This is a genomic window from Pararhizobium sp. LjRoot238 (genome assembly GCF_964252955.1).
Classification (GTDB): Bacteria; Pseudomonadota; Alphaproteobacteria; order Rhizobiales; family Rhizobiaceae; genus Pararhizobium.
In genome coordinates, this window is the sequence record NZ_CAXUPP020000006.1 from 1 (window position 1) to 57,388 (window position 57,388).

General features: G+C 60.7%; 52 protein-coding genes and 2 pseudogenes. 28 read left to right on the forward strand and 26 right to left on the reverse strand.

From position 1 onward, the window contains the following. The coding region (locus tag ACSQ3F_RS28575; RefSeq protein ID WP_436103533.1) for an EAL domain-containing protein at positions 1–585 on the reverse strand (585 nt) is incomplete at its 3' end. Between the two features lie 578 nt (positions 586–1,163). Between ACSQ3F_RS28575 and ACSQ3F_RS28580 the strand changes: the two genes are divergently transcribed. The 3 genes from ACSQ3F_RS28580 to ACSQ3F_RS28590 all read left to right on the forward strand — a co-directional run bounded on the left by ACSQ3F_RS28580 (position 1,164) and on the right by ACSQ3F_RS28590 (position 5,380). Continuing rightward, entirely contained in the window at positions 1,164–2,246 is a 1,083-nt protein-coding gene (locus ACSQ3F_RS28580; RefSeq protein WP_436103534.1) for a substrate-binding domain-containing protein, read from the forward strand. 85 nt (positions 2,247–2,331) lie between these two features. Beyond that, the gene (locus tag ACSQ3F_RS28585) at positions 2,332–4,587 is read left to right on the forward strand and encodes an ABC transporter permease (protein WP_436103535.1); all 2,256 of its coding nucleotides are present in this window, start codon (positions 2,332–2,334) and stop codon (positions 4,585–4,587) included. After that, positions 4,580–5,380: an ATP-binding cassette domain-containing protein gene (locus ACSQ3F_RS28590; RefSeq protein ID WP_436103536.1), complete on the forward strand. Its 801-nt coding sequence runs from the start codon at positions 4,580–4,582 to the stop codon at positions 5,378–5,380. Before ACSQ3F_RS28585 ends, ACSQ3F_RS28590 begins: the two co-directional genes overlap by 8 nt. A gap of 298 nt (positions 5,381–5,678) precedes the next feature. Here ACSQ3F_RS28590 and ACSQ3F_RS28595 read toward each other — a convergent pair whose 3' ends face one another. Continuing rightward, positions 5,679–6,191, reverse strand: a complete 513-nt coding sequence (locus ACSQ3F_RS28595; protein WP_436103537.1) for a hypothetical protein — start codon at positions 6,189–6,191, stop codon at positions 5,679–5,681. Positions 6,192–6,285: 94 nt separating this feature from the next. Between ACSQ3F_RS28595 and ACSQ3F_RS28600 the strand changes: the two genes are divergently transcribed. The 4 genes from ACSQ3F_RS28600 to ACSQ3F_RS28615 all read left to right on the forward strand — a co-directional run bounded on the left by ACSQ3F_RS28600 (position 6,286) and on the right by ACSQ3F_RS28615 (position 9,211). After that, positions 6,286–6,714 (forward strand): integrase core domain-containing protein, encoded by a 429-nt coding sequence (locus tag ACSQ3F_RS28600; RefSeq protein ID WP_436103538.1) that lies wholly within the window; start codon positions 6,286–6,288, stop codon positions 6,712–6,714. Between the two features lie 186 nt (positions 6,715–6,900). Continuing rightward, entirely contained in the window at positions 6,901–8,301 is a 1,401-nt protein-coding gene (locus ACSQ3F_RS28605; protein WP_436103657.1) for an NfeD family protein, read from the forward strand. Continuing rightward, a complete protein-coding gene (locus ACSQ3F_RS28610; RefSeq protein ID WP_436103539.1) occupies positions 8,298–9,068 on the forward strand; it encodes a slipin family protein in 771 nt (256 codons plus the stop codon). The genes ACSQ3F_RS28605 and ACSQ3F_RS28610 overlap by 4 nt, the downstream gene beginning before the upstream one ends. Then, a complete protein-coding gene (locus ACSQ3F_RS28615; protein ID WP_436103540.1) occupies positions 9,065–9,211 on the forward strand; it encodes a hypothetical protein in 147 nt (48 codons plus the stop codon). Before ACSQ3F_RS28610 ends, ACSQ3F_RS28615 begins: the two co-directional genes overlap by 4 nt. A 104-nt stretch (positions 9,212–9,315) precedes the next feature. Here ACSQ3F_RS28615 and ACSQ3F_RS28620 read toward each other — a convergent pair whose 3' ends face one another. From ACSQ3F_RS28620 to ACSQ3F_RS28645, 6 genes are read right to left on the reverse strand one after another with little or no spacing between them, the layout of a single operon-like run. Then, entirely contained in the window at positions 9,316–10,419 is a 1,104-nt protein-coding gene (locus tag ACSQ3F_RS28620) for an ABC transporter ATP-binding protein (protein ID WP_436103658.1), read from the reverse strand. Position 10,420: 1 nt separating this feature from the next. Next, the gene (locus tag ACSQ3F_RS28625; protein WP_436103541.1) at positions 10,421–12,349 is read right to left on the reverse strand and encodes a glycoside hydrolase family 127 protein; all 1,929 of its coding nucleotides are present in this window, start codon (positions 12,347–12,349) and stop codon (positions 10,421–10,423) included. Between the two features lie 21 nt (positions 12,350–12,370). Continuing rightward, positions 12,371–13,234 (reverse strand): carbohydrate ABC transporter permease, encoded by an 864-nt coding sequence (locus ACSQ3F_RS28630; protein WP_436103542.1) that lies wholly within the window; start codon positions 13,232–13,234, stop codon positions 12,371–12,373. After that, positions 13,231–14,148 (reverse strand): carbohydrate ABC transporter permease, encoded by a 918-nt coding sequence (locus tag ACSQ3F_RS28635; RefSeq protein ID WP_436103543.1) that lies wholly within the window; start codon positions 14,146–14,148, stop codon positions 13,231–13,233. The genes ACSQ3F_RS28630 and ACSQ3F_RS28635 overlap by 4 nt, the downstream gene beginning before the upstream one ends. Before the next feature lie 58 nt (positions 14,149–14,206). Beyond that, positions 14,207–15,445: an ABC transporter substrate-binding protein gene (locus tag ACSQ3F_RS28640; protein WP_436103544.1), complete on the reverse strand. Its 1,239-nt coding sequence runs from the start codon at positions 15,443–15,445 to the stop codon at positions 14,207–14,209. A gap of 40 nt (positions 15,446–15,485) precedes the next feature. Next, positions 15,486–16,472, reverse strand: a complete 987-nt coding sequence (locus ACSQ3F_RS28645) for a LacI family DNA-binding transcriptional regulator (RefSeq protein ID WP_436103659.1) — start codon at positions 16,470–16,472, stop codon at positions 15,486–15,488. A gap of 463 nt (positions 16,473–16,935) precedes the next feature. On the opposite strand from ACSQ3F_RS28645, the gene ACSQ3F_RS28650 reads away from it, so the two are divergent. Then, a complete protein-coding gene (locus ACSQ3F_RS28650) occupies positions 16,936–17,169 on the forward strand; it encodes an AbrB/MazE/SpoVT family DNA-binding domain-containing protein (protein WP_436103545.1) in 234 nt (77 codons plus the stop codon). Next, positions 17,166–17,570, forward strand: a complete 405-nt coding sequence (locus ACSQ3F_RS28655) for a type II toxin-antitoxin system VapC family toxin (RefSeq protein WP_436103546.1) — start codon at positions 17,166–17,168, stop codon at positions 17,568–17,570. The genes ACSQ3F_RS28650 and ACSQ3F_RS28655 overlap by 4 nt, the downstream gene beginning before the upstream one ends. Positions 17,571–17,640: 70 nt before the next feature. On the opposite strand, the gene ACSQ3F_RS28660 is transcribed toward ACSQ3F_RS28655, so the two are convergent. The 3 genes from ACSQ3F_RS28660 to ACSQ3F_RS28670 form a co-directional block, all read right to left on the reverse strand. Beyond that, a complete protein-coding gene (locus ACSQ3F_RS28660; protein WP_436103547.1) occupies positions 17,641–20,814 on the reverse strand; it encodes an efflux RND transporter permease subunit in 3,174 nt (1,057 codons plus the stop codon). Next, positions 20,811–21,962 (reverse strand): efflux RND transporter periplasmic adaptor subunit, encoded by a 1,152-nt coding sequence (locus ACSQ3F_RS28665; protein WP_436103548.1) that lies wholly within the window; start codon positions 21,960–21,962, stop codon positions 20,811–20,813. Before ACSQ3F_RS28665 ends, ACSQ3F_RS28660 begins: the two co-directional genes overlap by 4 nt. A gap of 375 nt (positions 21,963–22,337) precedes the next feature. Beyond that, positions 22,338–23,078 carry an SDR family oxidoreductase gene (locus tag ACSQ3F_RS28670; protein WP_436103549.1) on the reverse strand — a complete coding sequence of 247 codons (741 nt, stop codon included), beginning with the start codon at positions 23,076–23,078 and terminating at the stop codon, positions 22,338–22,340. Between the two features lie 124 nt (positions 23,079–23,202). Between ACSQ3F_RS28670 and ACSQ3F_RS28675 the strand changes: the two genes are divergently transcribed. Next, a complete protein-coding gene (locus ACSQ3F_RS28675) occupies positions 23,203–24,102 on the forward strand; it encodes a LysR family transcriptional regulator (protein ID WP_436103550.1) in 900 nt (299 codons plus the stop codon). A gap of 187 nt (positions 24,103–24,289) precedes the next feature. After that, positions 24,290–25,510, forward strand: a complete 1,221-nt coding sequence (locus ACSQ3F_RS28680; protein ID WP_436103551.1) for an adenylate/guanylate cyclase domain-containing protein — start codon at positions 24,290–24,292, stop codon at positions 25,508–25,510. A gap of 12 nt (positions 25,511–25,522) precedes the next feature. Here the strand turns inward: ACSQ3F_RS28680 and ACSQ3F_RS28685 are convergent, their stop codons facing one another. The 6 genes from ACSQ3F_RS28685 to ACSQ3F_RS28710 form a co-directional block, all read right to left on the reverse strand. Then, positions 25,523–26,593: an ABC transporter ATP-binding protein gene (locus ACSQ3F_RS28685; RefSeq protein WP_436103552.1), complete on the reverse strand. Its 1,071-nt coding sequence runs from the start codon at positions 26,591–26,593 to the stop codon at positions 25,523–25,525. 4 nt (positions 26,594–26,597) lie between these two features. Then, the gene (locus ACSQ3F_RS28690; protein WP_436103553.1) at positions 26,598–27,431 is read right to left on the reverse strand and encodes a carbohydrate ABC transporter permease; all 834 of its coding nucleotides are present in this window, start codon (positions 27,429–27,431) and stop codon (positions 26,598–26,600) included. A 4-nt stretch (positions 27,432–27,435) separates the two neighbouring features. After that, a complete protein-coding gene (locus ACSQ3F_RS28695; RefSeq protein WP_436103554.1) occupies positions 27,436–28,374 on the reverse strand; it encodes a carbohydrate ABC transporter permease in 939 nt (312 codons plus the stop codon). A gap of 113 nt (positions 28,375–28,487) precedes the next feature. Beyond that, positions 28,488–29,747, reverse strand: a complete 1,260-nt coding sequence (locus ACSQ3F_RS28700) for an ABC transporter substrate-binding protein (RefSeq protein WP_436103555.1) — start codon at positions 29,745–29,747, stop codon at positions 28,488–28,490. Positions 29,748–29,789: 42 nt separating this feature from the next. Continuing rightward, positions 29,790–30,962 (reverse strand): PLP-dependent transferase, encoded by a 1,173-nt coding sequence (locus tag ACSQ3F_RS28705; protein WP_436103556.1) that lies wholly within the window; start codon positions 30,960–30,962, stop codon positions 29,790–29,792. After that, positions 30,959–31,678, reverse strand: coding sequence for a FadR/GntR family transcriptional regulator (locus tag ACSQ3F_RS28710; RefSeq protein WP_436103557.1), 720 nt, complete (start codon positions 31,676–31,678; stop codon positions 30,959–30,961). The genes ACSQ3F_RS28705 and ACSQ3F_RS28710 overlap by 4 nt, the downstream gene beginning before the upstream one ends. Before the next feature lie 225 nt (positions 31,679–31,903). On the opposite strand from ACSQ3F_RS28710, the gene ACSQ3F_RS28715 reads away from it, so the two are divergent. The 10 genes and pseudogenes from ACSQ3F_RS28715 to ACSQ3F_RS28760 all read left to right on the forward strand — a co-directional run bounded on the left by ACSQ3F_RS28715 (position 31,904) and on the right by ACSQ3F_RS28760 (position 41,477). Then, the gene (locus tag ACSQ3F_RS28715; protein ID WP_436103558.1) at positions 31,904–32,341 is read left to right on the forward strand and encodes a universal stress protein; all 438 of its coding nucleotides are present in this window, start codon (positions 31,904–31,906) and stop codon (positions 32,339–32,341) included. Between the two features lie 94 nt (positions 32,342–32,435). Beyond that, positions 32,436–33,098 (forward strand): phosphoribosyltransferase, encoded by a 663-nt coding sequence (locus ACSQ3F_RS28720; RefSeq protein WP_436103559.1) that lies wholly within the window; start codon positions 32,436–32,438, stop codon positions 33,096–33,098. 743 nt (positions 33,099–33,841) lie between these two features. After that, the gene (locus ACSQ3F_RS28725; protein WP_436103660.1) at positions 33,842–34,282 is read left to right on the forward strand and encodes an N-acetyltransferase family protein; all 441 of its coding nucleotides are present in this window, start codon (positions 33,842–33,844) and stop codon (positions 34,280–34,282) included. An 83-nt stretch (positions 34,283–34,365) separates the two neighbouring features. Beyond that, entirely contained in the window at positions 34,366–35,385 is a 1,020-nt protein-coding gene (locus tag ACSQ3F_RS28730; protein WP_436103560.1) for a histone deacetylase family protein, read from the forward strand. A 142-nt stretch (positions 35,386–35,527) separates the two neighbouring features. Continuing rightward, positions 35,528–35,872: pseudogene (locus ACSQ3F_RS28735) on the forward strand (helix-turn-helix domain-containing protein); the annotation flags it as partial. Between the two features lie 12 nt (positions 35,873–35,884). After that, the gene (locus ACSQ3F_RS28740) at positions 35,885–36,598 is read left to right on the forward strand and encodes a universal stress protein (RefSeq protein WP_436103661.1); all 714 of its coding nucleotides are present in this window, start codon (positions 35,885–35,887) and stop codon (positions 36,596–36,598) included. Between the two features lie 61 nt (positions 36,599–36,659). After that, complete coding sequence (locus ACSQ3F_RS28745; RefSeq protein WP_436103561.1) at positions 36,660–37,106, forward strand: baeRF12 domain-containing protein; 447 nt, start codon at positions 36,660–36,662, stop codon at positions 37,104–37,106. Positions 37,107–37,185: 79 nt separating this feature from the next. Continuing rightward, positions 37,186–37,905, forward strand: a complete 720-nt coding sequence (locus ACSQ3F_RS28750) for an ABC transporter ATP-binding protein (RefSeq protein WP_436103562.1) — start codon at positions 37,186–37,188, stop codon at positions 37,903–37,905. Between the two features lie 5 nt (positions 37,906–37,910). Further along, a complete protein-coding gene (locus ACSQ3F_RS28755) occupies positions 37,911–40,274 on the forward strand; it encodes an ABC transporter permease (RefSeq protein ID WP_436103563.1) in 2,364 nt (787 codons plus the stop codon). A gap of 3 nt (positions 40,275–40,277) precedes the next feature. Continuing rightward, a complete protein-coding gene (locus ACSQ3F_RS28760) occupies positions 40,278–41,477 on the forward strand; it encodes an efflux RND transporter periplasmic adaptor subunit (RefSeq protein WP_436103564.1) in 1,200 nt (399 codons plus the stop codon). 72 nt (positions 41,478–41,549) lie between these two features. On the opposite strand, the gene ACSQ3F_RS28765 is transcribed toward ACSQ3F_RS28760, so the two are convergent. From ACSQ3F_RS28765 to ACSQ3F_RS28775, 3 genes are all read right to left on the reverse strand, one after another. Beyond that, positions 41,550–42,674, reverse strand: coding sequence for a site-2 protease family protein (locus tag ACSQ3F_RS28765; RefSeq protein WP_436103565.1), 1,125 nt, complete (start codon positions 42,672–42,674; stop codon positions 41,550–41,552). Between the two features lie 489 nt (positions 42,675–43,163). After that, entirely contained in the window at positions 43,164–43,661 is a 498-nt protein-coding gene (locus tag ACSQ3F_RS28770) for a GNAT family N-acetyltransferase (protein ID WP_436103566.1), read from the reverse strand. After that, the gene (locus ACSQ3F_RS28775) at positions 43,658–43,954 is read right to left on the reverse strand and encodes a DUF1778 domain-containing protein (RefSeq protein WP_436103567.1); all 297 of its coding nucleotides are present in this window, start codon (positions 43,952–43,954) and stop codon (positions 43,658–43,660) included. Before ACSQ3F_RS28775 ends, ACSQ3F_RS28770 begins: the two co-directional genes overlap by 4 nt. 770 nt (positions 43,955–44,724) lie before the next feature. Here ACSQ3F_RS28775 and ACSQ3F_RS28780 point away from each other — a divergent pair. Continuing rightward, positions 44,725–45,949, forward strand: a protein-coding gene (locus ACSQ3F_RS28780; protein ID WP_436103568.1) for an ISAzo13 family transposase whose coding sequence is annotated in 2 segments (ribosomal slippage) — positions 44,725–45,207 and positions 45,209–45,949 — 1,224 coding nt in all. Because the reading frame shifts where the segments join, the coding sequence is not laid out codon by codon here. A 45-nt stretch (positions 45,950–45,994) separates the two neighbouring features. On the opposite strand, the gene ACSQ3F_RS28785 is transcribed toward ACSQ3F_RS28780, so the two are convergent. Next, entirely contained in the window at positions 45,995–46,588 is a 594-nt protein-coding gene (locus ACSQ3F_RS28785; RefSeq protein WP_436103569.1) for a TetR/AcrR family transcriptional regulator, read from the reverse strand. Positions 46,589–46,703: 115 nt separating this feature from the next. Between ACSQ3F_RS28785 and ACSQ3F_RS28790 the strand changes: the two genes are divergently transcribed. Further along, positions 46,704–47,114, forward strand: a complete 411-nt coding sequence (locus ACSQ3F_RS28790; RefSeq protein WP_436103570.1) for a nuclear transport factor 2 family protein — start codon at positions 46,704–46,706, stop codon at positions 47,112–47,114. Positions 47,115–47,509: 395 nt separating this feature from the next. Here the strand turns inward: ACSQ3F_RS28790 and ACSQ3F_RS28795 are convergent, their stop codons facing one another. The 4 genes from ACSQ3F_RS28795 to ACSQ3F_RS28810 form a co-directional block, all read right to left on the reverse strand. After that, positions 47,510–48,148, reverse strand: a complete 639-nt coding sequence (locus ACSQ3F_RS28795; protein WP_436103571.1) for a TetR family transcriptional regulator C-terminal domain-containing protein — start codon at positions 48,146–48,148, stop codon at positions 47,510–47,512. A 35-nt stretch (positions 48,149–48,183) separates the two neighbouring features. Next, positions 48,184–48,942, reverse strand: coding sequence for an SDR family oxidoreductase (locus ACSQ3F_RS28800; RefSeq protein WP_436103572.1), 759 nt, complete (start codon positions 48,940–48,942; stop codon positions 48,184–48,186). A gap of 20 nt (positions 48,943–48,962) precedes the next feature. Beyond that, on the reverse strand, positions 48,963–50,174 hold the full coding sequence (locus ACSQ3F_RS28805) for an MFS transporter (protein WP_436103573.1): 1,212 nt from the start codon (positions 50,172–50,174) through the stop codon (positions 48,963–48,965). A gap of 120 nt (positions 50,175–50,294) precedes the next feature. Next, a complete protein-coding gene (locus ACSQ3F_RS28810; protein ID WP_436103574.1) occupies positions 50,295–51,248 on the reverse strand; it encodes an alkene reductase in 954 nt (317 codons plus the stop codon). 15 nt (positions 51,249–51,263) lie between these two features. On the opposite strand from ACSQ3F_RS28810, the gene ACSQ3F_RS28815 reads away from it, so the two are divergent. The 4 genes from ACSQ3F_RS28815 to ACSQ3F_RS28830 all read left to right on the forward strand — a co-directional run bounded on the left by ACSQ3F_RS28815 (position 51,264) and on the right by ACSQ3F_RS28830 (position 54,902). Then, positions 51,264–51,461: a hypothetical protein gene (locus tag ACSQ3F_RS28815; protein WP_028004722.1), complete on the forward strand. Its 198-nt coding sequence runs from the start codon at positions 51,264–51,266 to the stop codon at positions 51,459–51,461. Between the two features lie 69 nt (positions 51,462–51,530). Continuing rightward, positions 51,531–52,907: a recombinase family protein gene (locus ACSQ3F_RS28820; protein WP_436103662.1), complete on the forward strand. Its 1,377-nt coding sequence runs from the start codon at positions 51,531–51,533 to the stop codon at positions 52,905–52,907. Between the two features lie 39 nt (positions 52,908–52,946). Then, positions 52,947–53,507, forward strand: coding sequence for a recombinase (locus ACSQ3F_RS28825; RefSeq protein ID WP_436103575.1), 561 nt, complete (start codon positions 52,947–52,949; stop codon positions 53,505–53,507). A gap of 279 nt (positions 53,508–53,786) precedes the next feature. Next, positions 53,787–54,902: a site-specific integrase gene (locus ACSQ3F_RS28830; RefSeq protein ID WP_436103576.1), complete on the forward strand. Its 1,116-nt coding sequence runs from the start codon at positions 53,787–53,789 to the stop codon at positions 54,900–54,902. 105 nt (positions 54,903–55,007) lie between these two features. On the opposite strand, the gene ACSQ3F_RS28835 is transcribed toward ACSQ3F_RS28830, so the two are convergent. Further along, positions 55,008–56,453, reverse strand: a complete 1,446-nt coding sequence (locus ACSQ3F_RS28835) for a CHAD domain-containing protein (protein WP_436103577.1) — start codon at positions 56,451–56,453, stop codon at positions 55,008–55,010. Between the two features lie 676 nt (positions 56,454–57,129). On the opposite strand from ACSQ3F_RS28835, the pseudogene ACSQ3F_RS28840 reads away from it, so the two are divergent. Further along, positions 57,130–57,320: pseudogene (locus ACSQ3F_RS28840) on the forward strand (integrase); the annotation flags it as partial. Between the last annotated feature and the right edge of the window lie 68 nt (positions 57,321–57,388).

The window sequence follows — 57,388 nt, forward strand, 5'->3', positions numbered from 1 at the left end:
GAAACGCTCTGAATCATCGCGCCGGTGCCGGACGAAAAATGCGTCAATCTTCACAATGTCGACGGGAATGGACAACAGTGATTCGGCGGTTGAGTAACCTGTTCCAAAATCATCCACCGCGATCTTGTATCCCAGTACCCGAATGGTCTGAAGCAGCTCTGCAGCGACGAAGAGTTCCGTAATCGGCAAACTTTCGGTTATCTCTAAAACGAGACGTGACGCGAGTAAGCGGTGCTGGAAAAGCAACTCATAAAGAGCGGCCCAGTTTTGTGGATCGGAGATATTTTCGGCTGAGATATTACAACCCAAAACATCTGATGGGTGGCAAGACAACCAGTCAAAAGCGAGGCTTAGGATATGCCGCTCAAAGGTGGGAGAATTTCTGGCGGCGTCGAGAAATTCTAAAAATTCTCCTGCCGTTCTTATTGTTCCGTCAGGCTCGATGAGTCTTCCTAGGCATTCAGAATAAAGTACAATTCTGGAATCATCTACTGCGTTTACCTGTTGCAGGGCAAATCCGATCCGACCATTCTGCATTGCTTGCTCGACGGCGCCGGTGACGTTGTTGAATTTCTCAACCTTCATGTTTTGAACCGTCCCAATATGAATATCATTCCGATTGCACAGTGAATAATATACTCACAATGGGGCAAAGGCAGGCCTGTCGCAATAGAGACTGGTTTGCAATCAGCGCAATTTAGCTCGCAGTAAGTGCACAATCATTGGTAGCCGCCCTTTGGGGTTAGACTTGCTCCGCCGGAAGGGGCATCACATGGACATGCTGTCGCGCTCTCCGATCCCGTCGGTGAAGGATAGCGCGAGAGAGTCGACAGCATCAAAAAAAGCCAGGTAACGACCCGACCGCTCCGACCCGTCTCAACAGCAAGTGCCAGTACATCCGTGGTCAAATGCTGGAAACCAATGCTATGAGCCGCATATCCAGCACACCTATGACGACTCAAAGGCATGGCACCTGTCACCGGCCATTCAAAAACTGTTATCGGACGCTTCCAAAGCGAACAAATTCACAAGTGCGATTGGTTTCCCTTTACTTGAACCAGAATTGCGCGGAAAATTAAAAAATGGGAGGAAGCCCTCGGCCCCACTCTCGATAAATTGCGCTCGAACGGCTTTCGTCCCTTGATTTCAAGGGAGGACCAATCATGAAGCGGATATTGTTGTACGCGGCATCGGCCACGGCGTTATCGCTCGGCATCCCGCATGCATTCGCGCAATCGGGTAGCGTCGAGAAAGCGGTTGGCGGTTACAATTTCGAGGAAGCCGCCAAGGAGGCCCCCGGCACGAAGGATTTCCATTCGGCTGACGGTCATTTGACCTTTGCGATCGTGACGCACACAGCAGGCAATGGTTTCTTTGACCCTGTCTATGTCGGCGCAACCGTCGCCGGCAACATGATCGGTGCCAGGATCCTGCTGCTCGGTTCGGAATCGCCGGTGGATGATCCCGCCCGCGAGATCGAAATCCTGAACCAGATCGTTCAGGATCCGACCATCGACGGCATCATTATGACGACGCCGCAGGTCGGCGCCTACAACGACATCGTCAAGGCCGCCGAGGCGGCTGGCATCCCGGTCGCGACGACCAACTCGTTCGATGACACCATCCTGCACCGGAGCGGGATAAGCCACACCGGTCAGGACGCGTCGGCCGCGGCAATCGGCGGCGAGGCGCTCGCCAACTGCGTGCTTGCAAGCGGCAAGTCCAGCGGCTCGATCGTGCTGCCGTCCTCCACCGCCATGGGCAATATTGAGGTGAACAACCGCGTCACGGCCGCCTTCAATGCAATCGTGAAGACGTTGAAGGACGCCGGCAAGCTCGAGGCCTTCAAGGTTGACGCCGGTCCGGAGAACGTCGGCATTGACACGAACCCGAACGACCCGGTCAATGCCCTTGTTTCGCTCTTCGAGTCCCGTGGTGACGTGGTCGGCGCCTTTACAGCCAACAACGTCTTTACGCCGCCGCTTGTCAAGGCGGTTGCCCAGATGGGATGGACCGGCAAGTTCTGTGCCTATGGTTTCGACCTCGGTCCAACGCAGCAGGAGGGCATCTCGTCCGGGAATCTGACTGGCTCGCTCGGACAGCAGCCCTTCTTGCAGGGCTTCTGGCCTGTCATGCAGCTTTATCTGCAGATCGATCGCGGCATCGCGGCTGCCAATCTCGACACGCGCGCCCAACTGGTCACGAAGGATACGGTCGCAAACGTCGGCAAGCGCTTCGAGAACTGATTTCCGATCGAAACGTCTGAAAATCAAGGCGGGAGGGCACGAGCCGTCCCGCCGCGCAAAAGCAAGGATCGGTCGGTAGAAACCTATGGAGCTCACCACGACGACATCGCTCGGCCGCGCGCCGCCCCAGCTCGTCGGCGGCTGGGAGGCCGGACTCATCATATTCCTTGCGCTACTCTACTTCGGCGGGGCTCTCGTTAATCCGGCCTTCTTCGGATCGACGGAGGCCCTTCACGCGCTACTGCGCGACACGTCGCGCGTGGGGATCATCGCGGTTGGAATGACTTTCGTCATCGCCAACAGGGACATCGATCTCTCGGTTGGGTCCACCTACGGTCTGGTCGCGGTGGTTTTCGCCAGGCTTTTTGCGCCGAGTTTTCTCGATTTCGACCTCATCACGTCGGTGATCCTCTGCGTGCTTTTGGGCACGGTGATTGGCCTGGTCAACGGCGTGCTCGTGACTACCCTGAAAGTGCCGGCGTTCATTGCGACGCTGACGATCCTTTTCATCGGCCGCGGCTTCGTGCTCGCGCTGACGCATGGTCAGGCGATCTACTATTCCGACAAGGCGAAGGACTATGCGGTTTTCTTCCACCTGGGCGAGACGAATGTCTTCGGCTTCAATAACCAAATCGCGATCTTCGCAGTCGTCGCCATCGTCGGTGCTTGTGTGCTCGCCAAAACCCGTTGGGGCTACGAGACCTTCGCCACTGGGGGCAACGAGCAGGCGGCGGCCTATGCGGGCATTCGCACGCGCTGGGTGCGCATCCGCGCGTACCTGATCTCGTCGCTTTGCGCGACCCTTGCGGCCCTGTTGTCGGCAGCGCAGGACAAGGGTGTGACCCCTCTCTACGGCGTCAGCTGGGAGCTCACCGTTATCGCATCCGTCATTATCGGTGGGGCATCGATCCTAGGCGGCCGCGGCCGTGTGATCGGTTCCTGCCTTGGCGCGGCGGTCGTCGTCCTGATCGACAAGGTGTTGCGCGAGGGGTGGCCAATCACGCGCATCGTCCTTATCGACGGTGAAAACATCGCAGTCGGCGCCAAGTTCACCTTGCCCGCGGGTGCGGTACTGGTTTTCCTTGGGCTGCTTCTTGTCATCGCCGTGCTCATTGAACCCTACCTCATTCGGCGCCAGATCGCTGCCCGGCTTTGGGCGTGGCTCCGCGGCCAGCCACCGCCGCCGGCCTACGAGATGGGCGGGGTAGCGCTTGAGGGTGTCCAGACCAAGGGGGCGATGGCGACCGACATCGCACTCTCTGCCACGGGGTTCGGCAGTTTTCTCGCGCGCCGCGACGCGCTTGCCATTATCCTGACAGCCGTGTTGTGGCTAACGGGCTTCGCGCTGAGGCCGGACTACTGGTGGAACCTGTCCAACACCTTCGCTATCCTGCTCAACTACACCGAGCTGGCGCTCATTACGGTCGGGCTCACCTATGTCATCGCTGCCGGCGATATCGATCTCTCCGTAGGCGCGGTGCTCGCCCTTGCCGGCAGCACCGCAGCCTATTTCCTGAAGGTGCTGGGCGCCGACCCACTCACCGCGGTGACGATGGGCCTCCTCGCCGGGATGGCGGCCGGCTTCGTCAATGCCGTCGTCACGGTCGGTTTCAAACTGCCCGCCTTCGTCGCCACGCTCGGCATGTTCTACATTGCCCGAGGCCTCGCCGCCTGGTTCGTCGCAGGACAACAGCTGACCGGCTGGCCCGAGGGCTACAATCTGCTCGGCCGCAAGGTGAATGATGTTCTCCTCCATTTCGGCCTTTCGCTGCCGCCGGGGATCATTCGCATGGTGGCCGAGGTCGTCAGCGTCCAGACGATCTGGATGTTTTTCGTGGCGCTGATGGCGGGCATCGTTCTTGCGTATACACCGTTCGGGTTGAAGGTCTGCGCCACCGGCGGCAACATCCGCGCCGCCGCCTATGCCGGCATCAACACCAACCGGGCGCGCTTCATCTCGCTCTTGTTGGCGGCGCTCTGCGCGAGCATGGCGGGGATCATCAATGTCGCTTATTTTCGCAGCTTCAACCCGGTTGCCGGCCAGTTTCGTGAGCTTGATGCCATCGCTTCCGTGATCATCGGCGGTGGGTCGATCTTCGGCGGCTACGGCACCATGATCGGTGCGCTTGCAGGCGCGGCAGTAATCACGCTCGTCCGGGCGCTCCTGCAACTTAACGTCCAGGGATTCAGCATGCCGCAGCACTGGATTAATGTCTTCATCGGCATCATCCTGATCGTCGCGGTGCTGATCGACATATGGGTGCGCCAGACCAACATTTTCGGACGCCTGCAAACCCGCCTCGCAAGAGGCGCACCAACACGGGACGGTAGTCATGGCTGACGCGACACCATCCGCGCCGATCGTGGAAATGCGGGGCATCGAAAAAGCCTTCGGAGCCGTTCAGGCGCTTCGCAAGGTCGATCTCACGCTTTACCCTGGTGAGATTCTTGGCCTTGTCGGTGATAATTCGGCCGGAAAATCAACACTCATGAAGATCCTGACCGGTGCTTATCAACGCGATGCCGGTGAAATCCTGGTGGCCGGGCAACCGGTGCGCTTCAAGAGCCCGCATGAGAGTCGCGACGCCGGCATCGAGATGATCTATCAGGATTTCGCGCTTTGCGGGAACATGGACGTCGGCCAGAACATCTTTCTTGGCCGCTGGCCGCTCAAAGGCCCCTTCGTCAATCGGCGGAAGATGTATGCGGACGCCGACAGCGTGCTGAAACGTCTCAAAGTCGACGTGAACTCCGTCTATCAGAAGGTCGAAAGCCTGTCGGGCGGCCGCCAGCAATCTGTTGCGATTGCCCGCGCGATCTCATTCGAGCCGCGCGTCGTGATCCTCGACGAACCGACCGCCAACCTTTCCGTGATGGCGACCGAACGGCTGCTCGAAACCATGCTGGAACTGAAGAAGCAGGGCGTTGCCCAGATCATCATCTCACACCGCCTTGTCGACATTTTTGCCGTGGGTGATCGCGTCATGGTTCTGAAGCGCGGTGAGTATGTCGGCGACCGCTACATCAGGAATACGGACGAGCATGAAGTGCTGGAGATTATCGTTTCCGGCACACGGGAGAGAGCGCTGACAGCCGATGAGGCAAGATCCCTTGCTCCATCGATTGCGCCATGACGGCATCGTCGTGCCCCCCGTGCTCGACGGCCCCATCGACGGCATCACTTTCACCGCATGGATCCATGCAGCGCCTAGCCACAACGCTTAAACACGGCGACATTGTCATCCTCGACAATCTGGGAAGCCACAGAGGCAGACACGCGCGTGACGCCATCCGCGATTGTGGCGCGCAGCTGTTCAAGGGCCGTTTGACAGGGACCCCTCTGCGTTGAAAAATAATAATTGCGATTTCAATTGAATATGGAATTTCCCGGCAGGGTCACTTTTCAACGCTTGATCACATGGAAGCGCGCGCTCACAATTTCCCGAACGCCACACCTCTCCAACCCCAGCCGGCCTGGTGAGCGGCGTTAATTAGGGGCGTCTTTATTTCGGCGGTATTGAAGCGATATTCGTAAACCTTGCCGTAGGACAAATCCTCCTTGAAGGCGAAGGCCATGCCGAAGCTTTTTTCCCACTTCCGACCGCGAAACGCATCAGCGCTCAACGCAAGCGTGGGCACACCGGCGCGCCATTCGACAGACCATTCCTGATCGACGGCACGGACTTCGCAATTGGCAACGTCGAATTTCATCAGCACCTTGAACACCCTTTGCAGCCCTGCTTTGGCAAATAGTTCGTACCAGCGGGCATCGATGATCTTCCACTCGGCGACGAGATCGACGCCTTCCGGCTTGCCATCACGAATGATGAACGGCGCGGTTTTTCTATTGATGGCGAGAAGATCGTTGTGAAGCGCTGCCGTCGATTGGCGCGCCACGCCCTTCGGCGCCGGTTTATATCCTATCAGCCAGTCGAACAATTTCATTGTAGGTCTCCTCAGCGGCACTGTGGGAATCTCTACAATAAGAAACGTTAAGCAAGATCGAAGTTCTTGGCCCAGTCGGCCCGAAGCTGACGAGGTGAAACGGCTCTTCTCCGACCGCGGCTCACAACACGCCACTCAGGTTTGTCTGGATGCATTGGCCGACGGTGATCTGATCGGCAAAATGGACCGCAGGGGAAATCCCTACAACAACGCCAAGACTAAAAGCTTCATGAAGACGTTGAAGATTGAAGCGGTTTACCCGATGGCATTCGAAACGTTCAGCGATGTTGCTGAACACCTGCGCCACCTCATAGAGGAGGTCTACAACACACGCAGGCTTCATTCGCCGCCCGGCAATCTCAGCCCGCGGCAGCTCGAGGATCAACACAACCGGCAGGCTGGCAAACGGCGGCCTGATTGTTGTCCGTCCTTACAGCGCCGCGCGTCAAATATGACGCGCAAAGGACGCTGTAGCACTTTGAAACTGCTGCATAATTTTATCCTTAAATCGATTCCGATTTAAGGAATTATGCAGTAGGGGCGCACTCCAATTCACGCCGGGGTTCGACGACGAGTAATACATTTTGGTGGCGCCGACCGGCCTCCAAGTCTCATGTGCACGGTGCGATAGCCGCAGGTGGCCAAGAAGCTTCTGCCTTATCTTTTGGTGATTCTGGCGTATATTGAAGCTATGAATATTTATCGGATGATGGTGCGACCCCGGAGGTTTTGCCAACAAGCAATCCGAATCTTCGCTCTCGCACTCATCTTGGGTTCGGCATCCCTATTTTCCGTCGCACCGACAGCGGGTTCGGAGCGCGTCGCCTTACTTCTGCGATTGAATGGCGCCGTCAGCCCGGCGTCGGCCGACTACGTGAAACGCGGCCTTGAGCTTGCCAACGAACGCGAAGTGACGCTGGTCGTACTGCAATTGGACACACCCGGCGGCCTCGATACATCAATGCGAGAAATCATTCGCGCAATCCTTGCCTCGTCCGTGCCTGTCGCGAGTTTCGTGGCCCCGAGTGGCGCGCGCGCGGCCAGCGCCGGCACTTACATTTTATATGCCAGCCATATCGCTGCCATGGCGCCAGGCACCAATTTGGGAGCGGCAACGCCCATTGCCCTCGGCGGGAGCGGATTCGACGGTGACGACAACCGCGACGGCAAGGGACAACAGCCGCGCAACACCACAGAGGCCAAAGCAGTAAACGACGCGGCTGCCTATCTTCGGGGTCTGGCTGAGCTTCGCAATCGCAATGCCGACTGGGCAGAACGGGCGGTGCGCGACGCTGCAAGCCTTTCATCGACCGCTGCCGAACGAGAAAAAGTCATCGATTTCACCGCTACCACCGTTGATGATCTGTTGGCGCAAGCCAATGGTCGTACGGTGCGCGTGGGAGAGGCGGACATACGGCTCGATACAACCGGTCTCATCGTCCAAAACGTCGAGCCCGACTGGAGGACGCGCCTGCTCTCGGTCATTGCCGATCCGAACGTGGCACTCATCCTGATGATCATTGGTATCTACGGCCTGATTTTCGAGTTTCTTACGCCCGGGGCGGTGATACCTGGAACCGTCGGGGGCATAAGTCTTTTACTCGGTCTTTATGCTTTGGCCATGCTGCCGGTAAGTTACGCGGGAGTCGGCCTCGTCGTCCTTGCTGTTACGCTGTTCGTTGCGGAAGCGCATACGCCGACGTTCGGCGTCCTGGGCCTCGGTGGTTCTGTCGCGCTCGTTCTGGGCGCAACAATTCTCTTCGATACGGATGTGCCGGATTTGGAAGTGAGCTGGCCAGTCCTGGTTGGCATCGGCATTTCAGGCCTTGCTTTCAGCCTCATTGTCGCTCGGCTTGCATTCACCGCGCGCCGGCACGCCGTCGTGACGGGTGCGGAGCAGATGATCGGCATTTCAGGCAAAGTTTCCGATTGGACGGACACCACCGGCTACATCGTCGCCCATGGAGAGCGCTGGAGGGCCGTCTCCGCCGAACGGCTCGCAGCCGGAGAAGATGTGACGGTCATCGCTCGAGAGGGGCTAACGCTGGAGGTTGCCCGCAAACCGCGCAGAGATCAACGGCCTCTGGAAGGCAGGGAGAAAAGCGCATGACCATGTTTGGAGTTTTTATCTTCTATGTCGCCGCGATCATCCTATTGCTGGTTATCATCGCGAGTGCGATCAAGATCCTGCGCGAGTATGAGCGCGGAGTTGTTTTCACACTTGGCCGATTCACCGGCGTGAAGGGGCCTGGATTGATCCTGCTTGTTCCCTACGTGCAGCAGATGGTGCGGGTCGATTTGCGGACGCGCGTTCTCGATGTACCCAGCCAGGACGTCATCTCTCGTGACAACGTCTCGGTCCGCGTCAGTGCGGTGATTTATTTCAGGGTCATCGATCCCGAAAAATCGACGATTCAGGTCGAGGATTTCATGGCGGCCACGAGCCAGCTTGCCCAGACGACGTTGCGCTCGGTGCTCGGCAAGCACGATCTCGACGAGATGCTCTCGGAACGCGACAGGCTCAACGAAGATATCCAGAAAATACTCGACACCCAAACTGACGCGTGGGGTATCAAAGTCGCCAACGTCGAGATCAAACATGTCGACATCAACGAATCGATGATCCGTGCGATCGCCCGCCAGGCGGAGGCCGAACGCGAGCGGCGCGCGAAAGTCATAAATGCCGAGGGCGAGCAGCAGGCCGCAGCGAAGCTGGTGGAGGCGGCCGAAATCCTGGCCCGGCAGCCTCTGGCCATGCAGTTGCGCTACTTGAGCGCGTTGAACGTCATTGCCGGAGAAAAGAACTCAACGATTATATTCCCCTTCCCGATGGAACTCGTTCACCTCCTGGCCGCCAGGCCGGACACAACTAAATGATGACCACGATTCGTCGGTGCAGTTCGCTGCCGGATATTGATCGCGAGCGTTCATCGAACCTTCTGACCTGGATGCGCTTCGCCGCATCCTGGAAGACCATTGCGATCACAGGAGAGCGCCTTTTCCATCGTTGTCGCGAGTGATGCATTCGACCTGAAGCGGGAGGCACTACTGAAATCAGCCCGCCACGAGATCCACCGCCAAGAAGAATGCCCGCGGAGGCCGCGGGCAAGGATGGAAAAATTTCTCAGCGATGCGACGGAAGAATTGGCCAGGGGGTGAATAATCGCTGTCCCGCGGCGTCGAAGTAGCGACGCTGGTTGATCTCACTTGAGAGGTAAACGATGTCGCCGGCATTGATCGCGACCGGCGATCGATATTCGGCGATGACGGACTGACCGTCCTCCAGCTGACAATAGAGAAATTGAGTACCGCCGAGATACTCATAAAAATCCACCTTGGCATGGAGCGTCCCTTCGCTATTGGTGGATACGCTCAAGTGCTCGGGTCGTACGCCCAAGGTAAGTTTATCGCCTGGCGACAATTTTTGCGCACCCATCGACGAAGTGATGCGGTTTGCGCCGATACGGATCGATCCATCGCCCACCCATTCCGCGTTCAGCAAGTTCATCCGCGGCGAGCCGATGAAGCCAGCGACGAAAGTGTTTGCCGGATTTTCATAGACCTCGCGCGGACTGCCGGTCTGCTCGACGCGGCCGTCGCGCAGGACGACGATCATGTCGGCCAGCGTCATGGCCTCCGTCTGGTCGTGCGTTACGTAGATCATCGTGTTGCCGAGTTCGCGGTGAAGCCTTGCGATCTCTATGCGCATTGAGACGCGCAATTCGGCATCCAGGTTGGAGAGCGGCTCATCGAACAGGAATACATCCGGCTCGCGCACGATCGCCCGGCCGATCGCCACACGCTGGCGCTGGCCGCCTGAGAGCTGTCCGGGGCGACGATCGAAGAGATGGTCGATCTTCAGGATCGCCGATGCCGCCTTGACGCGGCTCTCGATCTTGGCGGTTTCCGTGTGCGCCATCTTCAGCCCGAAGGCTAGGTTTTCGCGCACGCTCATATGCGGGTAAAGCGCATAGGACTGGAAGACCATGGCGATGCCGCGATCGGAGGGATCGAGATCGGTAACGTTGCGTCCCTTGATGTCGATCTCGCCGTCGGTGACGTCCTCCAGGCCCGCGATCATCCTCAGAAGCGTCGATTTTCCGCATCCGGACGGGCCGACAAAGACCACGAAGGAACCCTCCGCGATCGTCAGGTCGATCCCGTGAATGACCTCCAGGCTGCCGAAGCTCTTGCGGATATCGGTCAGCACAACACCGGTATCGGTCATCTCATTCATCGCTCAGGCCACCCGCTCTGACCCAGACGAGCATTTCGCCCGGCGCCCGGTTGTCCCAGAAAGGATAGGGCACAAACCGCGCCGTTCCTTTCTTTGCCTTGGGAGGCGCGGTTCGGTAAAGTGCGCTGCCCCAGTCGGCTTCGTCGCTCATGACGGGCAGATCGAGCGCCACGGCACCGCGCAGTTCGGGGATTTCAGCCGTCTTTGCGCTGAAGAGATCGCCGGTCAACTGGATGGCATTCAGCCCCTTGCCATTGTCGGCTGCCTCTACGCAATAAACCAGCGGGCCGCGCATCAGAGCGGTGCGACCGGCGTCCTGGCGCACAAGCGGATTGGCAAAGAGGGCTCGGGGTGCGAGCGGAATATCGAGATCGATATGGTCGCCGCTTTTCCATTCCCGCTCAATGCGGGCATAGCCATCGATCGTCACCTTGGCCAGATCCACGGCCTCGCCATTGACCTTCAACGTCGACCCATCGGCCCATTCGGGAATGCGCAGCGAAATGACGAAACGAGCCGCCTTGTCCGCCTTCATATCGAAACGGATCGCGCCGTCCCAGGGATAGCGGGTCTTCTGGGCCAACTCGATTTTTGCGCCGCCGATTTCGAAGCGTGCCGTGCTCTCCCCGTAGAGATGCACGGCGATCTCGTCTTCCGCCAAGGCATACATATAGGAGCCGATGGAAGCGAGAAGGCGGGCGATATTCGGCGGGCAGCAAGGGCAATGATGCCAGACCCAGCGGTGATGCTTGCCACCGCTTTCGAGCGGATTTTCGTAGAAGAAGGTCTTGCCGTCGAGCGACAGCCCAGACATGGCGCCGTTATAGAGCGCCTGTTCCATGATGTCGGCATAGCGCCGGTTCGGACCGCGGCCGAGCATGCGATTGGCCCAGAAGACCAGGCCAACGGAGGCGCAGGTCTCGGCATAGGCGCTTTCGTTGGGCAGGTCATAGTAGTCAGTGAAGCCTTCGTTGGACGCCGCCGGACCAATACCGCCGGTCACATACATCTGCTTGGTCGTCAGGTCGTCCCAAAGGGTTTCCAGCGCGGCGGTCAGGCTGTCGTCGTTATATTCCGTGGCGACGTCTGCCATGCCGGAATAGAGATACATGGCGCGCACGGCGTGGCCGACGACCTTCTTCTGATCGCGCACCGGCTCGTGCGACTGACTATACTCATAGGTCTTCTGAATGAAGTTGGCGGGGTCGCGTCCGTCGCGGATCGTTTCCTCGGTGAAGTAGTGCGGCTCGGCCCCTCGCTCGTCGATGAAGAACTTGCACAGATCGAGATATTTCTTCTGGCCAGTCACGCGTGCCAGTTTCACCAGCGCCAGTTCGATTTCCTCATGGCCGCAATAGCCGCGTTTCTGTCCCTCGCCATAGCCGAAAACCTTGATCAGGTAGTCGGCACAGCGGCACATAACGTCGAGCAGCTTACGCTTCCCTGTCGCTTGAAAATAGGCGACGGCGCCTTCGATCAGGTGACCGGCGCAATAGAGTTCGTGATGGTCGCGCAGGTTGGTCCAGCGGCGGCCGGGCTGGACGCGCTGGAACCAAGCGTTCAGATAGCCATCCGCGTCCTGCATCTTCTCGTACATGTCAATGATTTCGTCGACGCGGGCCTCGAGCTTCGGATTGGGCCGGCGGTAGAGCGAATAGGCAACCGTCTCGATCGACTTGCCGAGGTCGCTGTCCCAGAACATCTGCGTGGTGCCGCCCCAGGGCTGGATCGGTATGACAACGCCGGGGCTCGGCTGGCTCATGTCGATCGCACGCACCATGCCGGCCTCGACGCAGCGGTCGAGCAGCGTTTCGGCGGTAGTATCGCAGATCGCGTCCTGGCGGTCGCCGAACAGTCCCTGGATATCGACACTGGGCACGGGCAGGGGGCGGAACTGGCGGTCTCTCTTCGTCCTGTTCATGGCTTCATCCATTTCTTGAGGTCATTTCACCGCGCCGGCCATCAGCCCACGCATGTAGTAGCGTTGCAGAAGCAGGAAGACGACTAGGCAGGGGACCGTCATGACGGCGACACCGGCTTGCACGGCGCCCCAGTTGACGGCGCCGAGACGCCCGGCGCGCACCGCCATCATCAGGACAGGCAGCGTGTATTTCTCGTTACTGGACAGCAGGATCAGCGCCGCGAGGAATTCGTTCCAGGCATTGAGGAAAGCAAAGATTGCGACAGTCGCAACACCCGGCAGGACCAGCGGCAGAAGCACGCGGACGAGCAGCCTCAGATCCCGCGCACCGTCGATGCGCGCGGCCTCCTCGATCTCCTTCGGCACGGCGTCGAAGGCGTTGCGCATCATGAAGACAGAGAAGGGAAGCTGCAGCGTCACATAGACGAGTGTCAGTCCAAGCAGCGAATTGTTGAGCCCGAGCTTGGCCAGGATGATGAACAGCGGCGTCAGGATCGACTGGAACGGGATCATCAGGGTGGCGATGATCAGCACGAACAGCACGTTCTTCAGCGGAAACCGATAGCGCGAGAAGCCATAGCCGGCGAGCAGGCTGACGGCGACGGTCAGCACCACCGTCGCGACCGACACCAGCAGCGAGTTGATCGTATGCTGCCAGATGCCAGCGCCAAAACTGTCGAGGGACTGGTAGGAATCAAGGCTGACCCCGGTCGTCGGCCATGGCGGCAGCGGCGGCAGGCGGGCCTCCGTCCCATGGCGGAACGAGGAGAGGAAGGTGATGACGAAGGGCGCCAGGAAAAACAGCGCGATGGCTAGGCCGGCCGCATGATAGGCCGTCTTCGCCCGAAACGCTTTGCGGGCGCGGCGTTCTTTCGAAAGGCTCATGGCCGCTCCTCCCCGACGCGCAGCAGCCAGAGCTGGACGATGCTGATCGCGACCAGAATGGCGAGAAGGGCGATAGAGAGAGCGGCACCGTAGCCGAGATTGAAGGACACGAAGGACTGGTTGAAGATGTAATACACGACCGAGATCATCCGGTTCTGCGGTCCGCCGCTGGTCATGATGTAGAACTGGTCGAAGGCAAGGATCGATCCGGTGACGGAGATAATCAGGGCCAGCGCAATCGTCTTGCGCATCAAGGGCAGCGTCAGATGCCGGAAGCGCTGCCAGCGTCCGGCGCCGTCGATACGGGCGGCTTCCGTCAGTTCGGATGGAATCGCCTGCAGGCCGGTCAGAAGAATGATCATGGTGAAGCCGGCGATCTTCCAGACGACCATGACGATGATGGTGAGGAAGGCACTATCGAAGGTGGCGAGCAGGTTGGGGCTCTTGTCCACCCATCCGAACGCCCTCAGCGCCGGTCCGATGAAGCCGCTATCGACATTGGCAAGCCACACCCAGAGCAGCGAGGCCGTTGCCAGGCCGACAACAACGGGCAGGAAGATGATGGTGCGGTAGGCGCTGACGAAGCGCCGTTGTTTTTCCACGAAGATCGCCAGCGGAAAGGCGACGGCGAAGATCGCGATAGTGACGATGACGGTATAACAGGCCGTGAATTGCAGCGCCGACATGAAGCGGGCGTCGTGAAACATGCGGACATAGTTCTTGAAGCCGATCCAACGCGTGCCGCCCATCAGCGGCCAGTTGTGCAGGCTCATCCATCCGGTGAAGATGACCGGCATGACGAAGAACAGGATGACGAGCGCCATCGCCGGCGCGATGTACATCAAGCCGCGCCAACCCGATCTGCGCCGTCGCCTGCGTCGGGACAATAGGTCCTTCGAACCGAAACCGGTCATCGAAATGCTCCGCATTCGTTTTTAAAAAAATTTGGCCGGAAGGCGGGCTTTTGAGAGATTACTGGCCACTGTCGATGATCGACTGCATCTCGCTCTGCGCATTGGCAAAAGCACCATCCACGTCATCACCGAAAATGGCTGCGTTGGTGAAGCTCGCCCAGGGACCGTTGGCGCTGTTGATCAGGTCGTTGAACTGCAGCGTATAGGGCGTCTTGGCGACGGAAATGGCTTGGATACCCACCTGCAGCCGGGGATCGAGACCTTCCAGCACCTTATCGGCGATATCGCCGCGCGTCGGCAGACTGCCATATTTCGCCATGATCTTTTGGCCGTCCTCGGAATAGATATATTCGAGGAATTCCTTGACGGCGTCGATCTTCGGCGTGCCCTTGGTGATGACGAAATTGTCGCCGCCGGCGAAGGAGGATGTTCCGCCCGCGGCGCCGGGGATCAGCGTCACGCCGAAGTTGATATCAGGATGCTCGGTCACCAGCGATCCGATGGCAAAGGCGCCAATGCTCTGCTGGCCGATCTTGCCGTTGGTGAAGGTCAGGAAGTTGGCACCGTTGTCGCTGGCGGCACCGGCTGGCACCAGGTCCTTCTTGACCATGTTGCGATAGATATCGACAGCCTTGCGCATTTGCGGCGTATCGAGCGTTGCCGTCTTGCTGTCGGCCGACAGGATGTCGGCGCCGGAACCCCAGACGAGCGGGGAGAAGGTGAAGATCATGCAGCCGCCGCAACCGCCGCCGGAGAAATAGAAGCCGTAGGTATCGTCACCCAGCGCCCGGATCTTCTCCGCATTGGCGGTGATTTCATCCCAGGTCGCCGGCGCTTTTTCCGGGTCGAGACCGGCTTTCTTGTAGAGGTCCTTGTTCCAGGCGAAGACCGACGTCTCGACGGAAAGCGGCAGGCCGTAGATGTGGTCCTCATAGGTGCCGAGTTTGACATGCGACGGCGATAGCGAATTGAAATAGGGCAGCGATTTCGCCCAGTCCGTCAGGTCTTCGAGCTGGCCGGCCGCCGCAAAGGCGGGATTGTAGATGAGGTCCATCGAAAGGGCGTCGGGCGCCTGTCCGCCGGCGATCGCCGTCGCATATTTCTGCACCAGTTCCGAGAACGGCACCTCGGTCATCGAGACCTGGTTCTCGTGGCTGGAGTTGTAGGATTCGACGGCCTTCTTGAAGGCTTCGCCGATGCCGGTACGAACCCACATTTCGACCTTTTCGGCGGCCGATGCGCCGGACACCAGGCACAGGGTAGCGATGCTGGTCGCTGCCAATAGACGCTTGATCATGATATTCCTCCCAATATGGCGCATCTCCTCGCGCCTTTGCTTATTCCCTCGGGATGTTGCCCCCGCATGACTGCCGGACAACCAGCCGGCATGGCAGTTTCCTCACGCCCGGCTCGACCGGCCGTCCCTCCGCCAGCGCCAGCACGGTCAGTCCCGCCTGCCGCCCGAGTTCCTTCAGCTCCATATCGACCGTCGTCAGTGGTGGCCGTGTCTGGGCCGCGACAATCTCCCAATTGTCGAAGCCGATGACGGACACATCCTCAGGCACCTTGATGCCGCGCTCGCGCAAGGCATCGACTGCTCCGCGCGCGATCTGGTCGTTGCCGCAGAGGAGTGCGTCCGGTTTTTCTCCCAGGTTCTTCCAGATCTCCTCGATCGCATCATGGCCCCAGCTTTCGGACCAGACGCCATACATGACCGGTTCGCCTTCACCGGCGGCCTCGCGATAGGCGCCGGCGCGCTCCCGCACGGAAAAGAATTCCTGCGGCCCGGTGACATGCACGATCCGGTTGCGCCCGATCTTCAAAAGCCATTCCACCGCCAGCCTTGCGCCTTGGGCGTCGTCCGATCGGAACGTCACGCTGTTCGGCGTCCCCTCGGTGAAGGCATAGACCACCGGAACCGGCAGGTTGGAGAGATCGACCGGCAGCCGTTTGTCGAGCCGTTTGCCGGTGGCGATGATACCATCCACCTGCTTGTCGAGCATTGCCTCGACATGAATCTGCCCGAGCGCCGGATCGTCCTCGATGGCGCAGAGGAAAACCGAAACCCCATGATCGACCAATGCCTCCGAGATGCCGGCCATCACCGGCAGGGTGAAGCGGCCGTATGTGTCGTTGGTCAAAAGGCCGATGGTGAAGCTGCGCTTGCTGAGCAGGCCGCGGGCGAGCGCGTTCGGGCGAAAGCCGATGTCGCTTGCGACCCGCTTCACGCGTTCACGCGTTTCGTCTCCCATGCGTCCCTTGTTGTTCAGCGCTTTCGACGCAGTCGAAATGCTCACGCCCGCCGCCGCCGCAACGTCATGAATGGTTATGCGCTTTTTCGCTCCTCCGGTATCCAGCACTTCCTCCCTTTGTTGGAAGGAGAAAAGCTTTTACCATGAAAAATGTCAAGTGAGAAAAGGTTTTCTCACTTGACATTCTTTTTCGCCATTAGGATGTTTTGGAATGCTGATATCGCGACTTCCTGCCTCTTTATGCCGGTGTGATCGATTATCCGGTTCTGGCAGACAAATGGCAGACAGGTGTGGCCATCAGCGCAGTCAATGAGTTGCTGATGCGGTTCCATCTGTGAGGCATCGCCGACATCCTGCTCCGTTAGGGTATGTGCAATGCCGATGACGGGGCGGCGTAAGAATGGCACAGGTTTTTGGGGTGGGGATGAGCGGCACGCGGCAAGGAGCGTCCGGGAGCGAAACAGGTCGCACCGTGTCTTGAAGTCGGTCGCCCGATGTAATACCTTAATTTCAGCAATCCTTACCGAGGTTGATGATGAGCGCGAAAGTAACGACGAAAGGCCAAGTGACCATTCCGAAACCGGTGCGGGATTTCCTTGGGATCGTGCCGGGAACGCGGGTGGATTTTCAGCGTGCTGCGGACGGCACCGTGGTTTTGACGCGGGTGGACGAAAAACGGCCTGCAAGCCGCTTCAGCAGGCTGCGCGGGCATGCCGGAAAGGGACTGAGCACCGACGCCATCATGGCGCTGACGCGCGGTGACGAGTGACCCTTGTCGACACGAACGTCCTGCTCGACGTGGTGACGGACGATCCGAACTGGGCGGACTGGTCGATCGAACAACTGGAAGCGGCAGCATTGCGCGGCCCGCTGCTGATCAATGACGTCGTCTACGCCGAGCTTGCGGTGCGCTACGAGCGGATCGAACGGCTGGAAGCCTTTCTCGCCGCGGCCGGTCTCGAAATGGCGGCCCTGCCTCGATCCGCGCTGTTTCTCGCCGGAAAAGTGTTCCAGAAGTACCGCAAGGCGGGCGGTTCGCGCGCCGGCGTCCTGCCGGATTTCTTCATTGGCGCGCACGCCGCCGTTGACCAGCTGGACCTGCTGACACGGGATACGGCGCGCTATCGGACCTATTTTCCGACGGTAAAGCTGATTACGCCCGACCGGTAGAGCGGTCGGGCGCCAGCGGCTGAAGTTTTACGTGGCGATGGCCGGGCAGGGGCTGTCCGGCCTCCGGTAATCAGATCATGCCGGCTTCCGGCGCCACGGGCTTCTCTTTCGGCTTGTAGCGGAAAGAGCGCAGGGCGACGTAGAAGACCGGGGTCAGGAACAGGCCGAGAATGGTGACGCCGAGCATGCCGGAGAAGACGGCGGTGCCAAGCGACTGGCGCATTTCGGCACCCGGGCCGGTGGCGATCATCAGCGGCACGACACCGAGGATGAAGGCAAAGGCGGTCATCAGGATCGGCCGCAGCCGGAGCCGGCTCGCCTCGATCGCGGCTTTGACGGGGTTCATTCCGTCATCCTGCGCCTGGCGGGCGAACTCGACGATCAGGATCGCGTTCTTCGCCGCAAGGCCGATCAGAACGATCAAGCCGATCTGCGTCAGGATGTTGTTGTCCAAACCCCTGAGATGCACGCCGACCAGAGCTGCAAGCACGGCCATCGGCACGACGAGGATGATCGCCAGCGGCAGTATCCAGCTTTCATACTGGGCCGACAGCGCCAGGAAGACGAAGATGACCGATAGCGCGAAGATGAAGATCGCCGTGTTGCCGGTGTTGCGCTCCTGGAAGGCGAGATCCGTCCATTCGAAGCCTGTGCCCGGCGGCAGGATTTGTGCGGCCAGTGCCTCCATCTTGTCGAGCGCAGTGCCCGTCGATACGCCGGGGGCAGGATTGCCCTGCAGCGGCACCGACACATACATGTTGTAGCGTTGGACGAGTGCCGGGCCGGTCATATCCCTGATATCGACCAGTGTTCCGAGCGGCACGAGGGCGCCGGCTGCCGAGCGGACTTTCAGGTTGAGAATGTCCTCACGCTCCAGCCGGTATTGCTGGTCGGCCTGCGCCCGCACCTGATAGACGCGGCCGAAGGCATTGAAGTCGTTGACATAGGAGGTGCCGAGGTTGATCGACAGCGTCTCGAAGATGTTGGGGATCGGCACGTTCAGCGCCCGCGCCTTGTCACGGTCGACCGCCAGGAAATATTGCGGGCTGGAAGCGGAGAAGGTGGTGAAGACGCCCGTCAGCCCTTCCGTCTGGTTGGCGGCACCCATCATCTGATAGGCAAGCCCGAGCGCGCGGCGCATGTCGGAGCTTTCGCGATCGACGATCTGCATCTTGAAACCACCGGAATTGCCGATGCCGCGGATCGACGGCGGCGGCACGGCAATGATGAAGGCTTCCTGGATGGCCTGCATCGTGCCGTAGAGCTGGCCGATGATCTGATCGGCGCTCTGCCCACGCTCCAGGCGTTCCTCGAAGGACGCGAAGGGTGTGAAGATGACGCCGGAATTCGAGGCGTTGGTGAAGGTTGCGCCGTTGAAACCGGCGAACGAAACCGCATCCTTGATGCCCGGCACCTTGCGGATCATCTCGGTCGCCTTCTTTACCACCGCGTCCGTGCGGGCAAGCGAGGCGCCTTCGGGCAGTTGCACGACGACGATCGCATAGCCCTGGTCCATCGTCGGCACGAAGCCGCGCGGCACGATCTGCGCCATATACCAGGTGCCCGCCAGCAATCCGAAAAAGACGATCAGGCTGGCGCCGAGCGCAATCTTCGTCGAGACGAGATGGCGGACGACCCAGGAGTATCCGTGGGTCATCCGGTCGAAACCGGTGTTGAAGCCGTTGGCAAGGCCGCGGCCGACGCGCGTGAACGGGTTGCGCGTTTCGTGATGTTCCTCATGCGGACGCAGGATCAGTGCCGCGAGCGCCGGCGAGAGGGTCAGCGAGTTGAGCGCCGAGATCGCGGTCGCCACCGAAATGGTGACGGCGAACTGCAGGTAAAACTGCCCGGAAATACCCGGGATGAAGGCCGTCGGCACGAAGACGGCGATCAAAACGAGCGAGATGGCGATGACGGCGGTGCCGACCTCGTCCATCGTCACATGCGAGGCCTGTTTGGGCGTCATGCCCTTGGCCAGATTGCGCTCGACGTTTTCGACGACGACGATCGCGTCGTCGACGACGATACCGATCGCCAGCACCAGGCCGAACAGCGTCAGCATGTTGAGCGAGAAACCGAAGGCCAGCAGCAGCGCGAAGGTGCCGATCAGCGACACGGGAATGGCGATGATCGGGATCAGCGCCGTGCGCCAGGACTGCAGGAAGACGAGCACCACGATGGCAACGAGAATGGCGGCCTCGAGAATGGTCTTGTAGACCTCGTTGATCGACTCCGAGATGAATTCCGTCGGGTTGTAGACGATGGTGTATTCGAGGCCCGGTGGGAAATCCTTGGAAAGTCTTTCCATCGTCGCCTTGATTTCCTCGGCGGCGTCGAGCGCATTCGTGCCCGGCCGCGAGAAGATGCCCATGGCGACGGCCGCCTTGCCGTTCAGGTAGCTGTTGGTGACATAATCCTTGGCGCCGAGCTCGATGCGGGCAACGTCCTGCAGCTGCACGAGACGGCCGCTTTCCGTTGCTTTCACGATGACATAGCGGAACTGGCGGGCGTCGCTGAAGCGGCCCTCGGTGGTGACGGTGTATTGGAACGCATTGGTGCCCGCGTTCGGCGGTCCGCCGATCGAGCCGCCGGAGACCTGGACGTTCTGGTCGCGCAGCGACTGCACGACGTCGCCGGAGGTCATGCCGTAGGAGGCGAGCTTTTCCGGATCGAGCCAGATGCGCAGCGCAAACTCGCGCTCGCCGAACAGGATGACGTCGCCGACGCCGTCGAGGCGCACCAGCAGGTCGCGGGCGCGGGTGCGGGCATAGTTGGAGACGTAGAGCTGGTCGTAGCGGTCGTTCGGCGACAGCAGGTGCACGACCATCATCAGGTCGGGCGAGCTCTTGGCCGTGGTGACGCCGATGCGGCGAACTTCTTCCGGCAACCTTGGTTCGGCGATCGAGACGCGGTTCTGGACCAGCACCTGCGCCTTGTCGAGGTCGGTGCCGAGCTTGAAGGTGACCGTTAGCGCCATTGAACCGTCGGCGGTCGAATAGGAGGACATGTAGAGCATGTCCTCGACGCCGTTGATTTCCTGCTCGAGCGGGGTCGAGACCGTGTTGGCGATCGTCTCGGCATCGGCACCCGGATAGGCCGTTCGGATGACGATGGTCGGCGGTGCGATTTCCGGATATTGCGCGACAGGCAACTGGAAATATGCGATGCCGCCGACGATCAAAAGGACGATCGACAGGACCGACGCGAAAATCGGCCTGTCCACGAAGAAATGGGCAAATTTCATTGGCCGTTCTCCGTCGCGGCGGCTTCGGGCGGCAGCGTGATCATTTGCGGGTCGACGACCACGCCGGGCCGCAGCCGCGTCAGCCCGTTGACGACGATGGTCTCGTCACCGGTCATGCCCTCGCGAATGACGCGATAGCCGTAGAGCCTCGGTCCAAGCCGCACCGGTTTCGTCGTAAAGCTGCCGTCCTCGGCAACGACATAGACCACCCGCTGATCCTGGTCGGAGCCGATCGCGTCATCCGGAATGAGGATGCCCTTGTAGGTGTTGGAAGCGCTGACTTCGACGCGGCCGAAAAGGCCTGGCTGCAGCACGAAATTCGAATTGTCGAAGCGGGCGCGCACCCGCATCGTGCCGGTTTCCTGGTCGACGCGGTTTTCGGCGAAATCGAGCTTGCCCTTGAAGGGTTTCTCCGTGGAATCGGCGATGGTCACATAGACATCGAGCGACCCGCCGCCCTCCTGCAGGTTGCTCCCGTGCTCGCGCGCCTGGCGAGCGTAGTTGAGCAGGCGGCGTTCGTCGACGTCGAAATAGAAGTCGATGGGATCGAGCGAGACGATCGTCGTCAGCGAAGTTTGGTCGGCCTGCACGAGATTGCCGACCGAAACCAGCCGGCGATCGATACGACCGGCCAGCGGTGCAATGATCTTCGTGTATTCGAGGTCGAGCTCCGCCCTGGCGAGGCTCGCTTCCGCGCCGCGCAGATTGGCCTGCGCCGACCGGAGCTCGCGACGGCGGTCGTCAAGGGTGGAGACCGGAAGCGTTCCCTTCTGAACGAGCGATTCCGTGCGTGTGAATTCGGCTTCGGCGAAGACGAGCGTGGATTTCGCAACTTCAAGGGATGAGGTGGCGACGTCGAGCGCAGTCTGAAACGGCCGCTGGTCGATGATGAAAAGCTGATCGCCCTTCTTCACCATGGCGCCGTCGGTGAAATCGACCTGATCGAGATAACCGCCGATCCGCGACCGGACCGTCACTTCATCGACGGCTTCGAAGCGGCCGATGAACTCATCGACGTCGACGACATCGCGAACAACCGGCTTGGCCACCGTGACAGCGGGCGTCTGTTGTTCCTGAGCTGAGGACGGGGTTGCGGACAGAGCCGTGGAGAAAAGCAGTATCGCCGGAACCAGCCAGTTTCTGAGCATGTGCAAGTCCTCTCTAGGCGCATCAAACGTGTCGTTCCGGTGCGGACGCACGGAAAAAGTCATGTAGAGCGCAACTGGCCGAGACCTGTCGGGTCAATAATCTGGAGGTAGTCGAGACGCGGGCTTGACCAATCTGCGGTAGTCTGAAATCTGAAAAGAATTCAATTTTCTGCGGCCTTTTCAGCTAATTAGCCAATCGGGCGAGGTCCGTTTCCAGGGCAGCTTACATTATTCCGGCAACGTGTCACCTCGAAAAGCCATGTCCCGACACATCCGCTCCATTTAAGTTTCTCCTGTTTTTCAGAGATGCGGCGCGCATACGATGACTGCGTCGCAGGCCGCGTCCGCACAGCCATGAACCGGGGTTGCGAAGGTTCAGACCATGCCGCCATTGGCGCGCAGGACCTGGCCGTTGATCCATGAACCGTCGGGGCCTGTAAGGAAAGCGACCGCGGCGGCGATGTCTTCCGGGGTGCCGAGGCGTTCCAGCGGGTTCATCTTCGACATGCAGGCGATCAGTTCGTCCGACTTGCCGGTGAGGAAGAGGTCGGTGGCCGTCGGACCGGGGGCGACCGCGTTGACGGTGATCGAGCGGCCGCGCAGTTCCTTCGACAGGATGGCGGTCAACGTTTCGACGGCGGCCTTGGTGGCGGCATAGACACCGTAGTTTTCGAGCTTCAGGCCAACGACGCTGGTCGAGAAGTTGACGATCCGGCCGCCGTCGCGCAGGCGCTTTGCCGCTTCCCGCAAGGTGTTGAAGGTGCCCTTCAGGTTGACGTTGATCTGGCGGTCGAACAGGGTATCCGAGCTTTCAGCAAGCGACGAGAGCGTCATGATGCCGGCATTGTTGACCAGGACATCGATACCGCCGAAGGCAGCTTCTGCCGCGTCGAACATGCGGCGGACGGCGTCAGTGTCGCTGATGTCGGCTTTCGCGGTGAGCGCGCGGCCGCCCTCGTCTTCGATCTTGCGGGCCAGTGCCTCAGCCGGAGCGGCATCACCGGAGTAGTTGATGACGACGGTGAAGCCGTCCTTGGCCAGGCGTTCGGCGATGGCGGCGCCGATCCCGCGCGAGGCGCCGGTGACGATTGCTACCTTGTTATTGCCATTCGACATTTTCGTTCTCCTTTAAGTGTTCTGCGCCGCAGCGCGGTTTCGATGAGGAGAAGATGCGTCTTTTCTTGCGGCGGATAATCAGTCATTCTTCGGCATTACTATTCGGCAGCGGCGAACAATCATCATGGACAGATTTGAGGCAATGCGGGTGTTTACCCGCGTGGTGGAGCGGCGCAGCTTCACGCTCGCCGCCGAGGACACGGGGCTTCCCCGGTCGACGGTGACCGATGCGGTAAAACAGCTGGAGGCGCGGCTTGGCGTCAGGCTTCTGCAGCGCACGACCCGACATGTCAGCCCGACGCTCGACGGCGAAGCCTATTACCGGCGGTGCCTGACCATCCTGTCCGATATCGAGGATGCGGAGGGGGCCTTTGCCGGCGCCAAGCCCAAGGGCCTTCTGCGCGTCGATGTACATGGCAGGCTGGCGCGGCACTTCGTCCTGCCGGGATTGCCTGCTTTCCTGAAGGAATATCCGGATCTCCAACTCTACATGAGCGAGGGCGACCGGCTGGTCGATCTGATCCGCGAGGGAATAGATTGCGTGCTGCGCGTCGGCGACCTGCAGGACAGTGACATGATCGCGCGCCGCGTCGGGCTCTTGGAGGAAGTCACCTGCGCCTCGCCCGAATACATCGCCCGATTCGGCATGCCGAAGAACCTCGACGATCTCGGTGGGCACCAGATGATCGGCTTCTGGTCGACGGCTATCGGCGGATTATTGCCGCTCGAGTTCACGGTGGCGGGAACAATCCGCAATATCTCCCTGCCGGCGGTCGTTTCGGTCAATGGCGCCGATACGCTGGCGGCTTCGGCGCGGCTGGGGCTCGGCATCATGCAGGCGCCGCGGTATGCGCTGGAGGATGACCTAAAAAACGGTACGCTGGTTGCCATTCTTCGGGACAATCCGCCGACGCCGACGCCAGTATCGCTTCTCTATCCGCGCAACCGCCAGCTGTCTCCGCGTGTGCGCGTCTTCATCGACTGGCTTTCGCGCGAATTTGCCGCGCGGCAAGAAGGCCGTTAAAAAGAAATCTTGGATCGAGGCTTGCCTTTCGGACTGGTGTTACCCACATCCGCGCCTCCAGCCGCATCGTCCAGCTTCATGGACATACCCGACGCATAGATTTCGACCGCCCCGCTCGCTTAAATCCGTTTCGGGTTGCGGGGTTGTGCGTTAGATGTGCAAATGCCCGAGATTCAGGATTATCGACATGAACGCACACGATATCAGCGAAATCTCCGCCTGGCTGACAACCCAAGGCATCAAGGGCACCGACGAGATGGATATCGTCAACGGCTTCTGTCAGCGTGCCCGCGCCGCCGGCATGCGGCTCGATCGCGGGCTGGCGCTGATCGACACGCTGCACCCCGTCTATGAGGGGCGCGCCTTCCAGTGGGACAGCCAGGAGCCAGTGAGGACGGCATTCGAATATGGGCCGACCAATGAGGGCGTTTCGGCGGAAAACTGGGAGCGCTCGGCCTTTCACTATATGCGCGAAAACAACAAGAACGAGGTCCGCCGCCGCCTCGGCTTCGGCGATCCCCTCGATTTCTTCACGCTCGATACGCTGCTGGCTGCCGGCCACAAGGACTATATCGCGATGATCCACCGGTTCGCCAAGGACAGCCATATCGGCGACATGGACTGTTTCTACTCGCATTGGACGACGATGGATGACGGCGGTTTTCGTGACGAGGACTTAGCGGCACTGCGGCAATTGGTGCCGGTGCTCGCGCTGGCGATCAAGTCGGGTTCGCTGACCCGCATCTCGCGCACGATCGCAGAAGTCTATCTCGGCGAGGACGCGGCCAAGCAGGTACTGGAAGGCCGTATCTCGCGCGGCAAGGCGGAGCGGATTTCGGCGGTGCTGTGGTTCTCGGACCTGCAAAACTACACCCGCATCTCCGACAACCTGCCGCCGGACGAGATCATTCCCTTCCTCAATGATTATGCCGACGCGGTCATTTCCTCGATCCACGAGGCGGGCGGCAACGTGCTGAAGCTGATCGGCGACGGCACGCTGGCGATCTTCAAGGCGGGGGAGCGGGAGGACGCCTGCGCCCGGGCCTTGCTCGCCGAGCAGCTTTTGCGGGAAAAGCTGAAAGGCCTGAACGAGCGCCGACGTTCGGAAAACCGCCCCGTGACGGAGGTCTATCTCGGGCTTCACATCGGCGACGTCTTTTATGGCAATATCGGCTCCAGCGACCGCCTCGATTTCACCGTCATCGGCCCGGCTGTCAACGAAGTCAGCCGTATCGCTTCGATGTGCCGCTTCGTCGATCGCAGCGTCATCATGTCCTCGCAGTTCGTCGCCGCGGCCCCGCCGCCGCGCAATGCCGAGGTGGTCTCGATCGGCCGCTACGCGCTACGCGGCGTCAAACGGGCGCAGGAACTGTTCACGCTGATGCCGCTGGAGAAGGCGGAGGAGTAACGGCCGATCCGGTCAGACCTTCCGACCGTCCTCGTTGAAGAAATGCAGGTTTGCCACGGGAAGCCGGACAGCGACCTCGCCGTGCATGCCGAGGAAGCGGCGGTCCAGCGTGAAGGCCTTGAAGGCGACAGGGCCGAGCTTCAGGTGGACGATGATGCCGAAGCCGGTGGGTTCGACGAGATCGACGGTTGCCTTCAGCACATCCGGGCCCTCGGCGCCGAGCACCACATGCTCCGGCCGGATGCCGAGCGTGGCGCGGCTGCCGTCTTCGAGATTGGCGGTGCTGCCGAGCGGCAGGACGATGCCGCCGGTGAGGGCGAAGTTTGCTGTGTCGCCCGTTTGCATGTAGCGACCTTCGAAGAAATTCATGCCGGGCGAGCCGATGAAGCCGGCGACGAAGAGGTTGGCGGGATTGTCGTAGAGTTCGAGCGGGCTGCCGACCTGCTGGATGATGCCGCCATGCATGGCAACGATCCGGTCGGCGAGCGTCATCGCCTCGATCTGGTCGTGGGTGACGTAGATGGAGGTGGCGCCGAGGTCCTGGTGCAGTTTCTTGATTTCGGCGCGCATCTGTTCGCGCAGGCGGGCGTCGAGGTTGGAGAGCGGCTCGTCGAACAGGAAGGCCTTTGGCTGGCGGACGATGGCACGGCCCATGGCGACGCGCTGGCGCTGGCCCCCGGAGAGCGCCTTGGGACGGCGCTCCATCAGGGGATCGAGCCCGAGTTTGTTCGCCGCGCTGGAGACGACGGACGCGATCTTGTCCTTCGCGGTTTTCCTCAGCCGCAGGCTGTAGCTCATGTTCTTCGCCACGCTCATATGCGGATAGAGCGCGTAGGACTGGAACACCATGGCGATATCCCGATCCTTCGGGGCGAGGTCGTTGACCCGCTTTCCGGCGATGCGGATTTCGCCTTCGGTGACGGCTTCCAGACCGGCGATCATGCGCAGAAGCGTCGATTTTCCGCAGCCGGAGGGGCCGACGAGGACGACGAACTCGCCGTCCTTGATTTCGAGATCGACGCCGTGCAGCACCGGATGGATGCCGTAGGATTTCTGGACGTGGGCGATATCGATGGATGCCATGGGTTCAGCCTTTCACGGCGCCGGCCGTCAGGCCCTGCACGAGGTAACGTTGGATCAACAGGAAGAACAGGCAGGCGGGGATGAGCGCCAGCACGCCCGCCGCCATCATCTGTCCGAAGTCGACCGAGAATTTCGAGACGAAGGACAGGAGCCCGACCGGAAAGGTCGCCGCATCGTTTCCGGAGATCAGCATCAGCGAGAACAGGAGTTCGCTCCAGGCGGAGGTGAAGACGAAGCCGAGCGTTGCGGCAATGCCGGGCAGCGTCAGCGGCAGGATGATCTGGCGGAAGGCGACGAACTGGGTTGCGCCGTCGATCATCGCGGCTTCCTCCAGATCCTTCGGGATGCCATCGAAGAAGGACTGCATCAGGAAGGTGGCGAAGGGCACGTTGAAGGCGGTGTAGACGATGACGAGGCCGGTCAGGCTGTTGGTGAGGCCGAGCGGCGAGAGTATCTTGAAGATCGGCGCGACCAGCATGACCAGCGGGAACATCTGGGTGAGCAGCATCAGCGTCACGATCCAGTATTTGCCGCGAAAGTTGAAGCGCGACATGGCATAGCCGGCGAGCGAGGCAAGCACCGTCACGATGACAGCGGTCGAACCCGAGACGATCAGGCTGTTCTTGAAGAAGACAGGGAAATCGCTGTGCTTCAGCACGAACTCGAAATGCTCGAAGCTCGTCCGCGACGGCCACATCTTGATGCCTTCGGAATAGAGCAGCTTGTTGGGCGTCACTGATACTTTCAAGAGCCAGTAGAGCGGGAAAAGCGCGAAAGCGACATAGGCGAGGATGGCGAGACGGTGCGCGAGGATGGAGAGGATGCGTTTGGCGGTCACGATCTCAATCCTTGCTCAGGAGCCACTGCCGCAACACGACGATCAGCATCGAATAGGTGATCAGGAGCACGAGCAGTACGAGCGCGATGGCCGAGGCATAGCCGAAATCGAGCCGCTTGAAGGCCTGGGTGAAAATGTAGCTGGCGACGATCTGGCTGCGGTCCGCGGGGCCACCATTGGTCATGACGATGATCAGGTCGGCAAAGTTGGAAATCCAGACGGTGCGCAAGAGAACGGTGATGGCAATGGTCGGGGCGAGGAACGGCAGGGTGATGGAGATGAACCGTTGCACAGGCCCGGCGCCATCGATGCTGGCGGCCTCATAGAGATCGCGCGGGATCGCTTGCAGGGCGGCAAGCAGGGTGATCGCGAAGAAGGGGATGCCCCACCAGACATTCGCGATGATCGGCCCCCACATGGAAAGCTGCGGATCGGAGAGAATATTGGCGGGCTCGCTCATCAGGCCGAGCGCATAGAACCAGTGGGGCAGGGGGCCGACGACGGGATTGAACAGCCACGACCAGTTAAGACCGGCGAGGAAGCTCGGAACGGCCCAGGGCAGGAAGACCAGCGCCTGCACGATGGCGCGGCCGTAGAAGGGCTTGTCGAGCAACAAAGCGAGGATGAGGCCGAAGATAAACTGCAGGAGGACGGACCAGCCGGTCCACCACAGCGTGTTTCGGAGCGCCCGATAGAAATTCTGGTCCTGCGACAGGGTCTTGAAATGGTCGAGCCCGATGAAACCGCCGGAGAAGGGATTGAGCAGCTGGATATCGCGGAAGGCATAGGAGATCCCCAGCACCAACGGCACCAGCATGACGGTGACGATGAGGATCAGCGCCGGCGCGCTATAGAGATAGGGCGCAGACGCGTCGGCAAGGCGCTTTTTCAGCGGCCGTTGGTCCCTGCGTGCGCCGCGAGCGTGGGCTGCGAGTGAATCCATCGTCAAATATTCCGTTTCGCGGCATGTTTCTCGGGGACAAGCCGTGTTTCCAGTCAGGAATGAAGCCGCAGGCAGCGAAAAGGAGGCTGCTGCCTGCGGTTCAAGGCTTATGACTATTTGCTCGCGAGGTACTTCTGCTGAGCCTTGGTCATATAGTCAGCCCATTGCTTGGCCATCTCTTCCGGCGTAATATCGCCGAGCATGGCTTCCTGGCTGGTCTTGATCGCCATCGAATCCTTGAAGAAGGCAAATTCTTCGAGATAGGTCGGCATGACGGTCGGTACGGCGTCCTTGTCGGCCAGTTCCTCGAACCAGCCCTTGAACTGCTCGCTGGCATAGAAGGGGTCCTTCTCGGCCGCTTTCAGGGCGGGCAGGGCGCCGATGCGCTTGTTCCACTCGATATTTCCTTCCGGGCCCTCGAGCGTTGCGATCAGCTTCCAGGCGAGGTCCTTGTTGGCGCTTGCCGACATCATCGACCAGCCTGCATACCCGATAGTCGGGAAGGTCTTGCCGGACGGGCCCTTCGGCATGGTGGTGACGCCGTAATCGGCCGCCTCCATGCGTTCGCTGATGGCGATCAAGGCGTCCGGGTCCTGGTCGAGCATGGCGCAGGTTCCGGTGTAGAAGCCCGCGACGATTTCGTTGAAGCCCCAGTTGACGCTGTCCTTCGGTGCGTAACCGTTCTTGTAGAGATCGGTCAGCCAGGTGAAGCCCTTGACCCAGCCTTCTTCGCTGAATTTCGACGTGCCGTCTTCGTTGAAGTAGGTATTGTCGCCGGCCATTGTTGCGCCGAACATCATCCAGCCGTTGAGGCCGCCCGGGCCGCCGCGCATGCAATAGGCATATTTGCCCGGCAGTTTCTTGATCTTTTCGGCGGCGGCAACGAAGTCGTCCATCGTCTTCGGCGGGCCTTCGACGCCGGCCTCTGCCAGGATCTTTTTGTTGTAGAACATGGCGCGCAGATAGAAGCCATAGGGCAGCATATAGGCCGTGTCCTTGACGTCGCGGCCAAGTTCGAGCGCCCGGTCCGTCAGGCCGGACGTGTGTTCCCATTCCTTGAGATAGGGCTCGAGGCTTTCGAGCATGCCGTTATTGGCATAGAGCGACAGCCAGGTGTCGGGCATTTCCATCACATCCGGGATTTCACCGGCCGAGACCATGGTGGCAAACTTCTGGAAGGCTTCGCCCCAGGGGAGCGAGATGACCTCGACCGTGGTGCCAGGGTTCGCCGCTTCGAACTTGGCGACGATCGACTTCAGCGTCTCGGTGCGCTCGGGGCTGGTGATGACTTCCACCAGCTTCAGCTTGGTATCGGCAAGGGCGGTGCCTGCCATCAGAGAGGCGAACAGCGTCGCCGCAATCAGTTTCCTCATTTTCATTTCCCCTTTTTTGTTGGGTGGTTGCTTGCCGTCGTGTCAGCCTGATGAGGCGGCAGTGATTGCCGCTTCGAGATCGCTCCAGAGGGCCTCCGTTCCCTCCAGGCCGACATGGAGCCGTACCGACCGCGGACTGATGCCGAAGGCGACCGCGGAATTGGGCTGTGCTTTTTGTGCGAGAACGACGTCGCCCGGCACGACCAGGCTCTCGTGCCCGCCCCAGCTGACGCCCAGCTTGAACAGCTTGAGGTGATCGGAAAACGTGCGGACATCGATGCCGTCGCGGAAAATGAACGAGAACAGGCCTGATGTGCCCGACAGGCCGGGCGCCAGTTGGTTGGCTAGGCCGGGATAGCAGACGGTCTCGACCGCCTCGTGGGCCTGCAGGCGCTTGGCAAGCGCTGTCGCCGACTGTTCATGCGCCTTCATGCGGATCGGTAGCGTGCGCATACCGCGGATCAACAGCCAGGCATCGAAGGGCGAGAGCTTGCCGCCGAGATAGGGGTAAGCTTCCGAGCGGATGCGGCCGATCAGTTCCTTCGAGCCGGCGACGACGCCGGCAACGACGTCGCTGTGGCCGCCGAGATATTTGGAGGCCGAATGGATGACTAGATCGACGCCGAGCGAAATCGGCTGCTGGAAGATCGGGCTTGCCCAGCTGTTGTCGATCGTCGTGACGACGCCGTGGCGCTTGGCAAGGGCTGTGAGGGCTGCAACGTCATGGGTTTCCATGATCCAGCTTGTCGGGCTTTCCAGATAGAGAAGTTTCGCGCCGGGCAAGGCCCTTGCGACCGCTTCCTCGTCGCGGCCATCGACATAGGTCACTTCGATACGCATGCGCTTCAACAGCGTGCCGAACAGGCGGAAGGCATCCGGATAGAGATGCTTGACGGCGACGATGCGGTCGCCCGGTTCAACGAAGGAGAGAACGGTGGAGGAGATGGCCGACATGCCGCTGGCAAAGCCGATCGCGTCTTCCGCGCCTTCGAGTTTCGCCAGCATCTCCTCGAACATGCGCACTGTCGGATTGAGACCGCGCGTGTAGATCGGCCGGATCTTCTCGCCGCGATACGAGGCGACCATGTCGTCATAATCGGTGAAGGTGAAGAGCGAGGTCTGCACGATCGGCGGCACGACGGCGTCATAGGCATTGCTCTCGTCATGGGCGACGATGAGGGAGGCATCTTCGAACGGATCGAACCCGTTGCTCATTTGGACATTTCCTTGATGTCTTCCTCGACGATGGCGAGGATTTTCAGTGTTTCGGCGCGCGCCGCTTCAGGGTCCCGCGCGGCAATGGCGTTGAAGAGCGTGCGGTGGAACGGGAAGGACCGGCGCGCGAAGTCCGGCCGGTCGAAAGGCTTTTCCCAGAAGCGCTCGAAGGCTTCGCGCATCTGTTCCAGAAGTTGCTTGAACAGCGGATTGTGGGTGGCGTCGTAGATGGCGAGATGGAAGGCCAGGTCTTCCGGGCCGGATGTGCCCTTGGAAAGATGCACCCGCTCCATCTCGTTCAGCTTTTCCTCAATCGTCTTCAGGTCTTCGGCCGTGCGCATGCGGGCGGCGACCATGCCGGCCTCGGCCTCGATGCCGCGGCGGACTTCCAAGGTCTTCAACAGCGCATCGCGCAGATGGGTGGTTTCCAGCGACAACGGCATATGGATGGTGGCAACGGAAATCGGCTTCAAAAGGTATGTGCCGCTGCCCTTGCGCGCCTCGACGACGCCGAGCGCCTGGAAATGACGGATGACTTCGCGAATGGTCGAGCGGCCGACGCCGAGCGCCGCCATCAACTCGCGCTCGGCCGGAAGCCGGTCGCCGGGAACCAGATTGGAGCGCTGGATATAGTCGGCAAGCGCAGCCGTCACCTGCTGGGCCCGGTCCGCCGGGGGCAGGGGGATGAGGGTCGCTCTTGCATCCTTGTGCTTCATCGCCCGCTTTCCGGCTGAAACCAAAATTGGTCTGACATCTGAGCAATAATGCAAATCAAGCGAGGTGCGTCAAGGGGCCAATTGCGGTTCGAGCCGCTGAAGTGAAGTGATGCCGGTGGAGTGAAAACGGCGCGCGTCAGACGAAAGTCCAAGCGCCGGTTTGACCGCGATCAATGTTGCCGAATTCCAACGGTTTATGCTGGGCGGTAACAGAAGGAGGTTTTCATGTTTCAGCACATTCTCATCCCGATCGACGGCTCTAAACTGTCGGCGACGGCGCTTGACCTTGGTATTGAACTCGCTCGCGATGCCAAGGCGCGCGTGACGGTTCTGACGGTGGTGGAGCCATTCCATTTGTTCACGGCGGACAGCGAACAGCTTGCAAGCACCCGCGACGAATATGAAGAGCACGCACGCAGCGTTGCCGTACGGCATCTTGCCGAAGCCGAACGGAAGGCGAGCAGCTACGGCGTCAGCTGCGACACCGTGCAGATCAGCAGCGACGAACCTTACCGGGCCATCATCGCCACCGCCCAGAACAAGGGCTGCGACCTGATCGCCATGGCGTCGCACGGGAGGCGCGGCATTGACGCGTTGCTGCTTGGAAGCGTGACGACCAAAGTGCTCACCCACTCCAAGATACCGGTGCTCGTCTATCGTTGAAATGGCGGCCTTGTCTCGGATGAGGTAAGCTGTCCGGATGCAATCCCCGCATCGGTGCCGGAGTGTTCCCGCGCTCGAAACAGGCAGGTGGGAGATGTTGTTCGCAAACCGCAAGGACGCAGGTCGCAAGCTGGCAGCGGCATTGGCCGGCTATCGTGAGAAAAGCCCGGTCATCGTTGCGCTGCCGCGCGGCGGCGTGATTGTCGCTTCCGAAATTGCCAGTGCGCTTGACGCGTCGCTGGACCTACTTTTCGTTCAAAAGATCGGCGTGCCGTTCCAGCCGGAGCTGGCGATGGGGGCCATTGTCGACGGAGCGGAGCCGACGATCTTTCGCAACGAAAGCGTGATCCGGCAGGCTGGAATCCGCGAAAAGGAATTTTCGGCGATCTGTCGGTTGGAACAGGCGGAGATCGACCGACGGCGGCAGCGTTATCTCGGCGACCGCGGCAACATTCCTCTTAGCGGGCGCGTGGTCATCGTGGTCGATGACGGCATCGCAACCGGCTCTACCGTCAACGCGGCGCTCAAGGCCATTCGAAGACAAGAGCCGCGGGAGCTGGTGCTGGCCGTTCCGGTTGCGCCGGCCGAAACCCTTGAACAGTTGGACCGGGATGTTGATGCACTCATCTGCCTCGAAACGCCGCCCGTCTTCTACGCTGTCGGGCATTTTTACAATGAATTTCATCAGGTGAGCGATGCGGAAGTCATTTCCGTTCTGGAGATCGCCAACCAAGAGGGGCCAACGGAGAATTCCTAGCCGCATTTTCCGCATTGACTGGAGAGATGAGCCGATCAGATTATCTCAGGCTCCGGGCTGCAAGGCCTCGCGGATAGGTCCGCTCGCCGAGCGGAACACGGCGAGCAGCCGATCCATCATCAAAATCTCCGCCGGGCTGCTGCGTGCGGACGGTCTGGTTACCAAATAGACATCGGCGGCCGGCGGGTTAGGGCGGCAATTGCCAGAGCTGGCGCGCCTCGATGTCGGCAGCGACCACGTGGATCGGCAGCGCCTAATGTATTTGTCCACCCGAGTCCACTATGGTTTGATCGTCTCGATCGACAGACCCAACGAGGCGTTGACGTGAAGGACAGAAGCCAGCCGTTCCTGATTTCGGGCTCAGTGTCGAAGAGCGGCGCGAAGCTGTGCGCGGTCACTATTACGAATATCCGAGCATTGACGGCGCGCGTGGCGAGATCTGCTGCTACACGCGATCCTTTGCCTATGCGGGCGGCGCCATGGTGGACCTGCATATCCGTTCGACGGCATCTTCCTGCCGGGTCGAACGCGTCACCGTCAATGTCCTCAACCGACAGAAGCCGAACGTCATGAACATCCAAGCCAGCGAACGTCCCGCATCCCATCTTTTCTACGTCGCGCGCCTGCGCCGGCCACTGGTCAACCGGGCAGAGGGCATCTATTTCTGGACACAGGACGGCCGCCACGCCGGACGAGGCACGGGCGATGCTTTCGCTCAAGGGCAGCGATCGGGTAGCGTGCTGATGGTGGACCCTTCACCCCCATTGCCGCACGTCCGTCTGGTCGTGGCCGAGGACGCCAAGCTGATCCATGCCGGCTTGCTGACGATCGCGAAGTACCTTGGTTCGGAGGAAAGGGTCACCTCGACGCCGGACGATATCCGCAGGCACGGCTTCGGTGCGCAGCAGGCCTTCACCGTGCTGATCGCCGAAATCGAGGGAGCGTTCGCTGGCATGTGCCTCTTCTTCCAGAGTTTTTCCACATGGCGCGGGCAGAAGGGTGCCTATATTCAGGATATCGTCGTCGAGGAGCGGTTTCGTGGTGCGGGCGTCGGGGGTGGCGCTTCTACGCCATACGGCAGCGCATATCCGCGCGAGCGGTGGTACTTACCTACGTTTGTCCGTCGACGCGAAGAACGTCCCGGTGCAGCATTTCTACGAGCGGATGGGGCTTTCCTGGGCTGAAGACGAGCGCATTCATGCCGCCTATGGCGATGCCTTCGAAGCGCTTGCCGGGCTGCATGAGAGCGGGGTTTGAGGGGAAAAACATGAAGACCTTCTATGCGAACGAACAGAAGAAGCATGATCCGAAGATGTTCCTGTCGAGCGGCGCGGCGCAGCCCAATCCGGAAAAGCCGGAGCGCGTCGAGCGGCTGCTTGCCGGCGCCAAGGCAGCGGGCTGCGAGATCGTCAGGCCGCGTGATCACGGCGTAAAGCCGATTGCCGCCATCCATACGCCCGAATATATCGAGTTCCTGCAAAACATCTTCCTGCGCTGGCAGCGGATCGAGGGCGCATCGGAAGAGGTGATGCCGAACATCCATCCGCTGGCCCGCACCGGCGGCTATCCCGCCTCCGCTGTCGGTCAGGCCGGCTATCATATGGCCGATACCGCCTGCCCGATTTCCGCCGATACCTGGGGCAGCGCCTGCTGGAGCGCCTGGAGCGCGGTCGAGGCGGCGGAAGTCGTGCTGGCCGGCGAGCGTTCTGCCTATGCGCTTTGCCGCCCGCCGGGTCACCACGCCTTTACCGATGTTGCCGGCGGCTTCTGTTTCCTCAACAATTCGGCGATTGCCGCCCAACACCTGCTCGGTTCGTCCAAGCGCGTCGCCATCCTCGATGTCGACCTGCATCACGGCAACGGCACGCAAGGAATCTTCTACGCCCGCAACGACGTGCTGACAGTGTCGCTGCATGCCGATCCCGTGCGCTTCTATCCCTTCTACTGGGGCAATGCCGACGAGCGCGGCGAAGGCCCCGGTCTCGGCTATAACTTCAACCTACCGCTGCCGCGCAAGACGGTCGATGCGGAATTTTTGGAAGCGCTTGATGTCGCCAACCGCCGCATCGAAGCCTATGGGCCAGACGCGCTGGTCATCGCACTCGGCCTCGATGCCTTCGAAGGCGACCCTTTCGGCGGGCTGTCCGTTTCGACGCCCGGCTTTGCCCGGATCGCCGAGGCGATCAGCGGGCTCGGCTTGCCGACGGTTATCGTTCAGGAAGGTGGTTATCTGTGCGACGCGTTGAGCGCCAATCTAACGTCGTTCCTGACGGGGTTTGTCCATTGACGGCGTGTTCGTTAGCATTGCGCTAAATGTTCCATAAATTGGATTATCTGACTCACATCTGTAGCCGCAAAGTTGAAGTGTCCTGTTTCTGCAAAGTTGGAATGTCACTCTGCCCGCGTTTGAATGACGTGGGAGATTGCGGATGGGATTGATTGCGATGAGCGAGCGCGATCTGCAGCGGATCGAGGTTTTGTCGAAGGTCATTGACGGCCGGATGACGATGGTGTCGGCGGCGCATGTTCTGGGCTTGAGCGAGCGCCAGGTTCGCCGGCTGCTGGAGCGGATCAGGACGAACGGTGCGGCGTCGATCCGGCACAAGGCGATCGGGCGTCCATCGAACAATGCAGCCGCGATCCCAATGATCCCCAACGGAGGAGAGCAAATGCCCTTTAAGACAATTCTCAGTGTGATGGGCACGACGGAGATCGATGGCGATCTCCGTGTGGCGACCGATCTCTGCATTCAAGTCGGGGCCCATTTGAGTGCTCTTGTCGTAGCCGTGGCGCCGCAACCGACCGGAAGATGCGCAACGCTTTCGCAGGGATGGCTGGACCAACGCGAGCGAAACCTGCAGCAACTCGACGAATGCGTTAGGCAGGTTCGCGAAAAGCTGGCGCGAAGCGAGATCTCGTTTGACGTCGACAGTCTCTGCGTGGAAGTGGCCGGGGCGAATTTCGACATTGGCGAGCGTGCGCTCTACGCCGATCTCGTCCTGGCTGGCCCCAGTGTTTTTCAGGATCCCGATCTGAAGCAGCAGGTCGTTGATGGCGGCCTTTTCCAGGCCGGCCGGCCGCTGCTGATCGCGCCGCGTGACAGCACACCGACGCTGCAACCGAAAACAGTCCTTTTGGCTTGGGACTCGCGTGCGTCATCCGCACATGCCGCGCAGCAAGCACTCGAACTCATGGTGAATGCCGGTTCCGTTCACGTCACCATGGTGGATCCAAACGCGGCGCTCAGGGCAAGCGGTGAAGAGCCCGGCGCGGACGTCGCCGCCTATCTCGCCCGCCACGGCATCAACGTGACGGTCGACACATTACCGAGCGCGGGTCGGTCGGTGACCGAAGTTCTTCAGCAACATGCCCTCGACGTCGATGCCGATCTCATCGTGATGGGCGCATACGGCCATTCCCGGCTGCGCGAGCTCATCTTCGGCGGCGTCACGAGATCGATGCTCGAGAAGGCGAGGTTCCCCGTTCTGATGGCGCGCTGAGCGCGCGGAAAGATCAACGCGGGAACGACCATCGCCAGGTTCGCTGCAATAGGAGGACACCATGTCGAAGACACGAATTCCACATAAAAGCTGGGTACTGGTATGCGATGGAGCCAAAGCCCTCATTCTGCGCAACGACGGTGACGCGGAACGGCCCAATCTCGTTCCGGTTGACGTCGCCTCAGAATATCAACCGCCGACGCGCGATCTCGGAACCGACCGCCCGGGCCGCGTCTACCAGTCACAAGGCGGCGCTCGAAGCACGACTGAGGAGACGGATTGGCACGACCAGGCCGAGGAGGCGTTTCTCTCTCACATTGCCGAGAAGCTCGATGGCTTGGTGCGCGACCATGGCATCACCAATCTCGTGCTCGTTGCGCCATCGCGCGCACTCGGCATCCTGCGAAAGTGCCTCAGCCCTTCTGCTCGCGCCACCGTGACCGCCGAAGTGGCAAAGGATCTGGTAAAGGTTCCCATCCCGGAGATCGAGCACTATCTCTCGGAATGACATCTCGGCGATTTGAACAGCTGGGGGCCTGCCCCCGGAACGGGGCGCAGGCGATGCCTCGCAAACCGAGGAGCGACCGGTGGAAGAAGAAGCATCGGCCATGGCACTGCGCGGGCGCGACCTGACCAAGACCTATCGTATGGGCACGATAGAGGTTCACGCGCTGCGGGGCGTCGACGTCGATCTCGGCGAAGGGGAGCTGGTGGTCCTGCTCGGTCCATCGGGAAGCGGCAAATCGACTTTGCTCAATATCCTCGGCGGTCTCGACAAGCCGACAAGCGGCAGAGTCCTGTTTCGCGATCGTGAGCTCGATATGGACAGCGAACACGCACTCAACCTTTACCGGCGCAACCACGTCGGCTTCGTCTTCCAGTTCTACAATCTGATCCCCAGCCTGACAGCACGTGAAAACGTCGCCCTCGTGACAGAGATCGCCAGGGATCCCATGCCTCCGGCCGAGGCGCTGGCGATGGTCGGTCTCGGCGATAGGCTGGATCACTTCCCCGCGCAGCTTTCCGGCGGCGAGCAGCAACGGGTCGCCATCGCCCGCGCGATCGCCAAGCGACCGGACCTGCTGCTTTGCGACGAGCCGACCGGCGCGCTCGACAGCAAGACCGGAATCCTTGTCCTCGACGCGATCCTGCGGATCAACCGGGAGATTGGGACAACCACAGCGCTCATTACGCACAACGCCGTCATTGCAGAGATTGCCAATCGCGTGCTCTACTTCGCCGACGGGCGCATCGTCGAAACGCGGCGCAATGCCGTGCAGCGCGCGCCGGCCGAACTCGCCTGGTGACCATGATGACCAGTTTGGACCGAAAGCTTCTTCGCGAACTTTGGCGGCTGAGGGCGCAGGTGTTGGCCATCGCACTCGTCATCGCTTCCGGCACGGCACTGCTCATCATGGCCCTGACGACGATCGAGGCGCTCGAGGAGACGACCGCCGCCTACTATGAGCGAACGCGCTTTGCCGATGTGTTCGCCGACGCTAAACGGGCGCCCGAATATCTCGGACGCGATATCGCGGCCATACCCGGCGTGAGGCTCGCCGAAACGCGCATCGTTGAAGGCGCCATTCTCGACATGGCCGGCTTTTCCGAGCCCGTTGTCGCCCGGTTGATTTCGCTGCCTGAACGGGGCCCTGAGCTTCTTAACGCATTGGTGATCCGGTCGGGGCGCCTAGCCGACCCGACGCGGCCCGACGAGGTGGTGGTCAGCGAACCCTTCGCCGAGGCCCACCGATTGAAACCCGGCGACAGTTTCAATGCCGTCTTGCGCGGCAGAAAACGCAACCTGCAGGTCGTCGGCACGGCGCTCAGTCCGGAATACGTCTATGCCATCGCCCCCGGCGGCCTCATGCCGGACGACGAGCGCTTCGGCGTATTGTGGATGGGCAGGGATGCGTTGGCGGCAGCCTTCGACCTCAAGGCGTCCTTCAACAGTGTGACGCTTAGCCTCCTGCCTGATGCGGACGAAAAGGATGTCATCCGCAGGCTCGATGGCCTGCTTTCCCCCTTCGGCGGCGTGGGGAGCTATGGCCGTCCGGATCAGACGTCGAACTGGTTCCTCGAAAGCGAGATCGCGCAACAGAAAAACATGTCACGGATCATGCCGGCCATCTTCCTTGCGGTCGCCGCCTTCCTGACCAACATGGTGATGGCCCGCTTGATCCAGACCGAGCGCCGCGAGATCGGGCTCCTGAAGGCCTTCGGCTACGGCAATTGGGCGATCGGCTGGCACTACGCCAAGATGGTTCTTGTCATCGGCACGATCGGCATCCTCTTCGGCTCGTTGATCGGCGCCTGGCTCGGCCATTGGAATACGGAGCTCTACACGAAGTTTTACCGCTTCCCGTTTCTCCTCTATCGTCCCGGCCCGGCGGGCTTCGTGATTGCCGGGGCGATCAGTCTGGCAGCCGCACTGGCCGGCAGCCTGGCGGCGGTGCGGCGTGCGGTCCGGCTGCCGCCGGCGGAAGCCATGCAGCCACCTTCTCCGCCAATCTATCGGCGCGCCTTCGCGTCGTGGACGGCACTGGCCGGCGCTCTGGACGAACCGTCGCGCATGATCGTGCGGCGCATCATCCGATGGCCGGTGCGGGCATTCCTCGCCAGTCTCGGCCTGGCCATGTCGGTCGCCGTGCTCATTATGGCGCTCCAATGGGTCGACGCCATCGATTCCCTTGCCGAAACCGTCTTCGAGCGCGGACAGCATCAGGACGCGACCGTCGCGTTCAACGACCTGCAACCGATCGACGCGATCAGGGATTTCGAGCATCTGCCCGGCGTCCTGGCGGCTGAACCCTATCGCTATGTCGCGGCGCGCATCAATCACGGACATCTCATTGAGCGGCAGGGCATTATTGGCGTGCCGCCCCGAGCCGTCCTCAGCCCCGTCTTCGACGTCGAGCGCGGACGCCTGGAGGTGCCGCCCGGCGGGCTGATGCTCTCTGTCAAACTGGCCGAACTACTTGAGGTCAAGGCGGGCGATATCGTCATCGTCGAGCTGCTGGAAGGGCGCCAGCCGCGGGTGAGCCTGCCGGTGGTACAGGTCTTCGAAACCTATATCGGCAAGCCCGCCTATATGGACATGGCCGCGCTCAACAGGATCGCGGGCGACGGACGCGTCGTGAGCGGCCTGCACCTGCGCGTCGATGCGTCAAGCCGCACGACCCTGCTGACACGGCTCAAGGATACGCCCCACATTGCCGCCGTCCTGTTCCGCCACGCCGCCATCGACACCTTCTACAAGACCATGGGCGAAACGATCTTCATTTTCATCGGCTTCTTCGTCGCCTTTTCGCTGACGCTCTCCGTCGGCGTCACCTACAATTCCATCCGCATCGCGCTCTCCGAACGGGCGCGCGAACTCGCGACCCTGCGCGTCCTCGGCTTCAGCCGCTGGGAAATCTCCTATATCCTGCTTGGCGAAGCCGGCATCCTGACATGGGTCGCGATCCCGCTCGGCGCGGTCATCGGTTTTGGCCTGGCATGGTACATGACGAGCGCCTTTGAAACTGAACTGTACCGCGTCCCGCTGGTTCTGCGCGACGCAACCTACGGCAAGGCTGCGCTGATCGCGCTAGCGGCCGGGCTGATCTCTGCTGCGGTGGTGCGGCGGCGGCTCGATCATCTGGATCTGATCGCGGTGCTGAAAACAAGGGAGTAGCAGGTGAGTATCGCGAAACGCCGGCTGGCAATCTGGGGCGGCTTGCTGGCCCTGCTCGTGGCAGGCATCACCTATGCTTTGCGGCCCCAGCCAATTCCGGTCGACCTCGCAACCGCCGAGACCGGCCTGCTGCGCGTTGCCATCGAAGAGGAGGGCGAAGCGCGCGTTCGCGACGTCTACACGCTTCATGCACCGCTGCGGGGCCAAATGCAGCGCATCACGGCCGAGGCCGGCGATATCGTCAAAGCCGGGGAGACGCAGCTGGCGCAAATCGAGCCCGCCCCTCCGGCTTTTCTGGACGTGCGCTCGGAGGCGGAACAGCATGCCGCCGTCGAGGCGGCGCGGGCGGCGCACAAGCTCGCCGCCGCGGAACTCAACAAGGCGAGAGCCGATCTGACCTTCGTCCAGGGTGAACGCGCACGCGCGCGCCTGCTGATCGAGCGCAGTACGATCTCGCAGCGCGCCCTGGAAGACGCAGAGCGTGCCTACAACGTCGCCGAAGCCAATCTTGCCACAGCCGAAGCCGCGTTGAATGTGCGCGAGCACGAACTGAAGCAGGCCCAATCGCGCCTGCTGTCACGCCAGGAAATGCAAAACCGCAGCGGCCCGTGCGAGTGCGTGCCGGTGTCGGCTCCGGTAAGCGGGGTGGTTCTGCGCGTCATGCGCCGCAGCGAGGGCGTCGTGGAGGCGGGCACCGCCCTGCTGGAGATCGGCGACCCCGCCGATCTGGAAATCGTCGTCAATCTGCTCTCGGAAGACGCGGTCAAGATCAAGCCGGGGCAGAAAGCCATCATTGCCGGTTGGGGCGGCGAGGATTTGAAAGCGATCGTGCGGCGCATAGAGCCGTTCGGCCAAACGAAGACTTCCGCCCTCGGAATAGAAGAGCAGCGCGTCGATGTCGTGTTGGATTTTGCCGATCCGCCCGACCATTGGCGACAGCTTGGACACGGCTATCGCGTCGATGTGCAGGTCATCCTTTTCGAAGGCGAAGTCCTCAAACTGCCGCTCGGCGCCTTGTTCCGGCAGGGCGACGAATGGGCCGTGTTCGTCGCGCAAGAGGCGCGGGCACGATTGCGCCCCGTTGTTGTCGGCCAGCGAAACAGCCTCTCAGTGGAAATCCAAAAGGGGCTACGGCCCGAGGAAAAGGCCATCCTCTATCCGAGCGACCGCATCAAGGACGGCGTAGCAATCATTGAGCGTTAACGGCATGGCATTCGCCGCAACATCGGTCGTTGCGCCAACGGCACCTCCGAGGAGTTCCTATAGGGAGTGACCTCAACCTCGTGCCGCCCGCCTCTGCCGACGCAGAGTGCCGAAACGAAAGTCTTCGACGGCCGTGCGGAGCATCAGCATCTCTCCGATCGTTTCGTAGTTCATCATACCGACAAGACGCCGGTGATTATCGACCACCGCAGCGGCCGGAGCATTGCGGCTCTGCATGATGCGAAGGCTCTCGTCGACGGGTGTCCGCTCGTTAATGCTGGGGATATCGACGCGCATGACACTTCGTACCGGCGTATTCACGCCTTTGTCCGTCATTGCACTGATCAATCCAGCACGCGTCAGCAGGCCCTCGAACTGACCATCCCGGTCGACCACGGGAAATTCGCTCTGGCCGGTCGCAAGCAAAAGCTCGACAGCTTCGCTGAGGTTCGCCGAGGGCTGGAGGGTAGCGAAAGCCGTTACCATGACATCGCTGACGACCACGTCACCCGAAATCTCCTGCAGTTGAGCGCCTTGTGCTTCCGCCTCCGCCGCGAGGTAAACGAAGATTGCGACGAGGATGAGCAGCGGATTGTAAAACAATCCTGCAAGCCCCATCGCAAAGGCAGCACCCTGCCCGATCGTGGCAGCGACTCTTGTCGCGCGCGCCCAGGACCAGCGCCAGGCAAGGATCGCCCGCAAGACCCGACCACCATCCATTGGAAAGGCAGGTATCATGTTGAACAGCACGAGGAAGATGTTGACGCCGGCCAACCTGACAAAAAAGCTGACGCGGGGGTTCTGCGGCTCGGCAAGTTGCTCCAGACCGACGACGCCCCCCAGCGCCGCAACGAGGAATGCGGCGATCATCACGTTGACCAGGGGACCCGCGACGGCGATCACCAACTCCTGAAGCGGCTCGCTCGGATTGCGCTCCAGCCGCGCCACACCGCCGATCGGCAAAAGCGTGATGTCGGGCGTCTTGATGCCAAAGTGGCGCGCGGCAGCAATGTGCCCGAATTCATGCAGCACCACGCATGTGAACACGGCGACGATAAAGGCGACGCCTTCCCAGGCGGCAGGTGTTCCACCGATCCGATAGTGCATGAACCAAATCCAGACGAGCAAAAGGGCAAAGGTCATGTGCACACGGATTTCGGTGCCCGCAATCGTCCCAATTTTAAAGGACCATCCCATAGGATTTCACCTGTCTACTGGCCGAGCCCATGACAGTCGGCCTGCCTGTCTTCGTGAGCTTGCAGCTTCGCGCAACGAAACGCGCTGGAGCACGGAGATAAGCTGCCTCACGAGCTAAAACGTTTCTGTACCCTCATTCAACTTCAATTCGGTGCGCGGCCCCCGCTCGTAGAACATCCACTGAGACTTTCCCGTCCGAATCTTCCAGAATTTCACGTACTCGATCGCGTCGTGGGCGTTTTTACCGTCGGGTGCGTTGGGGCTTTTCTCCTGCTCGCGTTTCCTACTGTCACCGTTGCTGGTGGCGGGGATGCAAGTGCCGCTATCGCACAAAAAGGTCTCGAACTGGCTCAGTCATCAGCCGCATCCAAAACACTGTCCGGCAATTGAACTAGCAAGCCGAAAGTCCGTGTAAGAAAATCGTCGCTGCAAGTGTCGCGACGATGACAAAAATCGCATCCGATTTGTGGGAGCGGACCGACGATGATGTCAGGAATTCAGCGCGCTGTTCAAATCACGCAGCCCGACCATCAGCACCATGGGATCGGACGGCGAAGGCAGGAAGCCGACCGCTTCATAGAAGGCTCGCGCATCATCCGAGATCGCATGCACCAGCACGCCGCGGATACCTAGGATTTCAGCGGCATTGAGCAGACGCAGGCCTGCGTCGCGCACCAGCGCCCTGCCGATACCGCGCCCCTGATAGGTCTGGTCGATAGCGAGGCGGCCGAGGACGGCAACCGGAATCGGATCGGGCATGTTGCGTCGGAAACGGCCAGGTGCTTCCGGCTGCTTTACCGCGCCGGAGGCGAGCGCATAATAGGCGATGACATGGTTGCCCTCGCACACGACGAAGGTACGTGACGCACCGCCTGCCTGATTGGCGCGGGCGCGGCGACGCAGCCAGTCGTCGAGTTCAGGGACGCCGGAATTGAATTCGGCCAGTTCGTGATGGTCGGCCAGTGGCGCCGGTGCGCTGAGGGTCACGCCTCATCCCACGGCGCTTTGGTCGACATGGTGCGTTTCAGACGCTCATTGGGCTGTACGGGCGCATCGAGCCGGGCAAGGTACTCGGCATAGATTTCGGGGCTGACCGTAAAGATAGTGCGGTCGAGCAGCACTTCCTCGGCGCGGCGCTCGGAAGCCTCCAGCATGAAATCCGTGCGCGTCCTGCCAAGCAGCTCGGCGGCACGGTCGATCAGGTTGCGGGTCGCGGGCTTGATGCGCATATTCAGCGGTACGCTAGCGTCCGGACTTTTATTGGTCTGCGACGTGGGCATGGGAACCTCCTATTTTCTCCCACTATATCGTAACGACATCATCTTTACAAGCGCCGTAATGATATTGTCGTTACAGACGCGCCATAATGGGAGGCAGGATGCGCGATCGGGATATAGGAAAACGGTTGGTCGAGGAAATGAACCTCGAAGCCTTCCTTGATGTCTTGCATTCTAAGGGGCGTCCACAGATGCACCAAGCTCCCTTGACGGCGGCGTGGGGGTTCTTGCCGGCGACACTGGCGATCGGTCCAAGGACGAAGGTAATAGTCTTCCAAGTACCATCTTGTCTCCACCTATTTCGGCCCGGCCGTCCGGATTGACGATCGCATATTGCCGATATCCGACCAATCCTGCGCCTTATGGATAGTCCGGATGGCAGCGGCCTCTTTGTCCCAATCGGGAGGTGTAACGTCACGTGCGCGACGCAAGGCGTCGTTTGTCTGCGAACAGCCATCGGGTACCTCTTTTTCTGATGGATCGTTGCACGCCAAAAAGCGCTATCTTTGGCTGTCGCCCCGCAGCTTCGGCCCTATGAACTGAACGGCGACACGAGGCCTGACCTGCGAAAGCTCGATCAGGCCTCAACCATGAGGCCTGATCGCCGCAGCACGGACCGCCGCAGTGCCCCTGATTTCGGTTGGGGCCATCGTGTTCCCCAACGAGGATCGGGCTTACGAGCTAAGGCATTGTTGATAAATAACTGAATCGCGACTGTTGTTTTTGGCGGGTTTTGGGATTCCCTTTTAGCTCGGAACCTGTAGAATCACGGCGTGATTGACGAGGCGGCCATCCAACTGCGCTACACGGCGCTCGCTCCGGTTCTGGACGAGCGCGGACGGCGGCGCTTTGCGGCGGCCGAAGCGTTGGCGGCCGGCCGCGGCGGGGTGACGGCGGTCTCCCGGATCACGGGTCTGGCGCGCAGCACGATCACGCGCGGTTTAGCGGAATTGCGCGGCGAGGCACCGCCGGAGGCGGCTTCGGATCGGGTTCGTCGCCAAGGCGGCGGCCGGCGGTCATTGGCCGCCACGGATGCGACGCTTTTGGCCGACCTCAAGGACCTGGTCGAGCCCGCCACGCGTGGCGATCCGATGGCACCGCTGTTGTGGACGGCCAGGAGCCTGCGCAATCTGGCGAGCGGGCTTGGCGCGCTTGGCCATCGCATCGGCCACAACGTGGTGGCCGATCTGCTGCGCGAGATGGGCTACACCCTGCAGGCCAACCGCAAGACCCGCGAGGGAACGAACCATCCCAACCCGCGATGCCCAGTTCGGCTACATCAACGATCGGGTGAAAGAGGCGCTGGCGGCAGCTGAGCCGGCGATCTCGGTCGACACCAAGAAGAAGGAACTGGTCGGCGACTTCAAGAATGGCGGCCGGGAATACAGCCCAAAAGGGCAGCCCGAAGCGGTCCGGGTGCACGACTTCCTCATCCCCGAGCTCGGCCGGGCGGCACCCTACGGGGTCTACGACATCGCCGACAACGCCGGCTGGGTCAGTGTCGGCATCGACCACGACACGGCCAGCTTCGCGGTCAACAGCATCCGCCGCTGGTGGCAATCGATGGGATGTCAACGCTATCCAAATGCGACACGGCTGCTGATCACCGCCGATTGCGGCGGTAGCAACGACGCCCGCGTCCGGCTGTGGAAGCGTGAATTGCAAACGCTGGCCGACGAACTCGGCCTGGCCATCACCGTCTGCCATTCGCCGCTCGGCACCAGCAAATGGAACAAGATCGAGCATCGCCTCTTCTCGTTCATCACCAAGAACTGGCGCGGCAAGCCGCGCGTCAGCTACCAGACCATTGTCCAACTGATCGCCGCAACCACAACCAAAGCCGGCCTCAAGGTCAAGTCCGAGATCGACACCAATGCCTACCCGGCCGGCGTCAAGGTCAGCGATGCCGAGATGGACGCCATCAACATCCATCGCCACCAATTCCACGGCGATTGGAACTACACCATTAGCCCAACCAAACCGATAGCGACGCGATAATTTATCAACGAAGCCTTAGGGTGACGAAACCGCCGAAGTTGGTTGCTAAGCGGAGTTGGACAATCCCACTACTTGCCAAGAGGCCGCTTCACGAGAAGCCTCCATCAGCGTCTCCGAAAGCTCTGGATCACTCGCCGCCGTCGCCCGCGCCAGGATCAACCCGCCCACGAGCTGACTATAGATCGCTGCCGCCCCACCCTCGTCAACATCGTCGCCGAGATGCTTCCTAACCTCTTCGATGGCTGCCCGAAGGCCCTTTGCGAAGGTGGCCTGGGCTTCGTCGCCCATTCTGCGAACGTCATGCGCGAGCCCGCTGATCGGGCAGCCGTGCTCGATATCGTCCCGATGTTCGGGCGAGAGATAAAACTCAACTTGCCCCGTGACCGTGGAGAGATCATCACCTGAACCGAGCTGCTTCTCCAGATCCTGCAGTCCCGTATCCATCGCCATAGCGACCACGTCATTCACCAGAGCGTCCTTCGAAGAGAAGTGGTTGTAGAAGCCGCCCTGGGTGAAGCCGGCTCGCTTCATCAGTTCCGTCACGCCGACCGCGTCGGGCCCCTTCTCGCGGAACAATGCGTTTGCAGAGTTCAAAATCGCGCTGCGGTTCTTCAATACGTCGTCCTTCGAGGTACCCATAATCATCCTCCGATCAATGACCCGCCATCACAATTACGATCATAATTGACAAGCCAAATATTTGAGTTCACAGTTATGATCGTAATTGTCAATGATGATAGAAGGAAAAATCGAGATGACCAAGCAGGAAGAGAACAAGGCCCTCGTGCTGAAGGCGTTCGACACGTTGTTCAACAAACGCGACTACGACACCGCATGGGAGTTCTGGTCACCGACCTACATTCAGCACAGCGCGCACATCAAACCGGGCCGCGAGGGCCTGTTCGAACTGGTCAAAACCATCCCGGACACTTTGAATTGGGAGCATCATCTCATCCTCGCGGAAGGCGATTATGTCATCGTCCACGGCCGCTTCTCCGGTAATGGCCGGCCGGCCGCATGGGTCGCCGCCGACGTCGTCCGCATCGAGAACGGAAGGCTCGCCGAGCACTGGGACGTCCTCCAGGACGAAGCGACACGCGCCGAGTCCCAGAGCGGCTTGCCGATGTTCGGCGATAAATTCCCAGAAGAGCTTGAGGCAGCCTAACAAGACACCGATGGTTCCGCATCGGTCAGGCCGATTATCATTCGCGGTCGATCGATGCCGGAATTGTTGGAAGAGAATGTCATCAACAAGGAATCACCCCGGGACTGATATGCAGGCTCGACAAAGAGCTGCTCCGCCCAATCGATGTGCCGGAGAGGAGATAGATTTCCAACTCATCAGGCTGCTCGCGAAGTTATTTCACGAGATGGAACGCGTAACGCCTCAAGCGAGTGGGTCACTTCCGATAGACCAAGCGTTGATCGCCTTCCCGTCTCTTCGAACGATGGTGGATACCTTTCCAACACTCTCGTTAAATCTGAGTTCCGCGTCGTCGCCCGGTCCAATCGCGATGTCGACAAGGCCAACACGGGGTTTCTTCTCATCGCTGCCTTCGCTCACTCATGCGCGCTGGCGTCCCTTCGCTGCTGCAGATCCAGAAGAGCGATTGCGATATCGAAGAAATCGTCGAGCGGCTCACGCGCGGCCGTAACCTTCATCCGGATGACGGCACCTTCCCAGGAGTTGATCAGGAACCGGGCGGTCTTCCTTGCATCGACGCTCGATGGCACATCTCCGAGCTCTTGACCCTCCCTCAGAACGCCTTCCAGGGCGTCTGTCCAACGGCCGAGGGATTCGGCGAGCGCATTCCGGACAAGCGGGGCTTCGTCCGTGGATTCAGCCGCCAAGTTGCCGATCAGGCAGCCGCGGGCGTAGCCGAGCCGGTCGTAACGTTCCGCCATGAAGCCGAAGTGCTGCCGGATCCGCTCCAGCGGACGCAGGGACTTGTCCGCAAGGATGTCGAAACGGGATCGCTCGGAGTAGATCTTGAGAACCTCGAGCGCGAGAAGTTCCTTGGCTTTAAAGTAGTTGTAGAAAGATCCCTTCGGAACGCCAGCGCGTTCGACAACATCGTTCACGCTGGAGCCGTTGTAGCCGAACTCGTGGAACCGCTCGAGCGCCGCCTCGACGATCTTCTGTCGGGTCTTGGAGACCATGATCTGCCCTCTCGTCGTCCGGGGGCGGGAGACATCCATTCCGCCTCCGGACGCTGTGCTTGTGTACCGTAGACCTAGGCGGCTTTTTCCAGTCCTACAAGCATATCGTTGAACTGGTTCACAAACCCGTGCTCCTGCGGTCCCGGATTGTTCCGCAAAGGCTTTGCAACTTCGACCAGCACTTCTGTCGTCGCGGTATCGAGCGCCGTCATCGTCTGGGCAACGAAGTCTTCGAGCGGCATGGCCCGCTCTTCCTCGCGGCTGTTCATCAGGTCGGTACGGACCCACGGCGGTGCAATCTCCAGAACCTCCACCGAGGAGTTTCGCAGCTTGTAGCGCTGCGACATGGAATACGAATGGAGCGCGGCCTTGGTCGCTGAATAGACGGCGGTGATCGCCAGCGGAACGAAGGCGAGCACCGATGAGACATAGGCAACCGTTGCATCGGGCTGCTTCTTCAGATGGTCGATGAAGGCTGACGTGATGCGGATAGGAGCCAGCAAGTTCGTCGAGACGGTGGATACCAACAGCTCATCGTCGATTTCGCCCTCGGCCGCGTCCGGAAGCATGATGCCGGCATTGTTTATGACGACGTTCAGCGACGGATACTTCTTGATAAGGTCATCGACCGTCTGCTTCACCTGCTGCGGATCGTTCACGTCGAGAACGACCGAATCCATTCCAGTATTGGCGTCGAGCGTCTCCTGCAGATTCTGCTTCCGGCGACCGGAGATGATGACCTTATTGCCGTGCTTGTGGAGCGCTTCAGCAAGACCGCGGCCAATGCCGGAGCCGCCACCAGTAATGAAGATCGTGTTGCCTGTGAGTTTCATTTTTCAGTCTCCTTGGATTTTCAGGGTTGAATGGCTTGCGCGCGGCTGGCTTCGCGGGTTGTCGCCACGAGAAGGCCGAGGGCCACGACTTCGAACACAGCGGCAACCCAGCCTAGATTTGCCACCGAACCATTTGAAATCACTACGGAACCAAGTGCAGCGCCTGCCGCAAATCCGGCGTACATGAACGATGCATTCAGGGATAAAACAATCGGAGCCAATTGATGGCCGCCGATGCCGATCAGGCGGGAGATCTGCGACGGGAAGAAGGCCCAGGCCGTCAGACCCCAGACGATGACTGCGACCACGACCGGCGCGATCGCCTGGCCCGGCGTCACGAAGTAAGCGCTGGCGGAAAGCATCAGGAACGCCATCGCAAGAAGGGTCAGCGCAGGAGCTATGACCGCGTTCGCGCCGACGCGGTCGTTGAGCGCGCCACCGCCGAAGACGCTTGCTGCGGCAGACAGTCCCCAAATGGAGACGATGGCGCTGATGCCGTTGCTGGAAGCCCCTATCGTCGACGTCAGGTATGGAGCGATGTAGGTCCAGGCCGTGAAAGCGCCTGCAGCCCAGATGAATGTGACGAGCAGTGCCATCAGAATCTGAGGATTACCAGCGACTGCGACACGTTCCCTAAGTGACGCCACCTTCATGTGGTCGCCGACGCCCTGGTGCAGGCCGAAGATCAGGCCAGTGACGGCAATGTGGGACAGCAGTCCGACACCGAGGAAGGTCATGCGCCAGCCGAAGGCGTCGCCGACCAGTGAGCCCAGGGGAAGGCCCAAGGCGATTGCAAGAGTGATGCCGCCGTTGACGATCGCGAGCGCCCTTCCTCGCTTCTCCGGAGACACGACCGCCCCCGCCAGCGCATTCGCGTTCGGCGTGTAGAGGCCCGCTGCCAGAGCGAGCAGGACTCTGGCCATCATGATGCCCCAGTAGTCGCGCGACGCCCAAGCGACGAGGTTGGCCGCGGCGAAGGCGAGCATCGACCAGATAAGAAGCTTGCGACGGTTCAGGCTGCCCGTAAGGGTCGTCAGGATCGGCGAACTGATAGCGAGGGTGAGCGTGAAGATGGTCACGAGAGAACCCACTGCGGCAATCGGCACCGAGAGGTCGGCCGACATCTTCGGCAAGAGTGGGACGATCATGAAGCCCTCGGTTCCGATAGCGAAGGTTCCGAGGGCCAGGAAGTAGATCGGCTTGAAGGAGCCGGAGCCTGTTGACGACGACATGGTATCCATTCCTTCATATCCCGAACTCGAAATAATATGACCGGTCGTATTATTTTTGTCAACAGAGCTTGGGCGGGCGCACCCGGTCCGTCGGTGGCGAGGAGTGCGCCCGCGGCTACGTCAGGCTTCTTCCAGGGCCTTTTCGTAGCGTGCAAAGTCGGTGTAGCCGCGGTTGTCCCCGCCCCAGAAGCTGTCGCGGTCGTACTTGTTGAGAGGCAAGTTGTTCTTCAGGCGGTACGGCAAGTCCGGGTTGGCCGAAAAGTGCCGGCCGAACGCAACCATATCCACGGTGCCGCTGTCGACGATCTGTTCGGCACCTTCCCGCTCGAAGCCACCAGCGGCGATGATGCGGCCATTGTAGACCTTGCGGATCTGGGCCGCTGCAATCGGAGGCTTGCCTTCGACCGGAGCCTCACCGCCGACAATCCGCGGCTCAATGATGTGGAGGTAGGAGAGATCGAATTTGTTAAGCTGATCGGCGGCGTAGCCGAACGTCGCTTCGGGATTGCTGTCAGACATGGATGCCCATCTGCCGCCAGGGCCTAGACGAACGCCGACACGGTTCTTGCCCCAGACGGAGACTGCAGCATCGGTCACGTCAAGCAGGAGACGGGCCCGGTTTTCGACAGACCCGCCATAGGCGTCGGTGCGCTTGTTGGATCCATCCTGCAGGAACTGGTCGAGCAGGTAGCCGTTCGCGCCATGGACTTCGACGCCGTCGAAGCCGGCCTGCTTGGAGCGCTCGGCACCGCGGCGGAATTCCTCAACGATGCCGGGCATCTCGCTGATATCGAGAGCACGGGCCGGAGAGGCAGGAGTCCAACCGTCCTTCGTGAAGACGACCTGCTCGAACGGCACGGCCGACGGTGCGACCGGCTGCCGGCCTTTGGTCATCTCAACATGGCTCTGGCGGCCAACGTGCCAGATCTGCAGGAAGATCTTGCCACCCTTCGCATGAACCGCGTTGGTGACCTTCTTCCAGCCAGCGATCTGGGCGTCGTCATAAATACCCGGAGCGCCGAGATACCCCCGGCCCAGTATGGACAGATAGTGACTGAATTGATCTTCTTCCAAGTCGGGGAGAAGTCCATGCCACGTCAGTTCACGACATATCAGTTCGATCTGTTCTCGGGCCTACACAGCAGGAAGAGGCCGGCTATACCGCAATGGCAGGCGTTGCCGGAGGAGGCGCGCCAGACACTGACGGCGCTCATAGTGCGACTGCTCGTCGACCACGCAAACGGCGAGAGCTCCTCGCAGCAGAAGGAGGCCGGTGATGATTCATGAGAAAATCGGACCGCACATCTGGAACGCAAGGCGATCCTGTATGTCCGGCAGTCCTCGGCCCATCAGGTTCTGCACAATCGCGAAAGCAGTGCTCTTCAATACGCCATGCGCGACCGCCTGACCGCACTTGGCTGGTCGTGCATTGAGACGGTGGATGACGATCTTGGTCGGTCAGCGGCAGGCGGTGTAACCCGCGCCGGTTTCGACCGGATGGTCGCCGAGGTCAGCCTTGGCAAGGTGGGGGCGGTTGCGGCACGAGAGGTATCGCGCTTTGCCCGCAACAGCCGAGACTGGCAACAACTCATCGAGATGTGCCGTGTCGTTGATACCGTTCTAATCGACCAGGAAGCGGTCTATGCGCCGCGCCAGGGTAATGACCGCCTACTGCTGGGACTGAAGGGCAGCCTCAACGAATATGAACTCGATCTTCTGCGTCAGCGTTCCCTTTCCGCACGCTACGAGAAGGCCCGCCGTGGCGAGCTTGTCGTCGCTACCCCGGTCGGCTTCGTAAAGGCCGGTGACAGGATCGAGAAAGATCCCGATCGACGTGTTCAGGAAGCCATTACACTGGTCTTCAACAAGGTCGCCGAACTCGGAAGTGCAAGACAGGCCCTGCTATGGTTCCTCGAACATGGGCTGGACCTGCCTGTCAGGCGTGCCAATGGCGATGTCGTCTGGCGCAGGCCAAACTATGCGACTGTCCACCGGATGATCGAGAACCCGATCTACGGCGGCGCTTATGCTTATGGTAAGAGTCGTTCTGTGTCAGGATACGGTGGCCGATCTGGAATTCGCCGCAAGTCGCGTGATGAATGGCTTGCGTTGATCCCGGATGCGCACGAAGGCTATGTCAGTTGGGAACGGGCGGAGGAGATCCGCAAGATGGTCAGCGACAATGTACCCGCGAGCCGCCATCATGGAGCGCCGAAGCATGGCGACGCCCTGCTTGCCGGCCTTTTCCGCTGCAAAAGGTGCGGCCGGAAGCTGACGGTTCGTTACACAGGGACCAACCATAACATTCCGCGGTATTCCTGCTGGCGTGGTCTGCTCGACAATGGCGAACCACGCTGCATCGCCTTCGGCGGCCTGCGGGTCGATGACGCGATCGAAGAGGCGCTACTCGGGGTGGTCGAACCGGGAGCCATTGCCGCCGCCGCCGAGGCGGAACGCAATATGACCAGCCAACGTGACCAGGTCCGCGACGCCCTCCAGCGCGATCTTCAGGCGGCACGCTATGCCGCCGACCGGGCATTCCGGCAATATGACGCGGCTGATCCTGAGAACCGGCTGGTGACGTCGGAACTTGAGGCGCGGTGGAACAAGACGCTCGCTCGCGTCGGCGAGATCGAGAATAAGATTGCCGGCCATGACGCTGCGACGCCTCAACCATCGCCGATGTCGACATCAGCGATGGCAGCCCTTGCGGAGAACCTTCGTGCCGTCTAGGCAGCGCCATCGACCGATGCCAGGCTCAAGAAACGCATCGTGCGCACGGTCATTCATGAAGTGATCGCCGACCTCGACGACGTAACCTCCGAGATCGTCCTCGCAATCCACTGGGTTGGCGGTGTCCATACGCAACTGCGCCTGCCGAAGAGGCATCGCGGCCAAAGAAACGCTACGCCCGACGACCTCATCGAGGCGGTAAGGCAGCTTGCCCTCATTGCCAATGATGATGTGATTGCCGGTGTACTCAATCGCAATGGACTGTCAACAGGCAACGGCAATCGCTGGACCCGTGAACGCATCACGGAACTTAGATCATACCGCAAGATTCCGGTCTTCCGCCCGCAGCCAGATGGGATCGAGCCTTGGCTTAATCTGGGAAATGCGGCACGATCCCTCGGTATCGCCCCCAAGACGTTGAGGCTTGCCGCTGAGGCCGGCGAGATCGAGGGCGTTCATCCCTTGCCTGAAGGTCCGTGGATCTTCAGCCGGACAAAACTCACAACCCGCAAGCCCAACAGATCGTTGATCGCGCCCGACAGAACCCCAGATACCCCGCAGGATCGCATCCAAATCAGGAAAATCTATTCCCTTCAATAACATAGAAAGATGGGGCGAAAAACACCTTGCCGGCGGGCGCCAGCAGCAGGACGCGTTACGCGCGCAGCGCCGCCTCGTCTTCCCTGCGCCCCATGAGCCGCTCGGCCACCACGGGCATTTCAGGGCCAGTCGCTGGATAGAGAATGGGCCTCGAATCCATGCAAGAGGGCATGCTTGAGCACTTATCATCATTAGTACTCGCCTAACCACACTGCCCGTCGCTACATAATTATGTCCGATAAGCTTGCCTTATCGGACATTCTGCTCTCTATATATGGAATGATCCAAATCATCGAGCAGAACCGCGAAAATCACGCCGAGGAGAACCCCGCGCCGTCTGACAGCACGGCGCATTCTGGTGATGTTTCTGTGCTGCCGTCGCCGGCCGACAAGGCCGCTACCCTTCCCGGCCATCTCGAGGACCTTGCCGGTCGCGCCCGCTCCTATGTCGAGGCCGCCAGCTCCACCAATACCCGTCGCGCCTACGCCGCCGACTGGAAGCATTTCGCCGCCTGGTGCCGCCGCCAGAATGTCTCGCCCTTGCCGCCGGTTCCGCAGGTCGTCGGCCTCTACATCACCGCCTGCGCCTCCGGAACCACCGAACGCGGCATGAAGGCGAACTCCGTCTCGACCATCGAGCGGCGCCTCTCCGCCCTCAGCTGGAATTATGCCCAGCGCGGCGGCCAAAAACTTGACCGCAAGGACCGCGCGATCGCCACGGTGATGGCCGGCATCCGCAATACCCACGCCGCCCCGCCTCGGCAGAAGGAAGCCATTCTGCCGGAAGACTTGATCGCCATGCTGGAGACGCTGGACAGGGGAACCCTGCGCGGCTTGCGTGACCGGGCGATGCTGCTGATCGGCTTTGCCGGCGGGCTTCGGCGCTCGGAAATCGTCGGCCTCGACCTTGGCCGCGACCAGACCGAGGATTCTTCGGGCTGGATCGAAATCCTCGACAAGGGCATGCTGCTGACGTTGCGCGGCAAGACCGGCTGGCGCGAGGTCGAAGTCGGCCGCGGCTCCTCCGACGCCACCTGCCCGGTGGTCGCGGTCGAGACCTGGATCCGCTTCGCAAAGCTCGCCAAAGGCCCCCTCTTCCGCCGCGTCGCCGGCAAAGGCAAAGACGTTGGGCCAGATCGTCTCAACGACAAGGAGATTGCCCGCCTGGTCAAGTCGACGGCCCTTGCCGCCGGTGTTCGCGGTGATCTCAGTGAAGGCGAGCGCGCGCTAAAATTCTCGGGCCATTCGCTGCGCGCCGGCCTTGCCTCCTCGGCCGAGGTCGACGAGCGTTATGTCCAGAAGCAGCTCGGCCATGCCAGCGCCGAAATGACCCGAAAATATCAGCGGCGGCGTGACCGCTTCCGGGTCAATCTCACCAAGGCATCCGGGCTTTGAAAAGCCCCCTCCCCTACTCCGCGCGGCGGGTATGCCCGACGTCCGAGAGTATGCCTCCGCAGGCGGCCCGGCCCATGCCCACGCCGTCCGACTAACCGTGCCGCCTCAACGCCAGAAACGTTTCGTTTCGACAAGGGTGTCGTGCGCTTCTGCCGCTTGGTGCAGAAGTTTCGCCTTGTCGTCCGCGCTGAAGAGGTCCTCCGCGCCCACCACATCCGACAGTCCGAGCGCCGACAGCATATCAGGAGCAGTGGCAAGATCGTTCAGACTACCGAGCTCATCCTGAAGACCTGACATCGCCGTGATGAAGCGGCGGTGGCGTTTGGCATGAGCCTTGTAAAGCGGCTCGAAGAACTCTGCCGCATAGCGCAGTTTCTTTGCGGCTATGCGCACTTCATGGCGTGTCTCGTCATCTGCATCGATGAGATCGTTGCCCCCCTTCGCCACCTTTTTCCAAAGTTTATCAAACACGCCGGAGGCGAAATCCCTTGAGGACTGCTCGTGCAATGTTTCGTCCGATTGGTCGGTTCGCCAGTCTCTAATGGAAATCCACCCGGCGGCATCGATCATCAAGGAGCGGGCGCGCACCGAGGAGAGCGATGCTTCGACCGCCCCGTAGGCGTCGGCGCGCGCATCTTGAAGACGGCGTGAAAGAGCTTCGCTCGAAGCGCGGTCGATCATCACGTCGATGTTGCGCGCATCGCCAAGTTCCGAGGCGAGCCATCGCAATTCTCCTCGCAGGTGGTCGAAACGGCTGTCGTTAAACAGGGATTTGCAGATCGAGCAAAGGGAGCGCAGCCGTCGCAGCGATATGCGAGCCTGGTGCAGGGCCTCGGCATCGCGGGACCAGCCCAGCGCTGTTTCATTGAGACGAAACTGTCTGAGACACGCCGCGGCGATGCGCGCGAAAGCCGTTGCCGCGCTCATGTCGGACGTGAGCGGGGTCGGAGCCGCTTTCACAGCACCGGGGGCTGGCCCAAGCAGACGATAGCCCCGTTCCGCTTTGCTCAGCACCCCGAGATGCGCCGGTGTGATCAGGTCGACTTTGCGGGCGAGCGCAAACAGCGCTGTCGGTGAGCCCGCCTTCTTTTCAAACTCGATCTCGCACAGCGGCGCCTCGCGATCCGCTGCAACGACCTTGCCAAGATCCAAAGCGACTTCGATTGTGGCGTCGCCGTCCATGACATTCCAACGATGCCGTTTGACATGAACCTCGAACAAGGGCACGAGCTTTGGGCCAGCGCCTGCAAGCAGGTCTCGGATCTGCGGATCGTCAAGATCCGGTGCATCGCCGACGACCGGTCCCTCAAATTCCTCGCGTGTGAACGATCCGGCCGCGGCGCCGTCGCTGGCTTTGACGGTCTGTATCCGCTCGTTTCCCGATTGCCGGATGCGCAGCGACAGGCCACGCTTGGAAAGATCCCATCCGGGAGTGTCAAAATATATGGACTTCTGCTGAAGGATCGTGGGCGCGGAGTCGAAGGGATTTTTCTTCAGGAGCTGCGCCGCACCCGACGGTGAAAGTTCGAGCTTCAGTTCCGTTTCCTGCATGATCCCCTCGGCGCAGCGTCCCTTCACCGTAATGGCCGGGACCGCACCGCATGTTCCGTCATCAAACTGTCATAAACAACTGCCCGTCGCGGCTCTCATGCCGGTAAATCGGAAGACGCTGATGTCCGCAAATATCAGCGCTGACGCTACCGGTCCACGTTAGCCTCACCAAGGAATCTGGGGCCTTGAAACGGCCCCTGCCCTCCCCAACGTGAAGCCGTAAGGTCAGAATCGAGGGCTAGATTTTCAGCTTACGGCTTCAATTGAAATTGGGAAGTAAAAGCCACACTTCGGCTCGCGCTACAGCCGGAAGAACGGTTAATAGAGGCAAATCGCTGAATTAATAAGCCATTGTTCTAACTACGATAACTTGTCAATATTGAAGCTATCATACCATTAGATTCAATCGTATTGCATACTTTTTTCACCCACATAATATATAGAGCGAAGCCTCTCCGCCGACTGTACAGAGGGAGCGCCAGCGGATACCACAGCGTCGAAAAGCGCTGAAAAACAGCGCTTTTTCAGGTCATGATAACTGCAACAGCGGCTCAAGAGACGTTTACAAACGTTCCTTTTCTCACACATTGCGTAATTGTAAAAAGTCGGCCAGAATCGGCCTATGTCAGCGCCGTATCCGTCCCCCTCCCCTACCCAACCCCGCCGTCTCGTCGGCTATGCCCGACCGCCGGTCCAGAAGGAGGCGACGATGCCGCAGGACATCATCGCCATGCGCGAAATCCTCGACAGCGGCATTCGCGACTGCTCAGATTTGCTGGCGGATTGCGACGCTCGGAAATCGTCGGGCTGGATGTCGGCCGGGATCAGCGCGAGGACGGCCGTCGCTTTATCGAGGTCCTCGACAAGGACCGGCCCGCGTCAACCTCACCAAGCCGCCTGGCTGTAGGGCGATATACTGTAGCCTGTGATCGCCT

Coding starts and splice junctions, on each gene's coding strand:
- ACSQ3F_RS28580 (WP_436103534.1), top strand. CDS start 1,164: ATGAAGCGGATATTGTTGTACGCGGCATCGGCCACGGCGTTATCGCTC.
- ACSQ3F_RS28585 (WP_436103535.1), top strand. CDS start 2,332: ATGGAGCTCACCACGACGACATCGCTCGGCCGCGCGCCGCCCCAGCTC.
- ACSQ3F_RS28590 (WP_436103536.1), top strand. CDS start 4,580: ATGGCTGACGCGACACCATCCGCGCCGATCGTGGAAATGCGGGGCATC.
- ACSQ3F_RS28595 (WP_436103537.1), bottom strand. CDS start 6,191: ATGAAATTGTTCGACTGGCTGATAGGATATAAACCGGCGCCGAAGGGC.
- ACSQ3F_RS28605 (WP_436103657.1), top strand. CDS start 6,901: ATGGTGCGACCCCGGAGGTTTTGCCAACAAGCAATCCGAATCTTCGCT.
- ACSQ3F_RS28610 (WP_436103539.1), top strand. CDS start 8,298: ATGACCATGTTTGGAGTTTTTATCTTCTATGTCGCCGCGATCATCCTA.
- ACSQ3F_RS28615 (WP_436103540.1), top strand. CDS start 9,065: ATGATGACCACGATTCGTCGGTGCAGTTCGCTGCCGGATATTGATCGC.
- ACSQ3F_RS28620 (WP_436103658.1), bottom strand. CDS start 10,419: ATGACCGATACCGGTGTTGTGCTGACCGATATCCGCAAGAGCTTCGGC.
- ACSQ3F_RS28625 (WP_436103541.1), bottom strand. CDS start 12,349: ATGAACAGGACGAAGAGAGACCGCCAGTTCCGCCCCCTGCCCGTGCCC.
- ACSQ3F_RS28630 (WP_436103542.1), bottom strand. CDS start 13,234: ATGAGCCTTTCGAAAGAACGCCGCGCCCGCAAAGCGTTTCGGGCGAAG.
- ACSQ3F_RS28635 (WP_436103543.1), bottom strand. CDS start 14,148: ATGACCGGTTTCGGTTCGAAGGACCTATTGTCCCGACGCAGGCGACGG.
- ACSQ3F_RS28640 (WP_436103544.1), bottom strand. CDS start 15,445: ATGATCAAGCGTCTATTGGCAGCGACCAGCATCGCTACCCTGTGCCTG.
- ACSQ3F_RS28650 (WP_436103545.1), top strand. CDS start 16,936: ATGAGCGCGAAAGTAACGACGAAAGGCCAAGTGACCATTCCGAAACCG.
- ACSQ3F_RS28660 (WP_436103547.1), bottom strand. CDS start 20,814: ATGAAATTTGCCCATTTCTTCGTGGACAGGCCGATTTTCGCGTCGGTC.
- ACSQ3F_RS28665 (WP_436103548.1), bottom strand. CDS start 21,962: ATGCTCAGAAACTGGCTGGTTCCGGCGATACTGCTTTTCTCCACGGCT.
- ACSQ3F_RS28670 (WP_436103549.1), bottom strand. CDS start 23,078: ATGTCGAATGGCAATAACAAGGTAGCAATCGTCACCGGCGCCTCGCGC.
- ACSQ3F_RS28675 (WP_436103550.1), top strand. CDS start 23,203: ATGGACAGATTTGAGGCAATGCGGGTGTTTACCCGCGTGGTGGAGCGG.
- ACSQ3F_RS28680 (WP_436103551.1), top strand. CDS start 24,290: ATGAACGCACACGATATCAGCGAAATCTCCGCCTGGCTGACAACCCAA.
- ACSQ3F_RS28685 (WP_436103552.1), bottom strand. CDS start 26,593: ATGGCATCCATCGATATCGCCCACGTCCAGAAATCCTACGGCATCCAT.
- ACSQ3F_RS28695 (WP_436103554.1), bottom strand. CDS start 28,374: ATGGATTCACTCGCAGCCCACGCTCGCGGCGCACGCAGGGACCAACGG.
- ACSQ3F_RS28700 (WP_436103555.1), bottom strand. CDS start 29,747: ATGAGGAAACTGATTGCGGCGACGCTGTTCGCCTCTCTGATGGCAGGC.
- ACSQ3F_RS28705 (WP_436103556.1), bottom strand. CDS start 30,962: ATGAGCAACGGGTTCGATCCGTTCGAAGATGCCTCCCTCATCGTCGCC.
- ACSQ3F_RS28710 (WP_436103557.1), bottom strand. CDS start 31,678: ATGAAGCACAAGGATGCAAGAGCGACCCTCATCCCCCTGCCCCCGGCG.
- ACSQ3F_RS28715 (WP_436103558.1), top strand. CDS start 31,904: ATGTTTCAGCACATTCTCATCCCGATCGACGGCTCTAAACTGTCGGCG.
- ACSQ3F_RS28720 (WP_436103559.1), top strand. CDS start 32,436: ATGTTGTTCGCAAACCGCAAGGACGCAGGTCGCAAGCTGGCAGCGGCA.
- ACSQ3F_RS28725 (WP_436103660.1), top strand. CDS start 33,842: ATGGTGGACCCTTCACCCCCATTGCCGCACGTCCGTCTGGTCGTGGCC.
- ACSQ3F_RS28730 (WP_436103560.1), top strand. CDS start 34,366: ATGAAGACCTTCTATGCGAACGAACAGAAGAAGCATGATCCGAAGATG.
- ACSQ3F_RS28745 (WP_436103561.1), top strand. CDS start 36,660: ATGTCGAAGACACGAATTCCACATAAAAGCTGGGTACTGGTATGCGAT.
- ACSQ3F_RS28755 (WP_436103563.1), top strand. CDS start 37,911: ATGACCAGTTTGGACCGAAAGCTTCTTCGCGAACTTTGGCGGCTGAGG.
- ACSQ3F_RS28765 (WP_436103565.1), bottom strand. CDS start 42,674: ATGGGATGGTCCTTTAAAATTGGGACGATTGCGGGCACCGAAATCCGT.
- ACSQ3F_RS28775 (WP_436103567.1), bottom strand. CDS start 43,954: ATGCCCACGTCGCAGACCAATAAAAGTCCGGACGCTAGCGTACCGCTG.
- ACSQ3F_RS28785 (WP_436103569.1), bottom strand. CDS start 46,588: ATGGGTACCTCGAAGGACGACGTATTGAAGAACCGCAGCGCGATTTTG.
- ACSQ3F_RS28790 (WP_436103570.1), top strand. CDS start 46,704: ATGACCAAGCAGGAAGAGAACAAGGCCCTCGTGCTGAAGGCGTTCGAC.
- ACSQ3F_RS28795 (WP_436103571.1), bottom strand. CDS start 48,148: ATGGATGTCTCCCGCCCCCGGACGACGAGAGGGCAGATCATGGTCTCC.
- ACSQ3F_RS28800 (WP_436103572.1), bottom strand. CDS start 48,942: ATGAAACTCACAGGCAACACGATCTTCATTACTGGTGGCGGCTCCGGC.
- ACSQ3F_RS28805 (WP_436103573.1), bottom strand. CDS start 50,174: ATGTCGTCGTCAACAGGCTCCGGCTCCTTCAAGCCGATCTACTTCCTG.
- ACSQ3F_RS28815 (WP_028004722.1), top strand. CDS start 51,264: ATGCCACGTCAGTTCACGACATATCAGTTCGATCTGTTCTCGGGCCTA.
- ACSQ3F_RS28830 (WP_436103576.1), top strand. CDS start 53,787: ATGATCCAAATCATCGAGCAGAACCGCGAAAATCACGCCGAGGAGAAC.
- ACSQ3F_RS28835 (WP_436103577.1), bottom strand. CDS start 56,453: ATGCAGGAAACGGAACTGAAGCTCGAACTTTCACCGTCGGGTGCGGCG.